Consider the following 57671-nt stretch of genomic DNA (forward strand, 5'->3'; position numbering starts at 1 on the left):
GAGCTATTTGGTTGTTCGTCCATCTCTGGTTTCATGGGCGATAGGGAATTTATTGGCGATGAATGGTTTGGGTATTTAATCCTTAATAAGGTGCCATTTTATATCAGGTTACGCGAAAACATGAAAGTCCGTGTGCCCGGCAAAGGCGAAAAAAAAGGTCTTCTGGCTATTCAACCATCTACGGGTTGGCGTACACATGCATTACAGCGGGTTGGCCCATTTGGGCGGAAACCTTGTCTATTTGTCAGCTATCAAAACCATTGATAAAGCCACAGGTAAAATTGAATTTGTTATCATTGCATCGTTCAACAAACAGGACCAAGCACTGATTAACTATAAGGAAAGATGGCAGATAGAAACCATGTTCCGGGCCATGAAAACAAGTGGTTTCAACATAGAAGACACACATCTCAACAAGCTTGAGCGCTTATCTACCTTGATATCCGTTGTTTCCATTGCATTTATTTGGGCTTACCTCGCTGGTATAGACAAACATGAAAAAATTGTCACAATTAAAGTCAAAAAACACGGAAGAAGAGCCTTCAGTTTCTTCAAGTATGGGTTAATTCGGATTGCTCATGCATTGTCGAACACACTGGATATAAGCGAATTTAACAAATGTGTCAAAGTTTTGTCATGTACTTAGATTGTGCCTATATTTTTGGCGTATTAATTGCTTTGGCAGGGTTGTATGTTTGGCTGTTTTACGATAAAAAGGTTGATGCTACTGTTTTTCTTACATTGGTTATCCTCGTAACTATTATGTCATTTGTTGCCGCTATTTCTGTGGGCCAATTTGAAAAATCAATCCTAAAACAAAATGATTATGATGACGATAGTGAGTTTGATTTGTAGATTATGCTGACTAAAGAGCTTTCTGTGTGACAATGACTATTGACAATGGCTGTTTAGCTGCAATTTATCTCCTTAATGGTAACGCTTAGCTATTCCCACCCAATTACATTGTAGCATTTATTGAAGTTGCGATGTCTGTTTAAACCCGGGCAAAATGTTAAATACACCCTGCTCTGATTCCCTTTTCGTGACTATTCTTTAATTACCTTTTTGAAGAAATCTAATATGTCATTTTTTATCGTTTCCGGATGCTCATGGCCTTTGCCTTCATAAGTTTTAAACAACGCATCAGTACAAATACCGGCGTATAATTTCTGGCTGTTCCCCCACCTTTCAGGCTGCATCTCTTCGCCTAATACAGCATATATTAGCTCCCTTTCATCATCGCTGTAAGCATCAAGGTAAGGTACCGCGTCATTGGTGTCTAGTGCCCCCATAAAGTAGAATTGGGGTATATTGCTAAAAATTTCCACCTGAAATGGATTGTCCGAAAATTCATCAAAATCACCAATGCCCACTGGATATTTTAATAAAAGCCCTTTTTGCTCAGAGTAAGGCAGCATTAACACGCCGTTTATTCCTCCCGCCGCAACAGCCAGAACCAATTGTGGGTGCAACAAAGCAAATCTGTTGACGAATGATCCCGATGCAGAAAAGCCGGTAAGAATATATTGATCACTGGTGTTAATTCCCATACGCTCTAACTTATTCTGCGCGTCTTTTGCCATTTGAATGAGCTGATGGTCAATCCGTTCTTCATCCGAATTCTGAATCGTCAATGCATCTCTATCAAGTGCGTGTGTGTAAACTTGCCAGTTGGACTCACTTCTTGGAAAAACAGGAACCAGAAGTGGATATTTCATGTTTCTTGCAACGAAGTTTCCGATGTAGAATTCTTTGGATGCGATACGTTTCGCTTTCTCTATATGAGGCGCCAAATCATCGTGTGCAAAGCCGCTATTGTTTGGCTCAATAATAAGATGTACCAAAGTGTCCTGTTTGGCACAGTTTTCGGGCACATATAAAAAATAGGGGAAGTTAAACCCCTTTTCAGGTGCCTGCTCTACAAAGTGAATGGCTCCTTTATCCCCCGAATTACAAGATGCCAATAGCAAGAATAATGTAAAAAATATAAACTTAGTGAATGCCATAATAAAGTAGGTTATATCTGTCACAATATGATTATGTAAGGACATTTATGAGCTGTTCTTTTCTTGCGCCATCTCATATTCTGATTGCTTTGAAACAAAGTAACTGTTTAAATTGACACCTGTCTCTCGCTGATTTTTCTCCAGTAGCGTGCATCGTCAATTGATTAGATTCACAAAATTAATTAATTCTTACGGTTATTCCCTATTATATGAGTTTGGCCGGTATTTTGATATATACCTGAAAACGATTACAACTTTAACTTACCTTCCCTATCCATCAAACAACTCAATTATTCTCAGCAAATCAAAAGGTTATGATCTATTAGAATGAAGACCGGTAATTGAGTCAAGATGCCAAAACGTTTTTAACCAGGGAAATTATGAGTGATAAAGACAATCTAACAAAGCTTTCACACAGCGGAATTGTAATCCGCTATGATGTTGATGGTTGCTATGGGTATGTGAAGGATTTTGTGTCAGGAAAATCCTACTTGTTCAGGCTCGCTCAGAAAACTAACTCTGCTGTGAATGAGCCAGATAATGGTCATCTGGTGCACATCCGAAAGGGAGATGTCATGAATTTTAATCTTGCTGCTTTGGGGGATGATTCGGACGAATTGACAGCGATTAATCTTGAATTCATTTGTAACCCCACCGTTGATGAAATTCACAATGACATATTATCCGGAAAACAGCGTTATGGCCGAATCGGGTTCTCGAATCAAAAGTACTACCTAACTGAGAACAAGAGTAATATTGTATTTCCTCTCAATATTTCATCGCAAGATGAGGCACATGTTGATTATGACTTTTTGTCAACCAATCCGGTTGTAGCCTTTCAGCTTAAATTTTTAAGTAATCCAACTGAAATTCTCGCCTCTCTGGTGTTAACCGGTGTAAAGGTATGAATTGACTAATTAGATTTTATACCGGAGTTTAAACTTTGACAATCCTGGCTTTTGCTAAAGTTCAATCTTCTCAATGTGCTCTCTGATAGTTACCAATAGCTTGTTTGGAGAGATTGGTTTAGTAACATAGTCATTACATCCCACTTCCATTGCTTTTTCTTTATCTCCGGAAAGCGCATAGGCTGTTAGCGCAATAATTGGGATTTCACGATTAAAACTCCTAATTCTTGAAGTTGCAACAAGGCCATCCATTACTGGCATTTTTAAGTCCATAAGAATAAGGTCAATATCGCTTCGGGACTGACATGTTTTTACGGCTTGTTCTCCGTTTTCAGCTCTCAGTGTCCTAAAGTGATTCATCTCCAGCAACTCTTTTGTCAGATAATAGTTTGCGTTATCATCTTCTGCAATCAGTACTAATTGCCCCTGTTCTGTTTGCGAAACTTCGTTATGTTGGTTCAACTTTAGGTTTAAATCTCTTTTTTGGGTATTAACCGGAATTGAGAAGCTAAAGGTGCTGCCCTCATCCTCTTTTGATTCAAGCCATATTCTTCCACCAAGCATCTCTGTATATGACTTTGCAATTGACAAACCCAATCCAAGTCCTTCATAAGAGGATGAGAGCGAATAGTCGCCCTGAACAAATCTGGAAAAAATGTGCTGATGCTTCTCTTTTGGGATACCTGGCCCGGTATCTTTGGTGAAAAAGACAATCTTATCAGGATTTAAATTATACCCAAATGTAACAGATCCGGAAACTGTAAATTTGATGGCATTTTTTATTAGGTTACTAATTATTGAGGCAAGTTTTGTTTCATCTGAATGAATCATCACTGAGTGTTCGTTTTCGGGAAGAGATAGAAAAAGTTCTAATCCTTTCTTTTCTGCTTCCGGCTTAAAGAACCTCAAATAGTAATTCATCAGGTTGTTTACATTTACAATACCAATATTGATATCCATAGCACCAGAATCAATCCTGGATATTTCTATTATGTCATTGATGGTATCCAGCATTCGTTGACTGCTTTCACGAAGTATCTTTATAAATTGCACCTTTTTTCCTTCTGATAAGGAGGTGTTAAGAAGCAATTCGGAGAATCCCATTATGCCATTTAATGGCGTTCTAATTTCATGGCTCATATTTGCCAGAAATGCCGATTTTAGTCTATCACTCTCTTCTGCTTTTTCTTTAGAGATTATTAAATCGTGAATTATCTTTTTGCGTTCTGTGATGTCTCGATATGCGTTGATTACTAGGATGGAGTCATCATCATTTCGAATAAATGTACTGTGAACTTCGCAGAAAATCGATTTCCCATCTTTACTGGTCATCTCAAGATCCGGCTCTAAAATGGATTCATTTTTTTGAATGATTCGCTCTATTTTTTCTCCGTAAACGGTGTAAGTATCTTCATTTTTATATAAGATTCGGATGTTACGGTTTTGAAGCTCTTCTAACTTCCAGCCAAACATGTTTTCAGCTGCTCTGTTTACATGAACGATTGTCCTGTTTGGCAAAGAAGTTACAACGATTGCATCGCCAATTGTATTTAGCAGAGTAGATTGAAATCGTTCATTTTCCAATGTCTTTAGTTCGGCTCTTTTTCTTACGGTAATATCCTGCACTATGCCAATGGTTCGAATTGGGTTACCGGCATTACTGAAGATTGTTTCTCCCTGCTCGTGAACGTATTTTATCCTGCCATCATGCATTAGCAGTCGATGGTCGATATGATAGGGGGATTTATTCTGCAATGACTCTTCAAATGCAGTTTTTACCAGCTCTCTATCCATAGGATGAACCAAGTCAAGAAACGACTGATAAGAGGCACTGAACTTGTGGCTGTCAATTTCAAATATATTGTACACTTCTTCTGTCCAACTCAACTGATTGGTGCTGAAATCCAATTCCCAACTGCCAATTTTAGCCGCTGTTTGCGCTCTTTTTAAGCTGGCTTCACTTATTATCAGCTGTCTTTGGTGATTTCTGATTTCAGATTCATCTCGAAAAGAAATGGCAATTCCTGTGATATCGCCGTTAACATCAAATATTGGAACCCGGGTGTCTTGTACCGGTAACTCTTTTCCCATTTTGGTTAACAGTAAAAGTGGATTTGATGAGACTATTTGGTGACTCGCATTCAGAACTGATTCCATCAGGCTTTCATCAGGCAAGCCAGTTTTTTCATCAATAACTCTGTATATTTCAGTGAATTTCATTCCTATGGCTTCATCGACGTCCCAACCACATAAATCTATAGCTCGTGGATTCATATACAGAATGATTCCTGATTTATCAATTGTTATTACACCATCCCCCAGACTATCCATTATGGCTTTGAAGTTGTTCTTGTATTTGTTTAGTTCTTTTTCGTTGATATATAGTGTTTTGTATATCTCAGCACGATTGCGCTTATACAAATATGTGATACTCACACCCACAAGACATATCAATAACAAGGTCACAGCAAAAATCATTACAGCCTTAAAAACCAGTCCTTCCAACAACTCACTTTTGTCTATCTCTGACACCAGAAACCATGGAGTGCCTGGCACTGAGCTTGTGTATGCAAAAACTTCCACGCCGCGATAATCGAGTCCTTCAATTATTCCTGTATGCCCAAGTGCAGCTGCGATTGAGGTTATTTTTGTGTTGTCAAGTGGTAGTTTATAATTTAATGTTGCATTTTCCAGATATTTCAACTCACTTAGATACTTCAGACTGTCATTTGATATTTTGAAAATATAGGACTCAGCTGTATTTGATGGAACCGGCCATGAGTCGATAAGTGGCTTTAGGAACAAACTAATATCCATCACACAAACCAATACAACGATGTCTTCTTGCTGATTTGATAGGAACACGGGTGAGACAAAATCAATGTTCGTAGACTTATCCTCGTGGCAAATGTATAACTCAGAAGTCAGACTCCTGTCTTCTTGAATGGCTGAACCTATAGCAGTAAGCTGCTCATTTGTCAGCGTTCTGGCTTTCCCATCTGAGGCGTATAAAAGTTCACCTTCTAATGTTGTAATTAGTACTTTGGCGTAATCGTGTTCATCTCTTAACTGTTCAAGATAACTTTCAAGATATTTCCTGTGCTCGTAACTATTACTATTTAAGCAGTTCTCTATTTTTTCTTTTAAAAATGGACTTTTGGCTAGTATGTAGGCATCGTATAGTTCATCTTGATACCAGTTGGAGATTTGTTGGATTTTTGAGTTTGCGATTGAAGTTAAAAGTTGTTCTTTTTGATGCCGCATTCTCTCCGCTTCGTGTTTATAAAGATAGTTGCCTGCAATTAGAAGCAATACGCTAATTAATAATATTAAATATATTATTTGTTTTGTGTTGGTCACGGCGGTTTTGTTTTTCATTGGTATCTTGATTTGAATTGTAGCAAGTTATCAGATAACCTAATATAAAACGTATCTTGGCCTTATATTGTTTCAAAACAGGTGATTTCTTATTCCAGAAATCCCATTATCATATCTGTTTTTTTGTTGAACTTAATTTTCACCATTGAATGGTAAATGGTGCTGTTTAAGTTAACTTCAGACTCAATAAACAACTTAACGAATACAGTGTCAACCTTCGTGAGCATTGTTAAAGGTACACGGGAGTAAAATCTGATGCGAAAACTGGAGAACGAAATTATGGGTTTTGTTTAGTGCAGCTTTTTCTTCAGCCTGCCTGCTAATTTGGAATCTGAGTTTTTGTTATGTTCTTCCAGCCAGTTTGTTGTGAATACGTCCAACTCTGATAGATCTGCCTCTTCTGTATTAAATGAACCAATGAGTTCTGCAAGTTTATACCTTAAAGTATCGTGTTCTTTTTTATGTTCGTGATATCCCTCCAAGTCAAATATCAACATGATGTTCTCTTCACTGGTAAAGTGGAAATCAATGCATTTGTAAAATTCACGCAGTAGCATCTCACGGATGTTGTTATTGAGTCCCGCACTTTCAGCATATTTTAATTTGGAGAGAACTTCATGTATGAGTTGATGTTCGTTTTCCAGATGCTGAATGGTGCTCCTAATTGCTTCGCCTTTTTCAAAAGTGTTCATGGATGTAGTTTAAAAACCAGAAGTTTCTGTGTGTAGATATACGTTATAAGCCATGAAAGAGATTGTTTTTTTAGGTTAATTTTAGTGAAATTTGGTTGTGTTTCTCTAAAAGCCGGATTCCATAATAAAAGAAACAGGTCAAAGTTTGCATCATTCTTTTGCAGAGATTAAATGACAATCAGAGAGGTGTTTGTGTGTTGCTGCGCTGCCTGATAAATAATTGTTTATCGGCGAATAATTTATGTCAGCCTGCTGACTTTTACTAAAGTTCGAACTTCTCAATGAACGCTCTGATACTTACCAATAGCATGTTTGCAAAGTTTGGTATACTTTTGCGAAAGCTCCCGAAGCTCACGCAATTGTATTATTGTTAAATGAATACTAATTTAACTGAAAATGAGTAGTATGATAGTTAATGTCGATACAGAGATAGAGTTAAATCAGCATATATTGAATAGTATGGTGCGTATGCGAGCGTAGTGGCAATTTGTAGGGAGTGGTTGTAAATCGTTAGTTTATGTGGTGAATAAGATTTTGTTTCATTCTTCAAATGACTAATTTGTGCATTGAACGGGGCTTAAAAACATACTGAGTAACTGTTTAAAATTAATCTTTAAAGCATGATATAGACGCTAAGACTTTTAGACAGATAAAGTAGTTGTGAAAGATGATTAGATTTTCTGTTTTATCTGGTCAATCAGTCTAAATATCTAATAAGCATTCTAAGCATATTTAATACAAATCTTAAACATTCTCTGAGATTATTCGCAATATTAAATATTTATTCAAATATGATGACAGGACCAGACCGAGATGTGAAATATCCACTCGAGAATTATGATCGACTATGTTTTTTGAAGAATGTTGTAAAAAATCCTAACATTATTGTTGGTGACTATACTTATTACGATGACTTTGAAAACGTTGAAAATTTCGAGAAAAATGTAAAGTATCACTTCGACTTTATTGGAGACAAATTAATAATTGGTAAATTTTGTATGATTGCTTCTGATGTGAAATTTATAATGAATGGAGCAAATCATTTGACAAACGCTTTGACTGCTTATCCATTTGCTATTTTTGGAAATGGATGGGAAATGGCAATGGCAGATAAAGCATACCCAGACAAAGGGGATATCATAATAGGCAATGACGTTTGGATTGGTTACAACGCCACCATACTGTCAGGCGTGACCATTGGTGATGGCGCCATTGTTGCTGCGAATGCAACTGTGGTTAAGGATGTTGAGCCTTACGCGATTGTGGGCGGAAACCCTGCAAAAGTAATTAGAATGCGATTCCCCGAAGAGAAAATTGCAAAGTTGTTGGAGCTGCAATGGTGGAATTGGGATATAGAGAAAATCACCAGAAACGTTCAGAAATTAACCGGTACCGAAATAGACGCATTGATAGAGTAGATAAACGAATGCATTTCCCCGTTTTTATTGGCAATAAACCTTGTAGTGGTTCAGTTTTTTTATTAATGTAGCTGAAAATTAGCTGAATGCATAGCGATTTTTAAAAGTTTTTTTACCTTTAGATTCATAATTTTGACAGAAATACTGCATGCTTTCTGTATATAACTAAAAAGCTGTTTTGGCGCATATTGCCACTTGTGGCAACCCCAACGGACATAATTGATACGATAACATCAATACATTATTGTATGATAAAGCAAATATTGGTATTGGTTTGTAGTTTCATGATTTTCTCATGCAACAAGAATGAACCCATTGATTACTTAACCAATGGCACATGGGTTCTTGACAATGGGGCAACGTCCGCAGTGAACGAATCTGTTCGATTCAAGGCAGACAATACCTATATTTTTGAGTCAGTATTGACGGTTCCATTATTTAACATACAGATACAGGGAACAATATCTGGTGAGTGGTCAAGTGACAAAAGCAAAATAACTTTTCTGAGTTCCTTTGTAAATTTGCCAAATGATGACAGTGCGCTTGATTTCTTGTCTACAAAAACAGGGATTTCAATTGGGGCAATGTACGGATACTTGCATAATGATACTGTTTTGATTGGAGACTTGGATTCTATTCATTTCGATAATATACGTCATTCTGAAATTTTTCCCGGAACAGATTCAGATCAATGGAATTGGACAATTATTAAACTGACCAAGGATTCATTGATAGTTGACTCAAAAGGCCATATTCTCAAATATTATAATAATTAGCTGCCTGTGGATTATTTGAGGTTATAAAACCTTTTTATTTAAAAGTTTTCTCGTGCATTTTATACCATCGCCGGCATCAGAGTGGAGATGAAGTTTCAGCACAGATGTGTGCCACCTTTTTCATTTCTACCTGAAAGCTTTATAACTTAAAAATCAGGGAATGTATGGTTCACTTCCAATGAATAAAGCGTCGGTGGTTTTAATCTCAATTTCACAATGATGTATCTGGGGGAAGCCCATCGTTGAATAAACATAAACTAAAATTTCAGTTATGGCATCTTTAAGAAAAACACAGAGAATCTTGAAAGGATTAAAGTTAATTGGGAATTTTGTGGAACGACCATTAAGAGTAGGCGATATTGTAATTAATGATGATGGGCAGCATTTGATTTGGGCCAATATTGAAGACGTCATCGATGGTTTTTCGTTAAAAGGCAAAATTGAGAAATCTAATAGAGCCGATTTGAAGTACACTTCCGAATCAGGTGTTGAAGTGAAATTTGGTAGCAAAACAGATACCGCTGTTGCAGAAGGCGAAGTGGAGATTAAATTCAACTCCAGAAACAGTGCCTTTGTTTCGTTAAAGCAAATTGAGCGATCTTCGGTTAAGTTGGGTCTGGTTGACAAGGAGCTGAAGAAATATTGGAAGGACCACGGATTTGACAAAGGTGCAAACATCAACAAATATCACTTTATTTCTGAAGTCATTACGGCGCAATCAGGGACTTTAATATTCAGTCAGGATAAGGCAAATCGAGTGGTTCTTAAAGGTAAGAGCGATGTTCCGCTCACCTCTATGGCAGTTATTGGGAACGGCAGTGTGGAGTTTGTTATCAACACCAAAGCGACTTTGGAAATTATCAGCGAAACACAGATTCAACCCCTGTATGCTGCGGTGCGTTATAGAAGAAATGGAAATTTTGAAGTGGTTTAACCAATCTGACTGGCTCTTTGCCATTGTTTTTAGCAGCTCTGATATTGCCAATGAAGCATATCGTATTTTGAAAATATAGAACTGGATATGAGTAAAACATTGATTTTAAAACTGCTAATCTCCATATCACTGCCATTGGGTGTGGGTGCCATCGCCGGAATGTTTACAGCTCAGGCGGTACCCGAATGGTTTGCATCCTTAAACAGACCGTGGTTTAGTCCGCCCAATTGGGTGTTTGGCCCTGTTTGGACTGCCTTGTACTTACTTATGGGCGTCTCATTTTTTCTGATTTGGAACCAAGGGGCAAGCCGAAATCGTCAACTGGCTGTTGTTGTATATTTCATTCAGTTGCTATTAAACTTTGCATGGAGCTTTATTTTCTTTTACTTCAAAATGATTGGCCTTGCTTTGGTCGAAATTTCATTGCTGTGGCTGAGTATTGTGGTAATGTTGCTTTTGTTTCACAGAGTTAAGCCAGCCGCTGCATACCTCAATCTGCCCTATTTTTTGTGGGTTACTTTTGCTACGTTTCTTACAGCAGGTTATTTTTTGCTAAACTGACTTCAATTTTCCATGCTTTAGCTAAAAAAACCAAGGGTTTCGTTCCATCTCTGTCAACTATTATTCATAAATTTGTTTATACAGTTTAGAAATATTATGTTGACGATGAAGATTTTTCCCGTTCATAGCATCGCAAATCTCGACGCATATACCATAGAGAACGAACCTATCTTGTCTGTGAACCTTATGGAAAGGGCCTCCAGACGCTTGTTCGACATCTTGAAGGTACGCTATGCCGGTCGACCTTTTATTGTGCTGGCCGGGCCTGGCAACAACGGGGGAGATGCTTTGGCTTTGTCGCGCATGTTGCTGCTCGAGGGTTTTGTTGTAACCACGGTTATGTTGCAATCTGAAGGGTTATCAAGCGATGCACAAATTAACCGGGATCGTCTTGGACATCTGTTACAATCTGTAATTGTAGAACTGGATAAGGGGGATGCTTTTCCTGTGGTGCCTGACAATTGTGTAATTCTCGACGGGCTTTTTGGAGCTGGACTTAACCGTCCGCTTGAGGGCAGAGCCAGAGAGTTGGTGCAATTTGTGAATGGATTAAACAAGGAGGTGATCGCCATTGATTTACCTTCCGGATTAATGGGTGAAGATAACAGCGTCAATGCGCGCGATGGCATTATTAAAGCCTCTGTTACTTATGCTTTTCAATTTCCCCGTCTGGCGTTTCTTTTTCCTGAAAACCATGCGTATGTTGGGCAATGGGAGGTTATTCCCATCGGAATTCATCCGTCCATTATAGAGGCTACTCAATCCAATTGGTATCTTACAACCATAGCCGACTGCAAAAAATTTCTTCCCAAAAGGCAGCGGTTCGATCACAAAGGGGTCAACGGCCATGCGCTGCTTATAGCGGGCAGTTATGGCAGAATGGGCGCCGCGGTTTTAGCATCGCGGGCTTGTATGAAAGCCGGTGCCGGACTTCTTACGGTTCAGATTCCACACGCCACCTGTAATGTGCTGCATACAGCTGTTCCTGAAGCCATGGTGAGCATCGACCGTTCTGATCTGATGTTCACTGAATTTCCTCCGCTTGAATCGTTTTCGGCAGTAGGGGTTGGGCCTGGCATAGGTGTGCGATCAAATTCATATAAGGCACTCTCTGAACTTCTTGATGTTATTGGTTCTAAACCATTGGTTTTGGATGCCGATGCACTGAATATTTTGGCGCAACATCCCGAATTGCTCAATAAACTGCCCGCGAATGCTGTGCTTACGCCGCATCCAAAGGAGTTTGAACGCCTTGCGGGTGCCTCTGACGATGATTACAGTCGTTTGCAAAAGGCTGTGTTATTCAGTCAGAAGTATAGTGTAATATTGGTCTTGAAAGGAGCTTATACTGTGATTGTTTCACCCGATGGCGTTTGCCGATTCAATTCAACCGGTAACCCCGGAATGGCAACTGCCGGTAGTGGCGACGCTCTCACTGGTATTATTCTGGCTTTTCTCGGACGTGGCATGGAACCAATTGAAGCTGCTGTGCTTGGCGTTTGTTTGCATGGCATGGCAGGAGACATTGCTCGTGAAGCGGAAGGCGAGGACGCTCTCACAACTTCAGACCTTATTCAGTCATTGGGTAAAGCGTTTTGGAGATTGCATTGATTTTGCTTTATTTCTGCTGCCATCAATCTGGTTTCTGGCAGGCTGTTTGCTGCAAGTGCCGGGTAAACCGAATTTTAACTCTAAAAGTACGTTGTTATGTTTGCAAAAAGTATATTGGTTGCGCTGATTGTGATTTTGGCCGGATGTTCTTCCGGACGAACAGTTAATACCGGAAGTGTGGCGCCTGTTGGGTCAAAAATCCCCACTGAACATGGGGTATGGTACTATCTGCCCGAAACGGTGGTGCGTGTTGAGATAATCGCTGAAAAGAGAGTGGAGAAAGCAGGTCCCTTTTTCCGTTTTGCCCAGCGTTTCTTAAATATCACCGATGTGATTACCGAGAACAAGGAGGGCTGGCAAATCGTTGGTGCACATGTGACTACAGTTGGGCAGCCTGATAAAAGCCGAATGTATCGTATCTCTACCACAGGAACGCCTTCCCTGGCGGCCGTAAGTTTAAATGCTCAAGGTGTTTTGCAGGGTGTGAATTTGGATTATGTCACCAAAGAGTTGTCACATGCAGATAAACCAAAGTCGGTTATAACTTTAAGCGATGTGAATTTTAACGATGCTCCGCTTACCGAAGAGCAGCTCATCAAGAGCAGCACTACAGCCATGGCCGAAGAGGTAGCCAAAGAGATTTATCGTTTACGCGAAATGCGTGCCAATATTCTGAAAGGTGACGTGGATCTATTGCCGCCTGATAAGGGTTCCTATGAATTGGTGCTTGAGGAGATTGCACGTCAGGAATCGGCCTATCTGGCTCTTTTTAAGGGCAAGGTGGAAACTCAGCAGGTGTCAGCTTTCTATGATTTTGTGCCCGATGCGGTGAATCCTTTAAATACTGTGCTTTTGAGGTTCTCGAATCAAAACGGTTTTTTGGATAAGATGGATGTGAGCGGAACACCTGTCTATATTGAGGTGGAAGTGGATGAAAAACAGATGCGCGATTTTGTGGCTGCCGAAAATGGCAAATCTACAAATACCCGTGGTTTGGTTTATCGCACACCGGTTCCTGCTGAAGTGCGTGTCATCGATCGCACACTCCTTCTGGTGTCAGAGCATGTTCTGCTGGGACAGTTTGGACAGACTTTAAGACTACCGGCCGATTTACTCGATAACCAGGGGGTTAAGGTTGAACTTGACCACGCCACAGGTGCTTTAAAAAGAATCTCTTTTAAATGATACACATAGATATGGAGAATACAATTGCCAATTTGGAGCCGAAATTGCTCTGGAAGCATTTTAATGCGTTAACTGCCATTCCGCGACCTTCAAAAAAGGAGCGTGCAGCAGTGACATACGTGCAGGATTTTGGTCACAAACTTGGACTCGAAGTGGTTACCGATGGTGTTGGTAACGTCGTAATCCGTAAGCCTGCCGCTCCAGGGCATGAATCTCGTCCGGGGGTGATACTTCAGGCGCACCTGGATATGGTTCCTCAGAAAAATAGCGGTAAAGTACATGATTTTGAAAAGGATCCAATTGAGACCTTTATCGAAGATGGTTGGGTAAAGGCAAAAGGTACCACTCTTGGAGCCGATAATGGCATTGGTGTGGCAGCAATATTGGCTGTTTTGGAGTCTGATAACCTGATGCACGGCCCAATAGAAGGGTTATTTACTGTAGATGAGGAGACAGGAATGACTGGTGCAAACAACCTTCAACCTGGTGTTTTGAGAGGGGATATTTTGATAAATCTCGACTCAGAAGATGAGGGCGAGCTTTACGTGGGCTGCGCAGGTGGAACCAATGCCAATGTGGTATTTTCGTTTCATGAAAACCCTGTCCCAAAAGGCCACAAAGGGTTTAAACTTGCACTTGTAGGATTAAAAGGGGGGCACTCCGGAATGGATATCAATATGGGGCGGGGAAATGCTAATAAATTGCTCTTCCGGTTCATCAAATATGCGGTAGCAAATCTGGGGGCACGCCTCTCATCGGTTGATGGGGGCAGTTTACGCAACGCCATCCCGCGCGAAGCATTTGCCGTGGTCACAATTCCTGCTGATCAGACACAAAACTTTATGGATGCTGTTGAGGATTTTCTGGATATCTATCGAAGTGAATTTGGCAATGTGGAGCCAGATTTAAATCTAACAGCCGATGAGACAACGATTCCTTCATTGGTGATGGAAGAGGTGGTGCAGGACGATTTGATCAACGCCATCCAGGCTTGTCCCAACGGTGTTATACGCATGAGCACCGAAATGGAGGGTCTCGTGGAAACCTCTCTCAACCTGGCCATCGTTAAAACCGACAACCGCGAAGTTAAAGTAATGGCTCTTTTACGCAGCTCCGTTGATTCAGCAAAGGATGATCTGGAATCTTCGCTTGAGAGTCTTTTCGGACTTGCGGGTGCGGAAGTTTGGTTCGACGGTCACTACCCCGGATGGAAACCAAATTTGGAGAGTAGCATACTCCAAACCATGCAGAAAGTTTATCGTGAAAAGTGGAATCGGACGCCCGAAATAAAAGCCATACATGCTGGATTGGAATGTGGTATTCTGGGTAATGTCTATCCCAATTGGGATATGATTTCGTGTGGTCCTACCATTCGTTATCCACATTCACCCGACGAAAAAGTGAATATTGATAGCGTTGGCTTATTCTGGCAGTTCCTAACTGCCACCCTTAGTGAAGTGTAATAATTTGGTTTATAGCGATATAATATGAAGCATACTTTGCGTGATTCCGCAGCTGTTCGCTGGCTTGTGTTGGTATTAGTCAGCAGTTTAATGTTTTCTACCTATTGGTTTTACGATTTTTTTGGAGGGCTTAAAGGGCTCATGAACAGTGAGCTGGGTATTTCCAGCGAAGAGTTTGGTCGCATCATTGCTTCCACAACTTTTGCCAACGTGTTTGGCATGATTATTTTAGGAGGCATCATTCTCGATAAATGGGGAATACGCATTTCAGGACTCGTCTTCGGTGGTCTGGCATTTGCCGGGGCATCCTTATCAGCTTTGGCCGTAATGGGTGTATTGGGCGATGATAAATCAACCATGCTTGTTTGGTCTATGACTGGCAGAGTGCTGTTTGGCATTGGCATGGAGGTGGTTTGCGTAATTGTAACCCGTGCCGTTGTGAAGTGGTTCATGGGGTATGAACTTGCCCTGGCAATGGCTGTAAACATTGGTTTTGGACGTTTGGGCACGGCTCTCGGCATCTCAATCTCACCCGATATCGCCGCCGGCTCTGTGGCGCCTGCGGTGAGCTTTGCTGCAATTCTGATTGGAATATCAATTCTCTTTTTTATCATCTATCTCTTTTTTGACATTCGTCTGGATAGGCAAAGAGCTGGTGCATCGCCCGAAACTGAAAGCATTGCAGCTGAAGAGGAGTTTCATCTTTCCGATTTCTTGAAACTCGTTACCGACCGTTCCTTTATTTTTATCACTTTGTTGTGTGTGGCGTTTTATTCTGCCGTTTTTCCGCTGTTACAATATACACCGGATTTGCTGGTGAATAAGTTTGGCTTTTCTTATGAACTGGCAGCAGGCGGGGAGTTTGCGCTTATGGGCAGTGTTACAATGGGCACCGTTTTTATTTATGTGATGCTATTTTTATTCGGACTTGGCTTCTCAATGGTTCCACCATCATTCAAGAGAGTGTGGAGTCGCATGCTCAGCTTTGCGCTGATACTGCTTGTGTTTGGGTTTTTTATCTATTCGCTGAAGGATGTGTTTCAGGTATGGTTCAGGAATGGCCCAAAAACGGCTTCACTCATTCCCATGGGCACCATTTTATTTACGCCTGTTTTTGGAAGCCTTGTAGATAAACGTGGAAAGTCAGCTTCGCTCATGATCTTGGGATCGTTACTGCTTATCTTTGCCAATCTCTCGTTGTCTGTGTTCAATAATGTTTGGCTGGGTTACATGGGATTGTTTAGTCTGGGTATTGCTTTTTCGCTGGTTCCGGCTGCCATGTGGCCTGCCGTGGCACGTATTGTGGCCGAAAGCAGGCTTGGAACAGCCTATGCTACCATGTTTACAGTTCAGAACTGGGGTCTTTTCACCTTTTTCTGGGGTATCGGGGCATTGCTCGATTATGTGAATAAAGACAACCTTGTGGAGATTAATGCCGGAAATATGAGTTACGATTATACCATACCTGTATTGATGTTGGTCTTGATAGGTATAGTATCAATTTTTCTGGCATATCAACTTAAGATCGCCGACAAACGACAGGGTTATGGTTTGGAGAATCCACATCAAAAGCCTGCGTAAAAGATATTCTAGTTTGATCAGGCCACGATTTATTACCTGTTTTAATTTATAAAGCATGGAATAGACGCAAAAAGACTTTTAGATTTTAGACCGATAGAGTAGTTGAGGAAGATGATTAGAGTGACCTTATTTTCTGTTCAATCATATCTGTCAGTCTAAATATCTAATCCCGCATTGTGGGACTTCGCTTTGCTCTGCATCAAATAGTCTAATAATCTTCATAGCAGATTAGTGTGATTTTAAACAGTTACTTCGTAATTATTTTATAAAAGGGTTCTCATGCAGCAATCCTGGCGGCACATCCGGGTTATAATGAAATACATTTGGCACAGTTCTCCCGGATGGACTGTGCTGAATGCTTTTTTGGTACTTATACGCGGGGTTTTGCCGCTTCTGTTGCTTTTCCTTGTGAAGCTACTGGTTGATGAGATTCAGGCTATTTCATTGTTGCCTTTAGAGGAGCGCTCATTCGACCGGCTTTTCTGGGTTTTGATGGCTGCAGGAGTCATATTCCTGATCAATGCGGTTTCTGCTTCGCTGGGTACATTGGTGCGCGAGAAACAATCTTATGTAATCTCCGACTTTTTCGATAACCTGATACACAACAAAACTTCAAGGGTGGAGTATGGTTATTTTGAACATCCGCATTATCAGAATGTGTTTTATCGGGCGTTAAACGAGGCTTCATTCCGGCCATCACGTATCTTTTATGGTGTGTTGGGCGTTATTCAGAATTTTATCACCCTAATGGTAATGGCAGGAGTGCTGTTAATGGTGCATTGGTCGGTGTCGGTTATATTACTCGTAATTACACTGCCGGTGGCGTTTATCCGCTTGCGTTATGCGCGTAAGCTTTTTCAGTTTAAGCGCGACAATACCATGCTTGAACGTAAGGTGAGTTATTACAACCGATTGCTCACTGCGCCTGATTTTGCCAAGGAACTGCGCGTGTTCGATTTGAGTGAGCTGTTTCGTGCCCGCTTTACCGATTTAAAGAGAGTTTGGCGCAAGGCTCAATATGGCATGCTCGCTCGTAAAACCCGCCTCGAAGCATTGGTGCAGTTGTCGGCCTCAGTGGCTTTTATTGTTGTTTATGCGCTGATTGCCTGGAGAGCCTTTGCAGGAGAGATATCAATAGGTGCTGTGGTGCTCTATTTTTTGGCCTTGCAGCGTGGTTATTCCTATTTGCAGGAATTTCTGGGAAGAGTGGCTGGCCTATATGAAGATTCATTGTTTCTCGATAATTTGTTCGATTTCTTAAACCTTAAGGAATCACAAGAGATACCAATTACCAATACGCAGGGCGGAACCTTTCCAAAGCCTATGAAACAAGGAATCTCTTTCCAGGGATTGGGTTTTCACTATCCATCCAATCCCAGATGGGTGTTACGCGGTGTGAGTTTTGATGTGAAAGCAGGTGAAACAGTGGCGCTGGTGGGAGTTAACGGTGCCGGAAAGTCAACCCTCGTGAAGTTGCTTTGTGGGCTGTATCAGCCCGTGGAGGGGACTATTTCCATCGATGGCGTTTCGTTGGGGCATATTGCTGCTCGCGAAAGAATCTCCAATATCAGTGTGGTTTTTCAGGATTTTATACTCTACAATGTTACAGCTCGTGAAAACATCTGGTTTGGCGATGTGCGCAGCTCTGACGATGGTTCGATGATTCGCATGGCGGCAGAGAAAGCGGGAATAGATGGCGTAATAAGCAGTTTCGATAAGGGTTACGATACAACCATTGGTACATTGTTTGAGGGAAGCGAACAGATGAGTCCGGGACAATGGCAGCGATTGGCATTGGCTCGCTCATTTTTTAACGATGCTCAGATTATTGTGCTGGATGAGCCAACAAGTTCTCTTGATGCTTTTTCAGAAGCACAGCTGCTCAAATACATAAAGTCTGTTACCGAAGGTCGAACCTCCATCATAATCAGCCACCGGCTATCAACCATCAAGATGGCTGATAGAATTGTTGTGCTGGATGGCATGCATGTTGCAGAAACGGGCTCTTTTGATGAGCTTATGTTGAACAGCCAAGGTAAGCTCCACCAAATGGTACAATCGCTTTCGGATGTCTACTTTTGAAAATTGAGATGCGTGTCGGTATTTTATCTATTCTCCAAAGGTATATTGGATGCCGCTGAAAATGCCAAAAGAGTATGGTCTGAAGCGCCCCGGATAGTTTTCGTTAATGTCGCTCAGGAAATAATTTACACGCGGTTCCAATCTTAACGAAAATGAGCCATAAAGTGGTAAACTGAATGCTACACCTGCGTGCGAACTCCAACTCATGGATGAAATTCCGGCTGTTTCGCCAATATTTTGTCTGTTACTGTTTTCAATCACATAGGCATTGTTGCCAATGAGCCAGTTGGTACTAACTCCCGCAGCCAATGAAAGTTTCATATCACGGTTTATCAGATAATATCTGAGTGTAACTGGCACTTCTATGTAATCAATCATCTGCTCTATTTGTCCGCTGGTCTGTTGATTGTCAGTTCTGAAATCTACAAGCATCGTTCCGGGACTGGCACCAAAATAGGCATTGTCGCTTTCCGAACGGGTGGGAGGTTGATGTTGTTTTATCTCACCCATGGTATTATTTAATGACAGGCTCTTGATAGATAAGTTTGCGTATGACGCTTGATCGCTGTTAAGGGCATACACCCGTTCACTGCGCACCGGCGTATGAACATCCTGTCCCAAACGGGCAAATCGTAAACCAGACTCTACCGACCAGTTTTTACGCATTTCAACATTCACATGCAATCCACCACCGGCAGCCATCATCGCCCGCTCATCAAAACTACCGTTGCTGGCGGTAGCCATTACACTATTCTGCGGTCCCGATGTGTGTCTGAAACTATAGGTTGGCGACAACGTGCCACCTACCTGAACCTTAAGAGGAGCTCTGTTACCAGATTCGGCAGGCATACTTTGATTCACATTGAACCGGTCTTTCCACGTATCAATGTTGCTGTGGGCAATCAATTTGCGCACTTCGGTTTTTGGTGTGGCGAAGAACTTCTGCTCCGGTCTGTGCTTCAACAATGGTATGTTTTCCTGAACAGGACGTGGGTTTTGTTTGTCGGCTGTTTCCATGTCATTTATACCCGCAACGGCCATTGCAGTATACATTACATCGGCTGTGTTCTCATTGTAAATGGATTCGTTTGAAACAGATTTCTCTTGTAGCTCTGTTGCAGGCGTGGATTTGTGTTGAAGAGATGAATCTGCGTCTTTTTCGGTTGAATAGGATGAGGTTGAATCCACCAGGGTATGGGATGTGGAAGTTTCATTCATAAAATAGTGCCCGCCAACAATTACCAGAGCTGCAACAACTGCTGCTGAAGCAATTTGCCAGAATAGCAGAAACTTTTTTTGCTTCTGTGCTACATTGAGTGATGTTTCCAGTTGCTCCCATACATGTGCAGGGGGTGTTGCTTCCAGGTTTTCACTATGGCTTTTATATAATGACTCTATCTCGCTGATTTTTACCATAGCTGAGTGATTTTATCCTTTTTTTCTTTGCCTAGTCTTTTTTTTAGCCATTGCCGGGCTCTCGACAGGTTCGATTTACTGGTACCCACTGATATGCCCAGTTGTCTGGCTATCTCTTCGTGCGAAAAATCTTCCAACACATAAAGGTTCAAAACGATGCGATACTTTTCCGGTAACTCTTCAATTAGTTGGAGAACTTCGTTGATATCGGTATGCTCATGCAAATCATTCTCTTCGTTCTCCTCATCGGCCAAATCAGCCGGAATACGCGTTTCATCGGTGGTTGGCATTCGGCTGTTCTTTCTGAATGCTTCCAATATGGTGTTCACCATAATGCGTCTCATCCACGCTTCAAGTGGCCCCTGCTGTTTGAACTGGTCTATTTTAGCGAAAATTTTCATAAAACCTTCGTGCAGGTAATCTTCAGCCTCCATTCTGTTTTTGCTGTAGCGCAGGCACACAGCAAACAATTTGGGGGAGAAACGTTCGTACAACTCTTTTTGAGCCGAACGATCGCCTTTACGACATAATTCTATGATTTTATCAGTATCAAACACAGGTAATTCCGGATGTTAGGTTGAAATCGGATATGTCAGTTTTGATTCACTGTTAACAAAAAACATACCTGATTTTTGATTTCGCCCGGGCAGTTCAATAAAATATGTAAAACAGCCGGAACTAACTTGTACATCGTTTCACTAATAGATGACAAGATTTCAGAATGGTTGCGTGAAAATAACGAAAAAGGTAGTTTTTTATCCACTCGTGATGCGTTCCTGGCGGGTAACGTTGTAAACTCCTTTAATTTTAGAAATGTTGAAGATGAGGTTGTTTAAGTCTTCGGTGTTGTGAATGTAGAGGTAGATGATGCCTTCAAAAATTCCATCATGGCTGTCGAAATGGATGGAACGCATGTTCACATTCTGGTCATCGGAGATAACCTTGGTAATTTTGCTGACGATACCAATCTGGTCGATTCCTGAGAGGTTGATAACAGCCAGAAACGATAGTATTTTGTGTGATTCCCAACTTGCGGATACTATTCTGTTGCCATGACTCGACATCAGCCGGATGGCCATGGGGCACTTTCGGCTGTGAAGTATCAGTTTACCGCCATCTTCAATGTATCCTACCACATCATCGCCGGGAATAGGGTTACAGCATGGTGCTATAAGGTATTGCTCCTCATCCATCTCATCCGAAACCACCATTTGGGTGAGTTTTGATGTGCCTTCACCTTTTTTGCCAGTATTGTTTTTTTGTGCGTCTTTATTTCCGAACGACAGTCGCCAGTAACGTACCCATTTGTTGGATGTTTTGTCACTCAGAATTTTCTGCAGGTTGTCCAATCGGATGACACTCTTGCCAATCTTAAAGTATAACTCCTCTTTGTTGGGCAGGTTGTAGAAGTTTTGAAGCTTCTTCAGAATTTTTGCATTGATGGTGAGCTTTTTCTGGTTGAGCGACTCCTGCAACATCTTTTCACCCCTGTGAACAATTATCTTGCGCTCTTTTTTAAAGGCTTCTTTAATACGTGTTTTTGCCTTTGCTGTAGTTACATAATTCAGCCATTCGTATTTGGGTGCCTGCTTTTCGGAGGTGAGGATTTCGACCTGGTCGCCACTCTTGAGTTCATGACTCAAAGGCACTAGTTTATAGTTCACCTTGGCTCCAATGCATTTGTAGCCGATGTTTGTGTGAATCTCAAATGCCAAATCAAGTGTGGTGGCACCTTTGGGTAGTATTTTAACATCACCCTTGGGTGTGAAAATCATCATTTCAGCGCTGAAGAGATTCAGCTTGAAATCATCGAGAAACTCCAGTGAGTCGGAATCGGGATTTTCCAAAACTTCACGGATGCGTTTCAGCCAGTTGTCAAGTTCCGACTCTTTGTCCTGATTACCTTTGTATTTCCAATGGGCAGCAAATCCTCGTTCGGCGATTTCGTCCATCCTTTCGGAACGGATTTGTATCTCAACCCATTTGCCATCCGGCCCCATAAAGGTGGCATGTAATGCCTCGTAACCATTGGCTTTGGGCACACTGACCCAATCGCGCAAACGGTCTGGTTTGGGTTTGTATATGTCGGTAATGACCGAATAGATGCTCCAGCATTGTGTTTTTTCGGGAATTACCATCTTTGGCTTAAACACGATGCGAAGAGCCAACAAGTCATAAATCTCATCGAACGGAATCTGTTTCTTCTGCATCTTGTTCCAGATGGAGAACACAGATTTTGGACGCCCTTTTATATCAAATTCATAACCTTCGTTCTTTAGTCTGTCAATAATAGGCAGCGCAAAACGGGTTAACAAATGGTCGTTACGTATCTGATACTCCTTTAGTTTGTCAGATATATCCTTATAGATGGTAGGATGCTCATATTTCAGACTGAGGTCTTCCAGTTCCGATTTCATGGAGTAAAGCCCCAGGCGGTGTGCCAATGGCGCGTAAATAAACAGCGTTTCCCCTGCTATTTTGAGTTTTTTATGCTCGGGCATGCTGTCGAGGGTGCGCATGTTATGGAGTCGGTCAGCCAGTTTAATCAGGATGACGCGCACATCCTCCACCATGGTGAGTAGTAGCTTTCGAAAATTCTCTGCCTGCCTCGACTGTGTTTGGTCAAAGGCACCTTCCAGTTTAGTGAGACCATCAACTATGGCAGCAATTTTCTCTCCAAAAATGGTCTGTATGTCATCAACGGTGTAGTCTGTGTCCTCCACCACATCGTGTAGAATTGCAGCGCAGATGCCTGTGGCGCCCAATCCTATCTCTTCGGCTACAATGCGGGCAACGGCAAGAGGGTGCAATATGTATAATTCACCCGATTTGCGCCGAACACCTTTGTGGGCATCCATCGCAATTTCGTAAGCCTTCATCACAAGCCGGTAATCATCCGGCGACTGGCATCTTGGGCAAATTCGGATGATTTCGTCCAACTGATGTCTGGCTTCTTGCTCTTCCTGCAATATCACGGAGTCTGTTGACATGTTTTAATTAATGCATCAAAGCACTAAATTAGTTTATTGTTTTGATTACTCAAAAGGTGTCTTACTTTATTTACCAGCCACTACCACGTAAAAGTCGTCTGGCTGCAGGTATTTGGCCGCGAGCTCCATAATTCGGGCAGGCGTAATGGTGCGTATTTCATCAACCATTTTGCTATAGAAACCAAAGTCGAGGTTGAATTCTTGCAGCGTACGGTAGATGTCGGAGGTTGAAAATGGCCCATCGAAATTGCGCAGTAACTCGCCAAGCATGTAGTTGCGCACTACCTCCAGCTCATCATCAGGCACCGGTTCATTGGCAAGGCGCAGCATTTCATCAAAAATGGCACCTACAGCTGCGGGGCGCATCTCGCCCATTACTTCGGATGCGATGTACCACATGCCACAGTTTTTGTATGACATGATGTTGGAGCCAATGCCGTAGGTGAGTCCCTTCTCTTCACGAACCGATGTCATTAGTCGAGAGCCAAAATAGCCACCAAGAATGGTGTTAACCACCTGGAGGGGGATGAAATCCGCGTGGTGGTTGTTGAATATCGGCCTTCCGATGCGAATAGCGGATTGAACTGCACCCTCTTTCTCTACCAGTTGAAATTTTTCAACTGATGGAGCGATGTCGTCCACTCCATTACCGTTATAGGGGCCCTTAGGCCAGTCGTTCATCCCAAAATGCCTGGTAAGAAGATCAACGATGTTTTCACCGGGTTGACCGGCTACTACGATTTTGCATCCGTGAGGGGTAAAAGCATCGCGGTGAAAACTCACCACATCCTCACGTGTGATGGCGTCAAAATGGCTTAAACTTAATTGTCGGCCATAAGGATGGTCGGCACCAAAAATGGATTCGCTGAATCGGCGTGCGGCAATGGTTTTTACTTTCTCCGACTCAAGGATGTATTCTTGTCTTCTTTTGTTGATGTATATCTCGAGTTCGCGCTGTTCAAATGATGCATTTCGTATCACATCCTCAACCAACGGGAATAGCTCTGGCAACTCTTTGGTTAGGCAAACAAGCGAAACTACCGAGTTGTGGAAGTAGGTTTGGGTGGAAAGGTAGGCTCCATAAAAGTCCAGTGTTTCAGATATTTGTGCCGAACTGCGGGAGGTTGTTCCTTCAATCATCAGATTACCAACCGTTGACGAGAGCAATGGTCTTCCGGCCTGAATTGCTCCGGCAGGGAACACCCAGTCTATTTTGGTTACATCCTGACTTCCGGCCTGTATGAGTGTCACCTCTATGCCATTGGGCAGAGTGGTTTCCAATACAGGGAGAAAGTCTATTTCACCGATGGGTTCAGATGCCGGCCCATTTAGTCTGTCAGGTATATTTGTCATCATTCAGAATTATCGTGTAATGTTTTTGAGCATTTTGGAGGTGTTTAATCCTCAGTGGAAAAGTTTCCGTTGACGCCGTTGGCATTTTTGTCTCTCCTGAGATAATGCAGGGTTGAGCTGTTCTCTTTTCGAAAAGCCCGGGCTGCCGCATCTCTGATGTCGTTGCGTGTAACAGCTCTGTAATGCTCTATCTCTCTGTTTATTTCCGATGCATCTCCCATCATTTCGTAATGGGCCATGTTCATGGCTTTGTTGAGGAAGCTTATCTCTGAAAACACCAGATTCGACTCTATTTTGTTTTTCACCTTAAGTAGTTCCTGTTCGGGAACCAGGTTGGTGGCTGCTTTTGACAGTTCGTGCCATATTGCTTCTTCTGCATGCTGTATGGATATATTGGGCATTATGCGTCCGGTCACGGTAAAAACACCAGGATCCATATCGCCGGAAATGTATGCGTTTACATCGGAAAAGAACTGTTTTTCCTTCAGCAGACTTTGCACAAACCTTGATGATTGGCCATTTGAAAGTATGTCGGATAGAAGGTCGTTTACATAGAAATCGGCATCCATTCTGCCGCCGATATGAAAATTGATGTGAATCATATCAGCAGGCACATCCCGTTCTACTACGAGCAAACGCGCCTCATTTTGAGGGGTTTCTTGTGGGATGTTTCTTTGTGGAACAGCTCTTCGGGGTATGTCGCCAAACCATTTTTGAGCCAAAGCAAACACTTTGTCGGGATGAACGTTGCCAGCAACTGCCAGCACTGCATTGTTTGGCGCGTAGTGCTTGAAAAAGAAGTTGCGTACATCGTCCAATGTTGCATTCTCTATATGGGAAATATCCTTGCCTATGGTTGGCCACATGTAAGGGTGGGTCTTATAGGCGAGGGGTCTGGTGAGCAATGACATATCGCCGTAAGGCTGGTTCAGGTAGCGCTGTTTGAACTCTTCAATTACCACTTTACGCTGTACCTCCAGATTTTTTTCAGTAAAATTCAGTTCCAGCATGCGATCCGATTCCAGCCAGAATGCTGTTTCAATGTTGTTGGCCGGAAGGGTAACATAGTAGTTGGTGTAGTCGTTGCTGGTCCATGCATTGTTTTCGCCGCCTACCATCTGCAAAGGTTCATCATAGGATGGTACGTTGCGACTGCCGCCAAACATCAGATGTTCAAACAGGTGGGCAAATCCTGTTTTGCCGGGATCTTCATCACGGGCACCTACATCGTAAAGGACGTTTACTGCCGCAAGTGGCGTTGTGTTGTCCGGATGTACCACCACCCTCAGCCCATTGGCCAGTGTATGTTTATATATTTCTATCATGTTCTGTTTTTATATTTGGCCTGGTTCGGGTTTGATATATCAAAAATGCGATGAGTGAAACTGATTGTTTTTTTGATGCCAGCAATGACTCAGATTGTCAGCAAATGAAAACAGATACATTCACCATGTAAGGCGGCATCTTTACCTGGTTTTTAGTTGGCAAAGATGTTGTTAATAAAGGCGAATAATGCTGAGATGGCTCTGCAAACAGATGATAATTAATTCTGTACCTAGTCCTAAAAGCTTATTCGTTGCAAGTTTCACCAATAGGGTGTGTAAAGGTGATTGGCAGCTATAACTTTCCAAGATTGCTCAATGCTCCATTGTAGCTGTTGATGAGGTCGTCAAATATTTGAGCAACCGGTTTAATCTCGTTGATCATGGCAGCAACCTGACCAATTTCCAGTTCACCTTCGTCAATGTCACCTTCGAAAATCCCTTTCTTAGCTCGTCCACGGCCTAATAGTTCACGAAGCTCTTCCGGTGAAGCGCCACGTTCTTCTGCCTCTTTTACCTGTTCAAAAAAGTGATTGCGCAACAAACGCACGGGGGTTGTTTTTTTCATCGACAAAAGCGTATCGCCTTCGTGAGAGCGAATGGCATGGAGTTTAAATGCTTGGTGAGCCGATGACTCCTCAGACAGGGCAAAGAGAGAGCCAATTTGCACACCATCGGCACCGAGCGCCATTGCAGCCAGCATCTGCTCACCCGAGCCAATGCCCCCGGCTGCCATAATTGGCAGTGAAGTTGCTTTTCTGATGATGGGAATAAGCGCCATTGTAGTGGTTTCCTCTCTTCCATTGTGACCACCGGCTTCAAAGCCTTCAGCCACAATGGCATCTACGCCAGCATCTTCGCATTTTTTGGCAAATTTGCTGTTGGCCACCACGTGCACCACTGTGATGCCATGCTGTTTTAAGTGAGCTGTCCATTTGGCAGGACTTCCGGCGGAGGTGAATACAATTTTTACACCCTCCTCAACTATTATCTGCATCAACTCCTCGATGGAAGGGTATAACAATGGCACATTTACCCCCCATGGTTTATCAGTAGCAGTTTTCATTTTTTGTATGTGTTCACGCAAAACTTCGGGATACATGCTCCCCGCACCCAATAAGCCCAATCCTCCTTGGTTGCTCACCGCCGAAGCCAGTCTCCAGCCACTGCACCAAACCATTCCTCCCTGAATAACCGGATATTTGATGTTGAACAGTTTTGTAATTCTATTATTTGATAAGGACATCTTTTTTTATTTAGAACTACAAAGATAGGTTTAATTAGGTTAGCAACAATGGTGTGCCACTATCCAAGGCAATTGTATGCAACTGTTGCTCTAAAACATGAAATTAACCATAAAAGTTTGGTTGCCGGATCACAAAATACAGGCCATGACCTTTTCCCGGATATTAATCTCCTTTGAAGATTTTTAGATATCAGATATTTAGACTGATAGATAAGATAAAAGAGATAATAAGATAAATCTAATCATCTTTCTCAGCTACTCTATCTGTCTAAAAACTAACACTCTTTTGCGTCTATATCATCTATTATTACTTAAATCTCTGTTGAAATGCTTGAATTGCCTCAGATCAAATTTAACGAGTCGTTAAAACTCAAGAATAACACCCACCGATGGTAAAAAGGTTCCGGTAGTTGTTCTCAACTCTTTTAAAACGTAGCGTTCAGGGTTTGTTCCCTGAAGCAAAGGCTGCTCATTTTCGTCGAGTACCTGTACCAATCGGGGTGCATTTTTGTTTTGAAAGGCGTAGACGTTTTGGATGTCCATATAGAATCCCAGTGAGAATCGGTTGAAATAGTAACTTTTATCGACCCGCAGGTCCAGTTGATGAAACGGATTGAGGCGCTCACCGTTGAAACGTGAGAAATCCTGGTATTCGCGACCGCGCAAATCCCATGCTGCTACAAGCTCAGACTGGTCTCTATCGAATGGTGTGTATGGAAGCGCACCGATGTAACGCCATTTAAGTCCGGCATCCCAGTTGCGTTTGAATGATTTGTTTACTGTAAGCGTGAGCAAATGGCCGCTATCCCATGATGATGGCAACCTCTTGCCGGTAAGGTCGGTGAATTCGCTTGTGACCCATGTATAGGCCAGAATATAGCTTAACCCCTTGGATGATCGCTGCTGAATCAGAAATTCGGCACCGTAGCTTTGACCTTCACCTACCGAAAGCACCTCTTCGTCGCCAAGCACTCCAAAATCAGCTCCTTTGCTGGCAAGCGAAATGCCATCGGTTACCGATACCGGATAGTTGGCATATCGTTTATTAAATCCTTCAATGGTTACACGTGTGTTGTTGTTTGCGCGCCATTCAAACCCACCAATGAAATGGTCGGCACGTATGTATTTTAGTTTGTTGTTGCGGTTCACTAATTCGCCATCATTGTTGCGATAACCAAAGGTGGTATATGCTGGCAACTGAAAATAGCGGCCGGTAGAAGCATTTAAATAGACTCTTGGTGCGATGCGTAACGAGGCAGAAACCCGCGGACTAAGTTGATCCAATGGATTATTCATGGATGAGCCATAATTGTTGGCATCAATCCGAACACCGCCTGACAGTGACAGCATTCCATCCATGATGGAGCGCGAAACCGATCCATACATTCCCCACTTGAATAGTCCAAGTCCCGAATCATAAGATAAAAGTGTAGGACTTCCATCGCGAAAGACATTGGAAACGGTCTCGTTGTAATATTCGGCATATTCAAGGTTTGCACCTGTACTTAATGTCCATTCTCCCGGATTGGCAAAATACTCGAGTCGTAGCTTGTTGTCTATCTCGTCTGATTTATAATCGTTAATAAGGTTGTTTGGTGAGCTTTTGTCATTGTCTTTGTATTTGTAGATGGTGTTGTACAGATGGCTTCGGCTTAGCGACAGCTGATAGTAGCTGCTGCTCAAAAAGTGCTTGTAAGATGCTCCTACCGTATAGTTCCATTGTTCATTCACCGGCAGATAACTTAAAATATAGCGGTTTTCTTCAGATGGTTTTGGTGATGGGTTTAGTTTAAACTGGTCTATGGCACCTACACCAAGAATGGTGAGTTCGTTGCGACGGTCGAAACGTGTTTTGGTCACAAACTGAAAGTCGTTGAATGTGGGTAAAAACGGGAGTCCTATTTGGTCGAACAGAAATTTGAGGTACGATCGTCTTACAGAGAATAGTCCTGCAGTACGTTCCGTTATGGGTGTGTTTACCGATAACGACACTTCAGAAGCACCAAGTGTTCCTTTAAAGCTGGCTTTTTCGGGGTTGGCATCAATCTGTCTGAATTCAAATACCGAACTTAGTGCGTTACCTCTCGAAGCAGGAAAGGCTCCGGAGTAAAAATCTACTTCGCGGATAAAATCCACATTGAGGATGCTGACCGGGCCACCTGAAGCGCCCTGTGTGGAGAAGTGGTTTAACACTGGAATTTCAATGCCATCCAGAAAAAAGCGGTTCTCTGAAGGGCCACCGCCACGTACAATCAAATCGTTGCGAAACGAGGCCGTTGTACCCACACCCGGAAAACTCTGTAGCACTTTACCAAAATCGCGCCCTGTACCCGCACTCTTTTCAATAATTTCTATGCCGATGCGTTGCAGCGAAACGGGGCTCTCAATACGGCGCGCAAAGGGGTCGGCAACAACACGTATTTCTTCGAGGGAGGTGCTGGTGGGTTTTAAAGCCAGTTCCACATAGTTGCGTCGAATGGATAATATTTGAATCTCTTCCGATACAAGCGGTTCATAACCCAATGAAGAGACTTGCAAACGAACAAAACCAGGTTCAAGTCCTTCAAACGAGAATCTACCCTGATCGTCACTCGATGTACCTTGATTGGTGTTAAAAATGACTATATTGGTAAATGGTAAAAGCTCGTTGGTATATGCATCTTTTACAATGCCCGAAAGTGTAGCGTTTTGCGAATGCACATCCAAATTAAAAGTGAGTATGCATGCAATTATTAAAACGTATATTATCCTCATATTAGTGTTTTGTTTAATTATTTGGCATGTGTCTTAAACAGTCAGAGTGTCGATTTGTTTCAAAAAGTTGACACAAAGAAGTGACTTTATTTGGCACACAACTTGCAATATGCGTATTAGCCCTGCTCCAAAGATATGAATCAAAAAGCGATTTAAATGAGATATTCAATTCATTCTCGTGGCAGGTTACTGCTATCTGCATCCCGATTTTTAGCTTTTATGCGGTGCAACAATCCCCATTTAATTAATGGCTGTTCAATCTATTGGATATTTCTTCTACTTCCATTTCTGGGTTTGACAGCTTGTGTCTCAGGACCTGTTAAAGAGTCTGACTCTCAGCAGCAAAATGCTTTGGATTTAAAACGCTATGAGCTCTCCCTTATCGATCAGTATGTGGGAAAACGGCCATCTGCTGTTGGCCTGTGGACGTTACCTGAGGTGGAACATCATATGACCACCCTAATGGGTGATGAAAAGTACATGGAGTTACTTTTTCTTATGCAGGAGGCCACCCCATTAAAAAAAGAGCGGGTTGTTTATTCCATTGGTGTGTTGCCCGATGATGCCATTCAGGCTTTGGGCATTGTGATGTTCGATTTGGCCAACAACCGAGTATATGCTGAATTAATATATCCAACAGTTCGTGAGGTGTTTACTTCAGGTGATTTTACCTATTTGCCATCTGAGGTATTGTCGCGCCGAGCTGCTTTTGGTGTTGAACATCCTGAGCTGGTGTCACGTGAATATCCAAGAGCCTTTTCAGGTGTGATTGCTTGTGCCGACTGCGATGGAATCAGTTTCAGGATTCATCTGGACCCTATTGCCGGACGGTTTCTGATGTATAAAGGCATAATTAACGGGCATGGAGAGGTTATTCGCAAATTCTCGGGCAAATACACTGCCACCATCGTATCACAAAAACAGGAGGAAATACTTGAAATGATTCCCGACCAGCAAAATCTTGAACCTCACAGGTTTCGGGTTGTGAATAACGCATCGTTGGTTTTGCTAAATCCTGCACAGCCTAATTAATCCCCATGTCTCACAGTAAACTCAAAAACTCTTTTGAAACAACCTTTTACGGTTCAATCAAAAGAGTTCTTTTGTGGGTGAGAAGGATTTTTATTCCAGAAAACCTTCGTCTCTTATTAGCATGAGAATGGCAGAATGTGGCACAATGACATATTTTTCGCCATTAAACTCTATTTCAAGAGCACTTCCCTGAAGATATACCGCCACATCGCCTTCAACCGGCTGAAGCGGCACATATTTTACTTCATCGTTTTTTGATTTCCAAGGCTCATCGGCTTCTGCAATGGCCGGAATTGGATAGCCGGGACCAACTTTTACCACATAGCCGGCCAGTGCCTTCTCTTTTTCCTGGATGTTTGGTGGCAGATACAAACCCGATTTGGTTTGCTTTTGTGGCGATTTGGGTTTAATAAGTACCCTGTCGCCCACCATGATAAAACGGCTTAAATCTTTCTCTTCAATACCGAGTGACATGCTTTTTCTTGCAAAGATAAATAATTTTACTGCATCAAAACGGATGGCACCTGATTAACCCAGTTGACATATTTCAAATCCTGACAAAATATTAATCCCTGTTTTTATTAGGATGTATTTTGTAACTGGTAAAATTTAATTTCTAAAACAGGATATGGATGTTAAGACTTTTAGATTTTAGATAGATAGAGTAGTTGTGAAAGATGATTAGATTTATCTTATCTCTCAGTCTAAATATCTATTATCTAAAAATCTTCAAAGGAGATTAATATAAATTTAAACAGTCTCTGAATGTAAACTGCTTTTTTGCAAGGGAATTAATCATTTCCGACAACTTAATTTTTACCAGCTTCGGAGATTTAAACAGCCAATGATTTATTTAGGGTTTCTATTTTTTTGATAAAAATCATAATATGCCCTAAATTCGCATTCCCAAAATATTTAAAATGATTCTCACAGAGTTAGCGTCTAAGTGGTTTAGCCGGTTCATTGTATGGAGAGTACGAAACATCTCCCACCGCAACTTTTTAATAATACTGGCTATGGTTGTTGGAATATTCAGCGGACTGGCGGCTGTTATTCTCAAGAATGCCATTCACTTTCTTCACGACTTTCTTACAGAGGGCTTTGATTTAACCGATTGGAACTACTTGTACCTGTTGTATCCCATGATTGGTATTTTCATCACCTTCCTGTTTGTAAGATATGTGGTGAAAGATGACATCAGCCACGGTGTTACGAAAATTCTCTATGCCATATCCAAAAAGGATAGTAATCTTAAATCGCACAACTCGTTCACATCGGTTATTGCCAGTACTTTCACCATCGGTTTTGGTGGGTCGGTAGGGGCAGAGGCGCCGATTGTTCTCACAGGGGCTTCCATTGGATCATCGCTGGGGCGGTTGTTTCACATGAACTACAAAACCATTACCTTACTTATCGGATGCGGCGCAGCGGGTGCCATTGCCGGTATTTTTAAGGCGCCCATGGCAGGTTTGATGTTTACTGTTGAAGTGCTGATGATCGATCTGACCGTTGTCTCCATTGTTCCCCTTTTACTTGCCGCCGTTTGTGCAGCATCTGTTGCCTATTTTTTTCTGGGTGAGGGAGCTGAATTTACCTTCATGCTCGAAGCGCCATTCGATTTGGATAACCTGCCATTTTATGTGATTCTTGGTATTGTGGGCGGACTGGTTTCGTTGCACATGACATGGTCCACACTCTATCTGGAGCGGCGGATGGGCAAGATTCAAAATCCCTATGTAAAGTGGTTGTTTGGTGGTTTGGTACTCAGTATTTTGATTTTTATCTTCCCACCCCTATATGGTGAAGGCTACGATACCATTACGGCCATGTTGTCAGGCAACTCCGACGCCATTGTGGCCAACAGTATTTTCTATTCGTTTAGGCACAACAATGTGGCCATACTTGTGTTTTTGATACTGATTCTGGCCTTCAAGGTGGTTGCTTCTACTTTTACAAATGCCAGCGGTGGCGTTGGAGGAATTTTTGCACCAACGCTTTTTCTTGGTGGGGTAACAGGCTATTTTCTGGCACTTCTGCTCAATAGCTTCGGAGCCAATCTTCCGGTATCACATTTTACGCTGGTTGGAATGGCGGCTTTAATGTCGGGTGTGATGCATGCCCCGCTTACGGCCATCTTCCTTATTGCTGAAATTACCAATGGATATGCGCTTTTTATTCCGTTGATTACTGTGTCGGCAATCTCATTTTTAACCAATAAATACTTTGAACCCCATACCATTTACACGCGCAGGTTGGCGCGCAGAGGGGAGCTGATAACTCATCAAAAAGATAAGGCCGTTTTAACACTGATGCGCTTAAACAAAGTGCTCGAGACTGATTTCCTCACAGTGCATGAGGAGCAGACTCTTGGCGAATTGGTTAAGATTATTGCCAAAGCCAAACGCAACCTTTTCCCGGTGTTGAATGAAGAGCGTAAACTTCTCGGAATTGTTATCCTTGACGATATCAGAGAAATAATGTTTAACAGTGAGCTTTATGCCACCACAAAGGTGAAACATCTAATGACTGTTCCTCCCGCATTTATTCAAACGGGCGATAACATGGATGAGGTGATGAAAAAGTTCGAAGATACCGGAGCCTGGAATTTGCCCGTGGTTGAGGATGGAAAGTATGTAGGGTTCGTATCAAAATCCAAAATATTCTCGGTTTACAGACGCGTTCTTATCCACTTTACCGAAGATTAGTAGCAGCTTCATGTTTTTATGGATGTAAAACTGTGAATCTTTAATATATTACGATAATTTTGTAGCAAAATATAACGAACGGCATATTTAACAATATAGGTAATGAAGAGAGACGAGAAAATTTTTGATCTGATTCAAAAAGAGCACCACCGCCAAATGGATGGCGTGGAACTTATTGCATCCGAAAACTTTGTCAGCCCTCAGGTTATGGAGGCGATGGGTTCGGTTATGACCAACAAATACGCTGAAGGACTACCCGGCGCCCGTTATTATGGCGGCTGCCAGATAGTTGATCAGAGTGAAGGACTGGCCATTGAGCGTCTTAAGGAACTTTTTAATGCTGAATGGGCAAACGTTCAGCCTCACTCCGGTGCACAGGCTAACATGGCTGTGTTGATGACCGTACTTGAGCCGGGTGACAAATTCCTTGGCCTTGATTTGGCGCATGGCGGACACCTTTCGCATGGCTCTCCGGTAAACAGCTCCGGTTTGTGGTACCAACCCTTAGCCTATGGTGTTAAAGAAGATACCGGTTTGGTGGACTACGACATGATGGAAGCCATGGCGCTGGAGCATAAGCCAAAATTAATTATTGGTGGCGCATCTGCTTATTCGCGTGATTGGGATTATGCCCGTATGCGTGCCATTGCCGATAAAATTGGTGCCATCCTGATGATTGACATGGCTCACCCTGCCGGACTTATTGCTGCCGGATTGCTCAACAATCCTGTTAAATATGCCCATGTGGTAACATCTACTACCCACAAAACACTTCGTGGCCCCAGAGGTGGTATCATAATTATTGGTGAAGATTTTGACAATCCTTTTGGTAAGACAACGAAAAAAGGTGAAATCCGTAAAATGTCATCACTGCTCGATTCTGCTGTTTTCCCGGGTATTCAGGGCGGACCACTTGAGCACGTTATTGCCGCTAAGGCTGTCTCTTTCTTTGAGGCTTTGCAGCCTGAATATAAAGAGTATCAGACACAAGTGAAGAAGAATGCTGCCGAAATGGCTCGTCTCCTCATCGAAAAAGGATATAAGATCATTTCCGGCGGAACCGACAACCACAGTATGCTGGTTGACCTTCGTACCAAATTCCCCGAGTTAACAGGTAAAAAAGCCGAAAATACGCTGGTTTTGGCCGATATCACCATCAATAAAAACATGGTGCCTTTTGATGATCGCTCGCCATTCCAGACTTCGGGCATCCGTTTGGGAACTGCTGCTTTAACCACCCGTGGACTCAAAGAGCAGCATATTGCTCCCATTGTAGGGTTCATCGATGAGGTGTTGTCGAATGCTGATGACGAGAAAACCATTGCAAGTGTTCGCAACCGTGTGAATGAGATGATGCAAGCATTCCCGCTTTTCGCATATTGATTTTTGCCACTGGCATACACATAGAAAGAGGCTGCGTTGATACACGACAGCCTCTTTTTTTATGTTTTCTGATTGCTTAATTTTGCAATGCTTTTCACCACTTAACTATTTTTTTTTGACAGGTGTACTTAAGTAAATTGTCATAATTTTAAGTTGAAACAGACCTCTTCTCATATCGCCATTGCTGGTTACAGCAATTTTAAGTTGCTTTCGTCGGCAAAGTTTGGTAAGGTATGGAGCGCAACCGAGGAGGTCTCCCAAAAGAGTGTGGTGGTAAAGGAAATTCCTTCGGATACAGAGAAATCAGACATTATAAATCAGCTTGGCAGCATTGTACACCCAGCACTTCTCAACCGATATAAAACGATACATTTTGAGGGTAAAACCTACCTTGTAAGAGCATTTGTTGCAGGTAGAACAATAAAGGAAATATTAGTCAATCCGCGTATTTACAGGAAAATTGATACCCGGTTTTGGATGGATGGTTTTATTCAGTTGGCCTCGGGATTGGAGTGTCTGCACCAATATGGAGTGTTGCACTGTGACATAAAACCATCCAATATTCTCGTGGTATATGCAGATGGTGAGGATTCTCGAATGTTTAAGCCGAAGCATATCAGGCTTATCGATTTTGAACTTTGCCGAAAGTATCCCTCGATTTCGGAAGGCAGTAGGACGCCTTTTGCGATGGGTTATTCGCCGCCTGAGCAGATGCTCAACTATGGTGAGTTGTTGTGTCCGGCCAGTGATTTGTTTGCACTCGGCGTAACGCTCTACGAGGTGCTTACTCACAAAAAGGCCTTTCACTATTTTGACCCGGAAATGTTGTTGCATCTACAACTTAACTCACCATTGCGAAAGCCTTTTGGCATGCGACAGGAGATTTTCAGAATAATAGAAAAAGCAACCGCACGGCAACCATTTCGCCTGCCACCTCGCCTGTTGAATCACGATGAGATTATTAGCAACATTCAGGCGGGGATTCAATTGCGGTTCTCATCTGCGTCTCAGTTTGCAGAAGCGCTTGGTGTTGAAGCAAATTATTGTCGGAATGCCAGAACTAATTTGGTAGAAAAGTTGTTTAAGTTTCTAAAGTGATTTGTTTGACAACAGGCGTGGTAACTTTGAAATATATGCCACACATTGCAAATCATCAATCCTAAATTTTAAGAAGTAATAGAACTATATATGACTAAACCAGTACTGTTTATTACGGGAGCCTCTTCAGGCATTGGCCTTGCCACCGTGAAATATTTTGTAGCAAAAGGCTGGGAGGTTGCTGCAACCATGCGTAATATTGAAAAGGCTCCTGCTGGGCTTAAACAGTTGCAAGGGGTGAAACTTTACCAATTGGATGTGACAGTGCCTGAAACAATCACAAATGCCTTAGGCCAGGCACTGAAGGATTTTGGAGCCATTACCGCCGTGGTGAATAATGCGGGTTATGGTGCCATTGGTCCGTTTGAGGGTGCCAGTGAGGCACAGATTCAACAACAGATTGACACCAATCTTATGGGTGTTATCAGAGTTATTCAGGGTGCCATTCCAATTTTCAGGCAACAAAATGGAGGCGTAATTGTCAATATTTCATCCATCGCGGGTAGGGTGGGTATGCCACTATATTCATTGTATCATGCCACCAAGTTTGCAATAGAAGGGCTCACAGAGAGTCTTTATTATGAGTTAAGGCCATTTAACATCCGGGTGCGCCTGGTAGAACCGGGACCGGTAAAGACCGAGTTTAACGGTCGCTCAAGGCAGGATTTACCCACACCGGAAGATGGTAGCTACAATGGATTTGTTCAAAAGGTGAATCGCGCCTATGGATTGGTTTTTAGTTATGCATCTACTCCCGAAACAGTAGCCCGTACAATTTATCGCGCTACCATTCGCAAGGGGCCGGTCATTCGCTATCCATCGGGTGTGATGGCTAAAACTTTGATGGTATTTAACAAACTCACTCCCGGAAGTATTATGCGATTGTTCACCCGAGGGGTGTTAGGGCTTTGATGAATTTAGTCCATACCGCCCATACAGGTTAAACAAGCAAGGGCATAGCTGTCATATTCATCATAAGCAGGACCGGGAATGCCATTAATGGTAATGATGCGGTCTGCCCGAATTGGATCTGCGCCTGTAAGTTGAAGATATTGAGAGAAATTATCCGGTGAGATGATGCCTGCAATTTGTCCCTTTGCGCCTTCAACCTTATTGGCTTCACCAAAGTAATTCACCGAACAGATTTTGTTTTTTAACTTTTCTGATTCTACAACATCAAAAAAGATAGGGTCAACGGGCAAATATTTATCTCTATTCATAGCTTATAGTTTTAACAAAAACGATTGCATGCATGGATTGTTCCCGATGCCAGATACAAAGTTAAGACTAAAACACAATAAGGACAAGAAACTCTTTTATTGATATTCAGGTTATTTTGGCAGTTATCAGGAAAGATTGAACTTTGGCAAATAAATTGATGGGGTTTAGCCCGGTTTTGGAGATAGATGTTATTTATAAATAGTTAATAGATAGAATGATATGATGTTTTTCGTGATTTTTTTCAGCATACATGCACTGGTGAATTTTTATATTGCCTTACGGGGATGGCAGGCATTGGAAGCGGCTCCGGGCTTTCGGCCCTGGTTTATCCTGTTTATGTTGATTGTAACAGTTGCATACCCCGCAGGCCGGATGCTCGAGAAAATATGGTATCATCCTGTACCAATCACCCTACATTGGGTGGGTGCCTTTTGGTTCGCAGGGATGCTTTACATCACACTAATGCTTCTTTTTACCGATATGGGGCGCATCGTTAATTATTTTCTGCCATTTTTTGATAGGTTTGGTGCGCCAGATATACCTGCATTAAAGCTTAGGGCTTTCGGCGTGGTATCGCTCATTTCTGTTTTAATCATAGCAGGAGGTCATTTCAATGCATGGTATCCAAAAATTTCAAGGGTCGATATTTCCTTGCCCAAGGGAGCCGGTAATTTGGAATACCTAAGGGTGGTTGCTGCCTCCGACATCCATTTGGGAACCATCATTGGCCCCCGAAAAACAGAGAAGCTGGTGAATACCATAAACAGTTTAAAGCCCGATATCATCCTTTTCCCTGGTGATGTGGTTGATGAAGATGTAAAACCAGTTATAAAGCAAAACCTTGGTGAGAACCTCCAAAAACTCTCAGCGCCAATGGGCGTTTTTGCTTCAACCGGCAACCACGAGTATATTGGCGGAGGTGAACCTTCCATCAGGTATCTTGAGCAGAACGGAATCAATGTTCTGAGAGATTCGGCGCTGCTTATAAACAATAGTTTTTATGTGGTTGGCAGAGAGGATTTACATAAAAGATGGTCCACGGGCACGGCTCGTATGGGTCTTGATGAGCTTCTGTCAGATGTGGATTTTTCGAAACCGGTTATTTTACTCGATCATCAGCCTTACAATCTTGATGAAGCTATGCACGCCGGAGTGGATTTGCAGATATCCGGACATACACATCACGGTCAGTTATGGCCCTTTGGTTATGTCACGAAAAGTATTTTTGAACTCAGCCGGGGCTATTTAAAAAAGGAGAATACCCACTTTTACGTTAGTACCGGATTTGGCACTTGGGGTCCGCCTGTCAGAACTGGTAACCGTCCAGAGATTGTGCTCATCAATATCTATTTCAAATAAAACCGTACAACATTAAATCATTGAACTGTTACTTATAAGCTGTTCAAGCCGATCTATCTGCTGCTGTTTGTTCACTTCACGTAACTGTAACGCCGTTTTCGTAAAATACTGATGGTTACTGATAAACTTTAACTGAAGTTTGTTCCACTCTTTCCAGGAGCCAATCATATCATACTCTTTCAGCTCTTTGAAAAGGGTGTTGGATACCGGAATAAAATCGGTTCTTCCGAGGTAATCAAGATCTGAATCGCACATAATTGCTTCGAGCAGATCCATGGGTTTAGGCGGCATCTTGGTAGCCATAATCAGCCGGCATACGGTCTCAATCTGTTCGGCATCAAAATCGTAGCTTGCAAGCTTTTCGCGCGCCATCACCGTGCCGTAATGTTCATGATTTTTATAGCTGATGGTGTGTCCGGCATCATGAAACAGTGCAGCAAGTTTTAGCAGAAGGATGTTCTCTTCGGAGACACCTTCGGCCCAACCGATGAGTTCAACTTCTGTTATCACATCAATTGTATGTTTTATGTTGTGATAATATAGATTTTCAGGTAGTTTTGATTCAAGATAATCGAGTAGTTCTTCCTGAATATCCAGGAATTTTAGCGTGAGGTATTGAACTTTGAATTTGTGGTTTGGTATCAAATCCGATTCGGATGATTGAAGTTCAGGTCGGTAACCTGAGATGTTGTACATTCCCAAATTACCTTTGTATTTCACGGGCATTTTGCCAATCAGTGAACTGTCGAAAAACTCCTTAATCAATTCATAGGTCATTACAGAGGTTGAGATTGATGAAGCCGGACATGCCTCTCCAAGTCTGCATGCAATGTTGATGCTGTCGCCTGAGAAACTATATCCTTGCGCAGAGTTCCCACCGGGTATTGCCACAACAGGGCCGGTATGTATGCCCATTTTCAGCCTCCAGAATTGCTTTCCATCGGGCGCTTTCAGCTTCTCAACTGCTTGTTGCATTTCAAGCGCTACACGAACAATATCAATGGGGTTGGTTCGGTTTTCGCCCTGAAGCCCGGCTGCAAATATCATTACATCACCTACCGATTTTATTTTAACAACGTTATAGATAAAAGCTATCTCCTCCAATGCAAGGTACAGTTCATCCAATAGATCGACCATGGGTGAGGGGTCTTCCAATCTGTATAGCTCTTCAAATCCATGAACTGATATATAAAGTACAGATACCATTCTCAGCCTTTTGGCATTCTTTCTGGCATCTCTGACTTTTTCTTCGGGTTCCTGTGCGTATTTCGAAACGATGTCCTGATATTGCTTATTCTGCATCTCTATGCTGGTAAATCGTTTTACCAGCTCGTCCAACTGATTTTTTAATTCTTTGTTTCTGTCGGCCAATCGATGTATGCGCTCTATATAGCTTTCGGGCTCTTCCATTAAAGCAGGTAGTTTAGCTAGGTTTTTCACGGGCTTTGTTATCAAATTTACTACAAAATACGTAGTGAGGTATCTAAAAGGTTTCCTTAAATTGATGGAATAATGGGGTTTATAGAAGATAGTGCGGACTCTTTTTTTGAATCGTGTGGTGATAGTTTCTGATTTCCAGACAGTAGGAGTAGATGGTTGGTTGGGGAATAAGAGGCGTAAATATCGTTCTGTTGAACTGTTTTTTGACCAGTTGAAACTTTATCTTGATAAGCGAGCAGGTTCGGTCATTGTCACTGTTGAAATTGCGCCAGACTTCCGACTACTTTAGTAAAAGGGATTTAACCATTTCAACTCTCTCTTCGAGCGGACTTTCTGCATTGAGCCAATGAATGGTGAAACCACGACGTTCCATGCCCCGAAACCATGTCATTTGCCGTTTTGCAAACTGATGAATGGCAATGTTTAGCTGGTTGAACATTTCGTCGTAGCTGATTTGGCCAATGATGTGCTGTGTTAAATATTTGTATTCAAGGCCATAGTAAATTAGGTCATCGGGAGATATGCCTTCCGACAACAGCGACTTCACCTCTTCAATCATTCCCGATTTCAGCCGCTGCTCCAGACGTCTGGTGATTTTTGCACGTCGTGCGTCCCGGTCAATGTTGATGCCAACTATTAGTGGGTTGACTTCAGGCAGTTCAACTTCAATTTCCGGGTGTGTCTGATAATAGGTTTCAATTTCAATGGCTCTAATGGCACGTTTTACAGTATCGGTATCGGTGGAATTGTGTAAGATGCGAAAAGTGGAGAGGATCTCTTCCAGCTCAGCCAGTGATTTATCCTTAAGCATTTCACGCAACGAGGGATTGGCAGGTACGTGTATCAGCTTGAATCGTTGAAGAACTGCTTCGATATACATACCTGTTCCGCCACATAATACCGGCCAGACGTTTTGTGCCTGAAGTTTTTTAAATACCTCGAAGAAATCGTTTTGAAACTCGTACACATTATATTTATAGCCCGGTTCCCGAATGTCGAGCAGGTGAGATGGTACAGTGCAGCCATCCACCAGATAATCATCATAATCTTTTCCGGTGCCCAAATCCATTCTCCTGTAAACCTGCCGTGAGTCACCACTAATTATTTCGCCCCCGATGGCTTTTGCCAGATGGGCTGCAAATGCTGTTTTTCCTGATGCGGTGGGACCTACTATGGCAACCAGATTGTATGATGCTGCTTTCATGATTATGGATTTCCGATGTGGGTAAAGATACATCTAACAAAAATAATAACTTGCAGGCAGTGGTAAAATAGTCTGGTGAATCCGATTGGGTTCATCCATTTTTATAAATTTGCAATGTCGTGGAGTGGATCTGAGTCGTGTTTATGAATTGTGAAATAGGAGACTTATTATGACAGAGGAAAAGAAAAATGTTACCACCGCATTGATGTATAAAGGGTTGTTTTATAGGTTGAAAAATCTGGTATTGACACCCCAAAAGGAGTGGCACAAGATACATCAGGAGGATAAAAGTGTGAATGAGGTGCTGACCGAGTTTGCTCTGCCGTTGATAGGTATTTGCGCCATTGCCACCTTCCTCAATATCGTATTCAACCGCTTGGAGGTCAATTTTGAACTTGCATTAAAACATGCTGTTGTGGCTTTTTCGGCCCTGTTTGGCAGTCTCTATCTTTCATGGTTTGTTTTCCGTTTTTTGTTGTCAAAGTTTAAAATTGCCGGCAACAGTAACTTTGCCTTTCGAGTTGTGGCTTACTCATCAGGTCTTTTTTACCTGATCACCATTGTCACAAATCTTCTTCCTGAGCTGTTCTTTCTCCAATTGGCGTCTGTATATTCGCTGTATATAATTTGGTATTCCATCAGCGATAATACAGTTGGCTTGCAGGAGAGGCAGTTTACAATTACATTGATAGTTGCGGTACTCATTCATATTATTCCTTTCTTTGTAAAGAACTTTCTGTTAAAACTGATTGCATTTTAAAATATGTCAGTAAATAAAATCAATATAAAGAACAAGCGGGGCACTTTTGATTATGAGCTTATTGAACGGTTTGTGGCAGGCATTCAGCTTGCCGGTACCGAGATAAAATCTATTCGTCAGGGCAGAGCCAGTTTGGTTGACTCTTATTGTTATTTTGTAAACAATGAGTTGTGGGTGAAGGGTATAAATATTGCCGAGTACTTTTACGGCACCTTTAACAATCATCAGCCTACCCGAGAGCGTAAACTTTTGCTGCAACGAAAAGAACTTAACAAACTGGAGCGCAAAACCAAAGAGTCGGGTCTCACGATAATTCCATTGCGGTTATTTCTGAATGATCGCGGTTTTGCCAAGCTCGAAATTGCTTTGGCAAAAGGTAAAAAGCAACACGATAAGCGCGAAACGTTGAAAGCCAAAGATGCATCCCGTGAGATGGATCGCATTAAAAAGAAATTTTAGCATCCGTTTTATCAAAACCTATCTATCATTAAATTATTATCTTTGAATAAACTTTCTAATGTGTTTAAATTTTCTTATTTTTCGGCAGTCTGTTTTTAATAGGATTAATTATGGATAAGGCCAAAAATAAAGATATCGTAAAACAAATATTTACCGAGTACCTTCAGAAGAATGGACATCGTAAAACACCAGAGCGATATGCCATTCTTGATGAAATATATTCGCGCGATGGTCATTTTGACATTGAGTCGCTCTATATTTTCATGAAGAATAAGAATTACAGGGTAAGTAGAGCTACACTTTACAATACAATTGATTTGTTGCTTGATTGCAAACTGGTTATTAAGCATCAGTTTGGTAAAAACATTGCTCAGTTTGAAAAAGCGTTTGAGTCTAAACAGCACGATCACTTGATTTGCATTCGTTGTGGACATGTTACGGAGTTTTGTGATCCATCGGTGCAAATTGTGTTAAACAATGCTGCCAAAGTGATGGATTTTGAAGTGTCGCATCATTCACTTTATATATACGGTACTTGCAGTAGTTGCAAATCCAAAGACTGATATGGATTATTGAGGTCTGTCGGGTTTTGGGTTCGAATTGTTTCAAACGCTCTTTTGTTCATAAGTGCCTTCACATTTAAAGGTTTGTGTGGATGTAATAAAATTAAATTTCGTTTTTTCGAAATTATCCCATTAATAATATCTATTTTTACACATCGGAAAGTCATCCCTATAAGCGGGGACGATTTTCCGATTTTTTGTTGTTTGATGTAAGCATAAAAATCAGCTTGAGAGACCCGCTTCAGGTACATTCTTTAAACTTGATGAATTGCATTGTCAAACATCACATATAAATATCTGTTGGTGGTGCGCACAGCGTTCTCCTTCAGGAATAAATATTTTTACGCGCTGGAATACAGCATCTAATAATTTGAATTACGATGAAGGTAGATGTATTACTTGGTTTGCAGTGGGGTGATGAGGGCAAAGGAAAAGTGGTAGATGTATTAACTCCCAAATATGATGTGATTACACGTTTTCAAGGAGGTCCAAATGCCGGCCATACCCTTGAGTTCGACAACCAGAAGTTTGTTCTTCACAACATACCCTCGGGTATCTTTCATACCGATAAAATCAATGTGATTGGAAATGGTGTGGTGCTGGATCCAATTACCTTTAAGCGTGAAATTGATGGCTTGATGGCAAAAGGTACCGACCTTACAAAGAACCTTTACATTTCAAAAAAGGCGCACCTTATTTTACCAACCCATCGTATTCTTGATGCTGCTTCGGAAGCATCAAAAGGTGCAACTAAAATAGGTTCCACACTTAAAGGTATTGGCCCTACTTACATGGATAAAACCGGACGCAACGGCTTACGTGTAGGTGATATACTCAGCGGATTTGATGAGAAGTATGAGGCACTAAAAGCCAAACACATACAGATGCTTCGTATGTACAACTTTGAGTATGACATCGAAGCTTTTGAAAAAGGATTACAGGAGGGCATCGAAACCATTAAAATGTTCAAGCTGATCGACAGTGAGCATGAACTTAACCGCTACATCAGTGAAGGCAAGAGTCTTCTGGCTGAAGGTGCGCAAGGAACCCTGCTCGACATTGATTTCGGATCCTATCCATTTGTGACTTCATCAAATACAGTATGTGCTGGTGCTTGTACCGGCATGGGCATTGCCCCGAATAAAATAGGTGAGGTGTTCGGAATTTTTAAAGCCTATTGCACTCGCGTGGGCTCAGGGCCTTTCCCTACCGAACTGTTTGATGAGGTAGGAGAGAACCTTCGCAAGAATGGAAATGAGTTTGGTTCCACCACCGGTCGCCCACGACGCTGCGGCTGGCTCGATTTGGTTGCACTTAAGTATAGTGTAATGATCAATGGCGTAACTCAACTTATCATGATGAAAAGTGATGTGCTCAGCGATCAGGAGATAATAAAAGTGGCCACTGCCTACAAGGTGGATGGAGAAGTAATTACCGATTTTCCGTTTGAACTGCCTGAAAATCTTGAGCCTGTTTACACCGAGATGCCCGGATGGAAATGTGACTTGACCAATGTTCAGACAGAAGCAGAATTCCCTGCTGCATTCAAAAATTATATTACCTACTTGGAGAAAGAGTTGGGAGTACCCATCACCATTATCTCTGTGGGACCTGATCGTGCTCAAACAATCATCAGGTAGCGCATTTTACAGATATTAATAACGCCGGATTGCTGTTAAAGCAGTATCCGGCGTTTTTTTTTGCCCCTATGCCTTCGGGGTTCTATAAATTGACGCTGATGATGTTTCAGTTGTCTGTTTCGGAAGGAGAAATCCAGGTTTTAACCTTATAAGCCACAACACCCGAAATATAAAAAAGAGGGCCTGTGACAGGAGCCGTGAATGCCAGATATTTACCCGCTTTTCCAATGGCTACTTTGGCCCAGGAGAATCTGGATGATACAACAGCAGTTACAGTTCCGATAATGCTTGATTCCTGTATAGGTGAATCGGCACGGCTGTTTCCATCCCCACGGGTAATGCAAACTCCTTTTGCCAAATCGCGTTTAATGAGCCGGTGAGCTACAAGTTTTCCGTCAATGCAATATACTACCACATCCCCGGGATTTAGTGAGTGAAAATTGGCCGGACTCACCTTTATAATATCACCTTTAAGTAAGAATGGGAACATGCTCATGCCGCGAACAGGTGCCAGGATGGTCTTACCCTGTTTCAGCAATTCAATAAGCCATAAAACATATTCCGATTCCGATAGAGGTTGCATTTTTTATAATCTTAATACTCTGCAAAAAAAGCTACTTTTTACTTACCAAACAAGTGATAAAATGTGGTTTCAAAACATCTTTTGCCAATTTGAAAATGGCCGCAGAGTTTAACCGGAGTGTAATTTTATTATTTTTGGAGAATGTGGACTAGTTTTTAAAATCGGTTGTTTTGACCATAATTTTATGTCATGAAAATCTTACCTTTATTATTCTTTTTGTTGTTGATGGCTGGCTGTGTATCTTCAAATCAGAAGGATGAGCAGGTGCGGCAACGTATCTCCATCAACGATGGATGGCGTTTTTTTAAGTACGATTCGATGGAGGCTGCCGACAAACTGATATACGATGTGCGTCCTACTATCGATGAGATTTTGGATGAGCGTGAAGCCGATGCAGAGCCGGTTGAAGCTGAAACATTGGCAACGGCTAAATTGGTGCTAAAACCTTGGATAATGCCTACCGGTAATCCATTCATTAAAGAGCCTTCCAAAAGGTTCGAACGTCCTGAGGGCAATCCTGGCAGTGATTTTCCATTTGTGCAGAATGTTTTTGATGATTCCCAATGGGAGTCTGTAACCTTGCCTCACGATTGGGCCATTAAAGGCCCCTTTATCAGAGACCGTGATGCTGAAATTGGTGGTAGTATGGGACGTCTGCCAAGCCCCGGAGTAGGTTGGTACCGGCGTAAACTTGAAATTGCTGATTCTGATGCAGGCAAGCAAGTTTATCTGGATGTGGATGGTGCCATGTCCTATGCGATGGTCTGGATTAATGGCACTCTTGCTGGTGGCTGGCCCTATGGATATAACTCCTGGCGTGTCGATTTAACACCCTATATCAACTTTGGTGGTGACAACCAACTGGCTATCCGATTGGATAATCCGCCGGCATCATCCAGATGGTATCCCGGTGGCGGCATATACCGCAATGTGTGGCTTATTAAAACCGAGCCGGTGCATGTGGCTCAGTGGGGAACTTTCATTACCACGCGTGATGTGTCCAAGGAGTCAGCTGTGATTGATATGGATGTGGTGGTCGACAACAAATCGGATAAAGATGCAAAAGTTAAAATTGTAACTGACATCTTTAATCTGGATGAGCAAGGAAAACGAAATGGCCGGGCAGTTGCCACTTTTAATGCCGTTGAAGCATATGTTGAGGCCGGTGCATCTACTAGTATAAAAAAGGAACTTACTTTACGAAATCCCCGATTGTGGGGGCCAGTACCCACTCAGGCACCCAATCGGTATGCGGCAGTAACTACTGTTTTTCTTGACGGGAGAAAAGTTGATAAGTACGAGACGCCCTTTGGTATTCGTGAGTTGATATTTGATCCGGTAAATGGACTCTTTGTGAATGGTGAACATATTTACCTCAAAGGTGTGAATCAACACCATGATTTGGGTGCCCTTGGCGCAGCGTTTAACTTGCGTGCAGCAGAGCGACAACTCGAAATTTTGCAGGAAATGGGCTGTAATGCCATCCGTATTGCACATAATCCGCCTGCCAGCGAATTACTCGAATTGACGGACAGGATGGGTATTCTTGTTGTAAATGAGATATATGATGTGTGGGAGCGTCGCAAAGCACCATTGGATTTTCATATGATTTTTCCCGATTGGTACGAACAGGATTTGAGAGCATTTTTGCGACGCGACAGAAACCATCCCTCAGTCATAATGTGGAGTTATGGCAATGAAGTTGGAGAGCAATATACCGGAGAGGATGGAGCCGCTGTATCACGCAAGTTGCATAGCATTATTAAAGAGGAGGATGTGACACGTCCCACCACTGCATCCATGAACTTTGCCAAACCTGACATGCCGTTCCCTGCCACAATGGATCTCATCAATCTTAATTATCAGGGAGAGGGGATACGTGACGCACCTGCTTACGCCCATTTGTCAGGTATACGTACTAGTCCGCTTTATCCCGCATTTCATGATAAATTTCCCGATAAGGTTATTGTCAGTAGTGAGAATGCTGCTGCATTAAGTACACGTGGCGAATATCTGTTTCCGGTAACTCCGGAGATTAGTGCACCGGTGAGCAGCGGATTTGGTGGTGATCCTCTGAGGCAATACGTGAGTGCGTATGAGTTATACACAGCAAATTTTGGTTCGTCGGCCGATAAGGTTTTTGCCTCGAAGGCTCAACACCCATATGTAGCTGGGGGATTTGTTTGGAGTGGGTGGGATTACCTTGGCGAACCAACGCCTTATTATCAGGCGCGAAGCTCCTATTTCGGGGTGATTGATTTGGCCGGATTTAAAAAAGATCGCTTCTATCTTTATCAATCGCATTGGCGCCCTGAACTTCCCATGGTTCATATATTGCCACATTGGAACTGGCCGGAGCGCATTGGAGCGGTTACTCCTGTTCATGTGTTTACTTCGGGCGACGAAGTGGAGTTGTTTCTCAATGGCCAGTCACTCGGCCGCAAGAAAAAAGGTGAATTTGAATACCGCCTTAGGTGGGATGATGTGTTATATGAGCCAGGGGAGATAAAGGCTGTGGCTTATCGAAACGGTGAGTTTTGGGCTGAGACAGTCGTGAAAACAACCGGGGCGCCCTCCAAGCTTAAAGTAAGTGCTGATCGCAACAGCATCGCTTCTGATGGAAAGGACCTGTCATTCATTACCATTTCTGTTCGTGACAAGGATGGTCTGGTTGTGCCAAATGCTAAGAATATCATTCGCTTCACTGTGGATGGTCCCGGAGAATTGGTTGCAACAGACAATGGCGACCCTACAGATATGACCTCATTTCACGCTCCAGTACGCAGTGCATTTAATGGCTTTTGCCTGGCGATCGTAAGAGCCATACCCGGAAAATCCGGTAATATCACATTAAAAGTAGAATCAGATTATCTTGAAAGTGCCACGGTGGTTGTGGTGAGCGGTATTAAGTAAGCTACAGAAATTATCTGCATTTTGGTTAACTGTTGCATATTTGTATCGAAAGGCAAACATGCAACAGTTAAAGCAGTTCCTACTGTTTTGGAGTAAGTCATATTATCATTTCTCAGAATTGGACTGTAAGCCAGATGCAATTTATTCTTTATTAAAATCAGAATAATTTTATCTAAAAATATTTATCATTTAAAACATATTGATAAGTATATAATGGCAATAATTATCGATTTCAAATTTCGGATAAAGGTAATAAATACTTTAAATTTGGAGCATAAGCGAAATGGTTGATTTTTATAGTTTTTATGAAATGTTAAATAGTCGTTTTTGAGGATAATGTTCTTTTGTGCACAGCATCCTCTGCTGCTACATTCGGATGTTGCATTGTTATTTTGTTTATGATATTTTTATATTTTTTATTTATATTTTTGCGATTGCGACAAGCTAAAATTGAAATGCATTGTCAACCTCCCCCCGTGCTCAAAACATTTTTTATATATTGATGTAATTGCAGAATAAATCAGGGTCTTGGTTCAAGTTCAGAGATTTCTTAATGTACATTGAATTGGAGAAAATGTAATACATCTTAGGGGAATGCAGTTATTTTGAAATATAAGATTAGATATTCTCATAAGTTATTTGTTTTGTCAACTCATCTATTCTTATATTTAAAACAGTGTATCAACATCGCATTTCAAATTAAGCGGTTATTAAAGGGCGTTTTTAAGTTTTTGATGTCTTCCGACATCGCATGTTAATTGGTTTTATACTGACATTCTGGTATATGAAATGTAGTCGTTTTTCCGTTATTCTGGTTGCGTTAATTCTTCATTGCGCATCGGCATTTACCCAAAATGCTGGCGTTAATTTTTATAATATTAATGATTTATTTGGCATATCTATACGCGAAACGAGCTCAGTAAGAACTGATAACAATGGTTTTGTCTGGGTTTCTTCAAAAACCGGGGTACTTCGGCTTACCGATGACGATTACCGGGTTTACAAACTGCCATATCAAACTTCTGACGTAATTAATGTAAGGTTGGTTTTTAGCGAATCAACGCTTTATGCCATAAGTAATAATGGACAGGTATTCAGGTACAATGAAATATTCGACAGGTTTGATTTTATGATTCACCTGGGCGTATCGTTAAATTTTACCTATCTCTATATTGGTAACGTTATTGTTGAGCCAAACGGAAAGTTATGGTTCTCCACAAACATTGGGCTGCTTTATTATGATGAGGCCAGTTCTTATGGTTTAATTGAGACAGGCGAACTTAGTACGATAACATTTTTGGATGAAAGCCGGATATTGTTGGCCGGCATGGATAAATTGACGGTTTACAATATCAAAACAGAGCAACAGGAAGCCGTTTTGTTTGATTTTCCGTCACGTTCTTTTAGAATATCCAAGATGTATTTTGATGAGGTGTTGCAAACCTTATTGATAGGAACTGAGTCCGAAGGGTTGTTTCTTTACGATATACAAACAAAAGAGAGGATCTATTTTAAGGGCATTCCCCATCAGCCAATTTTGGCAATCAGTCAGGCTACAGACTCGACAATATATCTGGGAGTTGACGGACAAGGCCTCTGGGAGGTATCCCTTCAACAAATGTCAGTGATTAATAGCTTTAAGGAGGATGCCGATAATCCAAACTCATTAAGGGGAAATGGTGTATATGACATCTATTCTACCCATGGGGATCGCGTTTGGATTTGCACCTACAGCGGTGGCGTTTCCTATTTTGATAAAACCCCTACGCTCATCACGCATTATATGCATATTCCCAATAATTCAAACTCGTTGGTAAACAATGATGTAAATGATGTTTGGGAGGACTCCAGAGGTAATCTCTGGTTTGCCACAAACAATGGATTGAGCCGTCTTGATACGAAAAGTGATAGATGGACAACCTTTTATCACAACGAATTTGAACAGGCTCAGGTATTTCTTTCATTGAGCGAGGATTCAAAAGGCAATATTTGGGCAGGTACCTATTCATCAGGTGTGTATGTGATTGACGGAAGGACTGGAAGAGAGCTCTACCATTTCCCCAACCCCGGCTATCCATTTAACAATCCGTTTGTTTTTGACCTCAGACAGGATAGTTCAGGAAATATCTGGATTGTTGGTGTTAGGGGAGAAGTTTTTATGTTTGACCAAACAACCAGACAGTTTAGGAGTTACGGTAATCACCCCGTTATTGTTATTGATGAGTTGTCGCCACAAGAAATGCTTTTGGGATGTTCATACGGCTTAAGCTTGCTAAACAAAGAGTCTGGGGCTGTTAATATACTTATTACCGGCTATCTGATTCATGACATGTTGGTGGATGGTGATGATGTTTGGATGTGCACCGTGGGCGAAGGCCTGGTGAGGTTTAACCTCGTTACCCGTAACATTGATAAGTTTACGATGGATTCCTCTGGCTTGCCTTCCGATTTTGTCAACAGCATTATGGATGATGGCAGATATTTCTGGGTAGGAACAGAAAATGGATTGTGCAGATTTGATCCATTAAACTTCTCAGTAGAAACCTATCCATCATTTAAAAGCCTTTCACGCGTATCTTATAACCGCAATGCTCATTTCAGGAAGGAGAATGGAGAATTGGCATGGGGAACAAATCGCGGTGCCGTTATTTTTGATCCGTCGGCTCTGGTTCAAAAGCATGTGGATGGAAAAATGTTCTTTCAGGATATCAATGTGCTAGGGCAGTCTCTGCGTTCTGAAGTACATGGCGAGTTAATTACACCAATCGACCAAATCGAGAGATTGAAACTTACCCATGTTCAGAACACCATCTCATTGGAGGTGCTTCCATTGGGAATGCCTTATGGTGCCAAGTTTTCATGGTTGCTCGAAGGGCTTGACACCGAGTGGAGCCAGCCCACCAATACACGCATCCTGAATTATACCAACCTGCCAACAGGCAATTATGTGCTGCGCATCAGGATGTATGACAACTCAATGTTGAATATTATCGATGAGCGGTTGATTACCATTCATAAACTGCCTCCTTTTTGGGAAACATGGTGGTTTTTGTTGATTGTTACCATCTTTTTGTTGAGCGGTTTCTATCTCTCATTAAAGTATTATATAAGTCTGATACGGGAGTTGCATTCACAGGAGAAGATTCGCTTTTTTGCAGGTACTGCCCATGATATGAGAACCTCTCTAACGCTTATTAAAGCTCCTATTGATGAGCTAAGTGACGAATCGGGACTTACCGAGTCGGGCAGATATTATTTGGGTTTGGCACAAAATCAGGTAGAGAGGTTAAATGCCGTAGTCACCAGATTGATGGATTTTCAGAAAGCTGATATCGGAAAAGAACAACTGGTTTTGAACAAGGTAAATCTGGTGGAGTTGGTCTCCAACCGACTATTGATATATGATTCAATAGCTGCCAATCATCAGATAGATCTGCGATTTAAAGATCTGTGTGGTGAGCTCTACTCGGGCGTAGATGAAGCAATGATTGAAAAAGTTGTGGACAATCTGCTATCCAATGCCATAAAGTACTCCAAAAATGGCAGTGTCGTTGATGTGGTTCTATCTGCCGATTCAGAAAACTGGAAGTTAGAAGTAAAGGATTCTGGAATAGGCATCAGCAAAAGTGCACAAAAACAGTTGTTTAAAGAGTTTTACCGAGGCGACAATGCCATTAACTCCAAAGTAGTTGGGTCAGGCATTGGGTTGCTGCTGGCTAAGAAATATATTGCGCTGCACGGCGGAACGATTGAATACACAAGTCAGTTGAATGTGGGTACAACCTTTACTGTTGAAGTACCTATAAACACGGAGTTTTTGGCCGGTCTGTCTGAAGAACGTGTTAATCAGCCTCGCAGCGAAGCAATAGATGCCTCAGCAGGCATTGTTAGCTCAAAAGTACTGCCTACCGTGCTTGTTGTAGAAGATAATGAAGAGCTCAGACGGTTCCTGAACCAATCTCTGTTTTATGATTTTCAGGTGCTAACAGCAAAAGATGGTTCAGAAGCATGGGGACTAATTAATGACAAGTTGCCGGACTTGGTGGTGTCAGATGTGATGATGCCTAATATGACTGGGTTTGAGCTTTGTAAGTTAATCAAATCAACATACGAAACATCCCATATTCCGGTGATTCTGCTCACCGCCTTGTCTGAACAAACAGACCAGATAATTGGATTGGGACTTGGTGCAGATGATTATCTTACAAAGCCATTTAATACAACTTTATTAAAGCAGCGCATAAAGTCTATCATTTCAAACAGAGACGTGGTGCGCGAAAAGGCTTTGAATATAAAAAGAGGCTCGGAAAGCGAACCCATTCTCGCCAATGTTTTAAACGATGACTTTTTGAAAAAGGCATTGGAAGTGGTGCATGAAAACTTGTCGAATCATGAGTTTAACAAAGATAGTTTCGCCTCGGAAATGAATGTGAGCGCATCTCTTTTATATAAAAAGCTGAAAAGCATTACCAACCAGTCACCCACTGATTTTATTAAAAGCATTAGACTTAACTACGCAGTAGAATTGCTTCAAACCAAAGATTATACAGTAACTGAAGTAGGTGAAATGAGCGGTTTCTCAAGTATTGGATACTTTAGTACTGTATTTAAAAAGCACTATGGCTTTCCGCCGTCAGATTTGCTTGAAGGTTAAGTTATATTGTACACATACAAAGCAAGGAGGGGTCTCATAATATCGAGATGCCCTCTTTTTATTTGTATTTCTATCCGTGATGTTTTTCTGATATTCAATTCTCAGTTGTGTACAATAATTTTTAAGGCAGCTCCATTTGTTTGCTATTATCTGATTGGGGTTATTATTATAAAATATTTGGATGGTTTATCAGTTTTTTACGCAATAGTGTTAATTCCTTTTTCGGTTTAAGCAGAAATCTTCACATTAATCAGTCTGGTTGTATTTATTGACTATACAAAAGTGTCAAATATACTTTTAATGGTGTTGAGAGGCTATTGAACGCTTTTATCGTGTTGACACCTTTTTTTTCTCTCTTGTTCTTATGGTTTCCCTAGTGTTTACAGGCTTTTGGGGTGAGTGGTTGTAGTTTTAGATATTGTGAAAATCTAAAATCACAACACGTATAACTTACAATTTAGGCTGATCCATCTTGAATTCTAACAAGCATCTTCCCGGTTTTCTTAACAATTTTTTGATTGAAATTGATATTGCCATCACATTCTGTTTTTGGTATAAGTGAGTTGTTGTTGTGTGTTATTTGCCTGATAATAAATGTTTAAACGTAATCAGTGATGTGTCAGATTTGGATTGTTTCATTGGCGTTTGTTGAGTGTTTTTCACAAACATTAGCATTTTATCTGGAATTGAAAATGGAATATCTGAAATCACAAATGCTTATGGAGGTTGTGATATAAATTTGATTCCGTGAAAAAGAAGGGTGATTTACATTGTGAAACTTTTAACAAACAGAATCTATGAGAAGAATCAGAGACGAGAATCCAGATGTCTGCTTAAAAAATGGAAATCGGGTATTCGTCGTGTATTAAGCGGTTTAACCAAACCAATGATTTCCAATGCTTATAAACTTAATCAGATTGAGGAAATAGTTTTTGAAGCAGTTGCCTAAGGCACGTAAAAAATCAAATCTAAAAAAAATGAAGAAAACTAAAAGTCGTTTATGTTCACTGTTTCAACAGTGGATGAGTTTTAAACTACTGGTGCTCCTTCTGCTTTCGTCAGGAGGTTCCTGCCTTTATGCGCAAAGCGGCCGCATAGTGACGGGTACGGTAGTTGACTCCAACCGGGAACCGCTTTACGGGGTAACCATTATGGTTAGGAACAAACCAGGAGTTGGTGTTATCACCGATTTTGATGGTAAGTTCAGCATTACCCTTGCACCAGAGGACACCCATCTGGTTGTCTCTTTTTTGGGTATGTCAACCCAGACCATCAGTGTGTCTGGCAGAAGTACTTTAGCCATTGTGATGGAATCTGACTCCAGAATCTTTGACGAGGTAGTGGTAGTTGGTTTTGGTCAGCAGCGAAAGGAAAGTGTTGTAGGTGCAATTGCACAAACTACGAGTAAAACCCTTGAACGTACAGGTGGTGTTACAAGTTTGGGTCAAGCACTTACAGGTAACCTTCCCGGCGTTGTTACCTTAACAACAACAGGTAAGCCTGGTGAAGAGGATCCTGAAATTGTGATTCGTGGTGTGAGCACATGGAATGGCAACGAACCGTTGGTGTTAGTCGATGGTATCGAGCGCCCCATGAGTAGCGTGGATATTAACTCAGTGGCTACAATTTCTGTGTTGAAGGATGCTTCTGCTACTGCTGTATTTGGTGTTCGTGGTGCCAATGGTGTTATTCTTATTACCACCAAACGTGGTGAAGAAGGAAAAGCCAATATTGACATCAATTTCACCACAACCTTGAAAACACACTCCAAGTTGCCTAAGTTGATGGACTCTTACGACGCTTTAATGTTGCGTAACAGAGTTATCGAACATGAGTTGGGTTATAAGCCTGAAACTTGGAGTTATTATATGCCACAAGAGATTATTAACAAATATCGGTGGCCGGCTAATCTTGAAGAGTTTGAAAGGTATCCCAATGTGGATTGGGTAGATGAACTCCTCAAGCCTTTCGCTACCTCATATAATGCAAACATTAACGTATCTGGAGGTTCTAAATTTGCCAAGTACTTTGTGAGTTTGGATTATGCACATGAAGGTGACTTGTACAAATCGTTTGATAACAATCGTGGTTACGAAACCGGTTTTGGATTTGACAGGATTAACGTGCGAAGCAACACCGACTTTTCACTGACAAAAACCACACTGTTTAAAATGAACTTGTCCGGTTCTCATGCTGTTACCAAAGGAACCAACTACAATAACTATGAGAACCTTGTATGGGCAGCATTTTATGGTATTGCACCTGATGCTTTCAGACCCAAATACAGCGATGGCTCATTTGGTTACTATCATCCAAACCCCACACAGGCTTCTACTAACTCAATGGAAGATTTGAGTGTGAATGGTGTAGGATATACCACAAACGATCGTCTAAATACAGACTTCACTCTTGAACAGGATTTGGGCTTTATTGTAAAAGGCTTATCTGCTCATGCCAAACTAGCATTTGACAACAGTTTCCGTGAAATCAACAGGGGTATTGATGATACCAATGACTGGGAAGCAAATCCACACAAATGGATTGACCCTGAAACAGGTGCTGTTTATACCGATGTAACAGTGGATGGTAACAACAAGTTTGACTACCAGAACAACATCGCATGGATGACAGGTGCCGGAACGGTTGACAACAACGAGACTTTCCGCAGGATGAACTATTCGGCTCAGATAAACTACACCAACACTTTTGGTAAACATACCTTTGGTAGTATGGGTAACTTTAGCCGTGAGCAGTATTCAAGAGGAAACAACTTACCAATTTACCGTGAAAACTGGGTGTTTAGAGCTACTTATGACTTTTCAAAACGCTATATGCTTGAATATAACGGTGCTTATAACGGTTCTGAAAAATTTGGTGTAGACTACAGGTTTGGCTTTTTTCAGTCGGGCGCTGTGGGCTGGATGTTCTCTGAAGAGGCATTCTTCAAGCAACTTAACTTGAGCTGGGTAGATATGCTGAAGTTCAGAGTCTCTTATGGTCAGATTGGTGATGATAAGATAGGTTGGAATGAATTTGATCGCGCTGTACGCTGGCTACACATGGATGAATGGGCTTATGGTGGTGCATTTAACCAGGGAATCACAGGTATTGATCCCAACCAGAGTCCATACGGTTGGTATTATGAGTCAAAAATTGGAAACCCCAATTTGCAATGGGAAGTTGCCACTAAGTTGGATATCGCTTTGGATTATGCATTCTTAGGTGGCGTACTAGCCGGTTCTATTGACTATTTCAGCGAGAGACGTACAGATATTCTGCTTCAAGGAAACAGACGTGCGGTACCAAGCTACTATGGAGCTACAGCACCTACAGCCAACCTTGGCGAGGTAGAAACCAAAGGATATGAATTGGAACTTCGTTGGAACAAGCCACTTCTTCAAAACTGGCGTTTGTGGGGTAATGTGTTCTATACACATGCTGAAAACAAGGTGATTAAGGCTGACGACCCACTGTTGAAGCCCGAATATCAGCAGCTTGCCAACAAGCCTGTGAATCAAACCCGTGCTTATGTTGATTATGGGTATTTCAATAGTTGGGATGAGTTGTACGGAAGTACACCACACGACCAGTTAGATGCAGACCGTATGCCAGGTAATTACATTATTCTCGATTACGATGGTGATGGCGTTATTACATCATTCGACCAAATACCTTATGGTTTTACCAATGTGCCTTTGAATACTGTAAACTTCCAGTTTGGTGCCGATTATAAAGGATGGAGCGGTTTTGTTCAGTTTTATGGCGCAAATAATGTGTCTCGCTTTGTGAACCTATCAAGCCTTGGTGGAATTAGAAATACAGCATTTGATGAAGGTTCCTACTGGTCGAAAGACGATAATGGTGCCGATGTGCCACTCCCAAGATGGGGTACACAGGCAAGCGCTTACACAAGCGGAACCCGTTTCTTGCATGATGGTTCTTACATCCGTTTGAAGTATGCCGAAGTGTCTTACACATTCAGCAAAGAAGATTGGATTAGAAGAATAGGATTGAATAACCTGAAATTGTTCGTAAATGGTAATAACCTCTTTTTATGGACAAAAATGCCTGATGACCGCGAGTCGAATACAGGTGGTAACACAGCTTATCCGACCCAAAGACGTTTTAACTTAGGATTGAGAATATCATTATAACCTACTGTATGATGAAAACGAAATTGATATATTATCTATACGGAATTGCCATATCACTTATGTTGAGTGTAAGTGCATGTACCGAATATCTGGACAAAGCTCCGGAATCTATAATCTCGAAGGATGATGCGTTTAAAAACTTCACCAACTTTCAGGGGTTTGTAGAAAGAATGTACCATTTAACGCCTGATATTGCCAAGCACTTCTGGGTAAGCTCATTTAACTGGGGCGAAGACGAAGTGGTAACCATTGGTAATGGTGAATACTTGATGGGTTTTGCAATTGACCGTGGTAACTACCGCAGTTATATTGGCAAGGGAGACAGTTTCCTTGATCGCAACTGGAGTCCTAGTGGTGACCGGTTTCAGAAATCTATTTGGGGTGGTTCATGGTATGGCATTCGCGTAGCAAACATGGGCCTTGAAGCATTGGCCGAAGGTAAGTTGGTTGACGCTACTCAGGAGGAGAGAGATATGATTGCCGGACAGCTCTATTTCTTTCGTGCCTGGTTCTATTTTCAACTAACCCAGTATTGGGGTGGTCTTCCTTACATCGACTATGTGTTGCCAAGTGATCAACCATTGACGCTTCCGCGCGAATCATACAGGGAGAATGCATTGAAGATGGCGGCTGATTTCAAAAAAGCAGCTGATCTGCTTCCCATAAACTGGGATAACACAACTGCAGGTAGTAGAACGCTAAACAATAATGAGTTGCGCATCAATAAGATATGGGCAAAGGCCATGCTTGGTAAAACCTATCTTTATGCCGGCAGTCCGCTGATGACCAATGGTCCAAATGGTCCCCGCACGTATGATGCAGAGATG

41 protein-coding genes and 1 pseudogene (1 of these 42 running past the window's edge) are annotated in these 57671 nt (G+C 42.0%); 27 read left to right on the forward strand and 15 right to left on the reverse strand.

What is annotated here, in order from left to right; translation table 11 throughout:
* The 3 genes and pseudogenes from ALKIM_RS20160 to ALKIM_RS0113925 all read left to right on the forward strand — a co-directional run.
* Positions 1–264: pseudogene (locus ALKIM_RS20160) on the forward strand (hypothetical protein); the annotation flags it as partial.
* Positions 242–646 (forward strand): transposase, encoded by a 405-nt coding sequence (locus ALKIM_RS18650; protein ID WP_218916711.1) that lies wholly within the window; start codon positions 242–244, stop codon positions 644–646. The pseudogene ALKIM_RS20160 and the gene ALKIM_RS18650, both read left to right, overlap by 23 nt.
* Positions 637–855: a hypothetical protein gene (locus tag ALKIM_RS0113925; RefSeq protein ID WP_026475177.1), complete on the forward strand. Its 219-nt coding sequence runs from the start codon at positions 637–639 to the stop codon at positions 853–855. The genes ALKIM_RS18650 and ALKIM_RS0113925 overlap by 10 nt, the downstream gene beginning before the upstream one ends.
* Before the next feature lie 191 nt (positions 856–1046).
* On the opposite strand, the gene ALKIM_RS0113930 is transcribed toward ALKIM_RS0113925, so the two are convergent.
* The gene (locus tag ALKIM_RS0113930) at positions 1047–2006 is read right to left on the reverse strand and encodes a hypothetical protein (RefSeq protein WP_026475178.1); all 960 of its coding nucleotides are present in this window, start codon (positions 2004–2006) and stop codon (positions 1047–1049) included.
* 380 nt (positions 2007–2386) lie between these two features.
* Here ALKIM_RS0113930 and ALKIM_RS0113935 point away from each other — a divergent pair, with 380 nt between their 5' ends.
* Positions 2387–2914 (forward strand): hypothetical protein, encoded by a 528-nt coding sequence (locus tag ALKIM_RS0113935; protein ID WP_026475179.1) that lies wholly within the window; start codon positions 2387–2389, stop codon positions 2912–2914.
* Between the two features lie 54 nt (positions 2915–2968).
* On the opposite strand, the gene ALKIM_RS19395 is transcribed toward ALKIM_RS0113935, so the two are convergent.
* Positions 2969–6292, reverse strand: a complete 3324-nt coding sequence (locus ALKIM_RS19395) for a PAS domain-containing hybrid sensor histidine kinase/response regulator (protein WP_052345574.1) — start codon at positions 6290–6292, stop codon at positions 2969–2971.
* A 290-nt stretch (positions 6293–6582) separates the two neighbouring features.
* Positions 6583–6984, reverse strand: coding sequence for a hemerythrin family protein (locus ALKIM_RS18660; RefSeq protein WP_044117972.1), 402 nt, complete (start codon positions 6982–6984; stop codon positions 6583–6585).
* Between the two features lie 794 nt (positions 6985–7778).
* On the opposite strand from ALKIM_RS18660, the gene ALKIM_RS0113955 reads away from it, so the two are divergent.
* The 9 genes from ALKIM_RS0113955 to ALKIM_RS0114000 all read left to right on the forward strand — a co-directional run bounded on the left by ALKIM_RS0113955 (position 7779) and on the right by ALKIM_RS0114000 (position 18595).
* Positions 7779–8402, forward strand: a complete 624-nt coding sequence (locus ALKIM_RS0113955; RefSeq protein ID WP_026475180.1) for a CatB-related O-acetyltransferase — start codon at positions 7779–7781, stop codon at positions 8400–8402.
* Positions 8403–8650: 248 nt separating this feature from the next.
* Positions 8651–9178 (forward strand): hypothetical protein, encoded by a 528-nt coding sequence (locus ALKIM_RS0113960; protein ID WP_157363918.1) that lies wholly within the window; start codon positions 8651–8653, stop codon positions 9176–9178.
* 271 nt (positions 9179–9449) lie between these two features.
* The gene (locus ALKIM_RS0113965; protein ID WP_026475182.1) at positions 9450–10112 is read left to right on the forward strand and encodes a hypothetical protein; all 663 of its coding nucleotides are present in this window, start codon (positions 9450–9452) and stop codon (positions 10110–10112) included.
* A gap of 87 nt (positions 10113–10199) precedes the next feature.
* Complete coding sequence (locus ALKIM_RS0113975) at positions 10200–10673, forward strand: TspO/MBR family protein (RefSeq protein WP_026475183.1); 474 nt, start codon at positions 10200–10202, stop codon at positions 10671–10673.
* 105 nt (positions 10674–10778) lie between these two features.
* The gene (locus ALKIM_RS0113980; protein WP_026475184.1) at positions 10779–12284 is read left to right on the forward strand and encodes an NAD(P)H-hydrate dehydratase; all 1506 of its coding nucleotides are present in this window, start codon (positions 10779–10781) and stop codon (positions 12282–12284) included.
* A gap of 96 nt (positions 12285–12380) precedes the next feature.
* Positions 12381–13469 (forward strand): DUF4831 family protein, encoded by a 1089-nt coding sequence (locus ALKIM_RS0113985; protein ID WP_026475185.1) that lies wholly within the window; start codon positions 12381–12383, stop codon positions 13467–13469.
* A gap of 11 nt (positions 13470–13480) precedes the next feature.
* Positions 13481–14932, forward strand: coding sequence for an aminoacyl-histidine dipeptidase (locus ALKIM_RS0113990; protein WP_026475186.1), 1452 nt, complete (start codon positions 13481–13483; stop codon positions 14930–14932).
* A gap of 24 nt (positions 14933–14956) precedes the next feature.
* On the forward strand, positions 14957–16513 hold the full coding sequence (locus ALKIM_RS0113995; protein WP_026475187.1) for an MFS transporter: 1557 nt from the start codon (positions 14957–14959) through the stop codon (positions 16511–16513).
* 312 nt (positions 16514–16825) lie between these two features.
* Positions 16826–18595 carry an ABC transporter ATP-binding protein gene (locus ALKIM_RS0114000; protein WP_044118328.1) on the forward strand — a complete coding sequence of 590 codons (1770 nt, stop codon included), beginning with the start codon at positions 16826–16828 and terminating at the stop codon, positions 18593–18595.
* Between the two features lie 27 nt (positions 18596–18622).
* Here the strand turns inward: ALKIM_RS0114000 and ALKIM_RS19400 are convergent, their stop codons facing one another.
* The 7 genes from ALKIM_RS19400 to ALKIM_RS0114035 all read right to left on the reverse strand — a co-directional run bounded on the left by ALKIM_RS19400 (position 18623) and on the right by ALKIM_RS0114035 (position 29676).
* Positions 18623–20011, reverse strand: coding sequence for an outer membrane beta-barrel protein (locus ALKIM_RS19400; protein WP_052345575.1), 1389 nt, complete (start codon positions 20009–20011; stop codon positions 18623–18625).
* Positions 20005–20568: an RNA polymerase sigma factor gene (locus ALKIM_RS0114010; RefSeq protein WP_026475189.1), complete on the reverse strand. Its 564-nt coding sequence runs from the start codon at positions 20566–20568 to the stop codon at positions 20005–20007. The genes ALKIM_RS19400 and ALKIM_RS0114010 overlap by 7 nt, the downstream gene beginning before the upstream one ends.
* 198 nt (positions 20569–20766) lie before the next feature.
* Positions 20767–23001, reverse strand: coding sequence for a RelA/SpoT family protein (locus ALKIM_RS0114015; protein ID WP_044117973.1), 2235 nt, complete (start codon positions 22999–23001; stop codon positions 20767–20769).
* A 66-nt stretch (positions 23002–23067) separates the two neighbouring features.
* Positions 23068–24357 (reverse strand): M16 family metallopeptidase, encoded by a 1290-nt coding sequence (locus ALKIM_RS0114020; protein ID WP_026475191.1) that lies wholly within the window; start codon positions 24355–24357, stop codon positions 23068–23070.
* A 41-nt stretch (positions 24358–24398) separates the two neighbouring features.
* Complete coding sequence (locus tag ALKIM_RS18670; RefSeq protein WP_044117974.1) at positions 24399–25679, reverse strand: M16 family metallopeptidase; 1281 nt, start codon at positions 25677–25679, stop codon at positions 24399–24401.
* Between the two features lie 292 nt (positions 25680–25971).
* Positions 25972–26922, reverse strand: coding sequence for an NAD(P)H-dependent flavin oxidoreductase (locus ALKIM_RS0114030; protein WP_026475192.1), 951 nt, complete (start codon positions 26920–26922; stop codon positions 25972–25974).
* A gap of 363 nt (positions 26923–27285) precedes the next feature.
* A complete protein-coding gene (locus tag ALKIM_RS0114035; protein ID WP_026475193.1) occupies positions 27286–29676 on the reverse strand; it encodes a TonB-dependent receptor in 2391 nt (796 codons plus the stop codon).
* 156 nt (positions 29677–29832) lie between these two features.
* On the opposite strand from ALKIM_RS0114035, the gene ALKIM_RS0114040 reads away from it, so the two are divergent.
* Complete coding sequence (locus tag ALKIM_RS0114040; RefSeq protein WP_084555895.1) at positions 29833–30708, forward strand: copper resistance protein NlpE N-terminal domain-containing protein; 876 nt, start codon at positions 29833–29835, stop codon at positions 30706–30708.
* 90 nt (positions 30709–30798) lie between these two features.
* Here ALKIM_RS0114040 and ALKIM_RS0114045 read toward each other — a convergent pair whose 3' ends face one another.
* On the reverse strand, positions 30799–31182 hold the full coding sequence (locus tag ALKIM_RS0114045) for a co-chaperone GroES (protein ID WP_026475195.1): 384 nt from the start codon (positions 31180–31182) through the stop codon (positions 30799–30801).
* A 446-nt stretch (positions 31183–31628) separates the two neighbouring features.
* Between ALKIM_RS0114045 and ALKIM_RS0114050 the strand changes: the two genes are divergently transcribed.
* The 4 genes from ALKIM_RS0114050 to ALKIM_RS0114065 all read left to right on the forward strand — a co-directional run bounded on the left by ALKIM_RS0114050 (position 31629) and on the right by ALKIM_RS0114065 (position 36806).
* A complete protein-coding gene (locus tag ALKIM_RS0114050) occupies positions 31629–33413 on the forward strand; it encodes a chloride channel protein (protein ID WP_044117975.1) in 1785 nt (594 codons plus the stop codon).
* 102 nt (positions 33414–33515) lie between these two features.
* Complete coding sequence (glyA, locus tag ALKIM_RS0114055; protein ID WP_026475197.1) at positions 33516–34796, forward strand: serine hydroxymethyltransferase; 1281 nt, start codon at positions 33516–33518, stop codon at positions 34794–34796.
* A gap of 153 nt (positions 34797–34949) precedes the next feature.
* A complete protein-coding gene (locus ALKIM_RS0114060) occupies positions 34950–35894 on the forward strand; it encodes a serine/threonine protein kinase (RefSeq protein ID WP_026475198.1) in 945 nt (314 codons plus the stop codon).
* A 90-nt stretch (positions 35895–35984) separates the two neighbouring features.
* Complete coding sequence (locus ALKIM_RS0114065; protein ID WP_026475199.1) at positions 35985–36806, forward strand: SDR family oxidoreductase; 822 nt, start codon at positions 35985–35987, stop codon at positions 36804–36806.
* Positions 36807–36811: 5 nt separating this feature from the next.
* Here ALKIM_RS0114065 and ALKIM_RS0114070 read toward each other — a convergent pair whose 3' ends face one another.
* On the reverse strand, positions 36812–37114 hold the full coding sequence (locus ALKIM_RS0114070; protein WP_026475200.1) for a hypothetical protein: 303 nt from the start codon (positions 37112–37114) through the stop codon (positions 36812–36814).
* Positions 37115–37334: 220 nt separating this feature from the next.
* On the opposite strand from ALKIM_RS0114070, the gene ALKIM_RS0114075 reads away from it, so the two are divergent.
* Entirely contained in the window at positions 37335–38474 is a 1140-nt protein-coding gene (locus ALKIM_RS0114075) for a metallophosphoesterase (protein ID WP_235714421.1), read from the forward strand.
* Between the two features lie 12 nt (positions 38475–38486).
* On the opposite strand, the gene ALKIM_RS0114080 is transcribed toward ALKIM_RS0114075, so the two are convergent.
* Together ALKIM_RS0114080 and miaA are read right to left on the reverse strand one after the other, a co-directional pair.
* Entirely contained in the window at positions 38487–39884 is a 1398-nt protein-coding gene (locus tag ALKIM_RS0114080) for an adenylate/guanylate cyclase domain-containing protein (RefSeq protein WP_026475202.1), read from the reverse strand.
* 310 nt (positions 39885–40194) lie between these two features.
* Entirely contained in the window at positions 40195–41118 is a 924-nt protein-coding gene (gene miaA / locus ALKIM_RS0114090; RefSeq protein WP_044118330.1) for a tRNA (adenosine(37)-N6)-dimethylallyltransferase MiaA, read from the reverse strand.
* Between the two features lie 169 nt (positions 41119–41287).
* Here miaA and ALKIM_RS0114095 point away from each other — a divergent pair, with 169 nt between their 5' ends.
* The 4 genes from ALKIM_RS0114095 (at position 41288) to ALKIM_RS0114110 (ending at position 44540) form a co-directional block, all read left to right on the forward strand.
* Entirely contained in the window at positions 41288–41878 is a 591-nt protein-coding gene (locus tag ALKIM_RS0114095; protein WP_044117976.1) for a YIP1 family protein, read from the forward strand.
* 3 nt (positions 41879–41881) lie between these two features.
* Positions 41882–42337 (forward strand): SsrA-binding protein SmpB, encoded by a 456-nt coding sequence (smpB, locus tag ALKIM_RS0114100; protein ID WP_026475206.1) that lies wholly within the window; start codon positions 41882–41884, stop codon positions 42335–42337.
* Between the two features lie 110 nt (positions 42338–42447).
* Entirely contained in the window at positions 42448–42900 is a 453-nt protein-coding gene (locus ALKIM_RS0114105; protein ID WP_026475207.1) for a Fur family transcriptional regulator, read from the forward strand.
* Between the two features lie 380 nt (positions 42901–43280).
* The gene (locus ALKIM_RS0114110) at positions 43281–44540 is read left to right on the forward strand and encodes an adenylosuccinate synthase (protein ID WP_026475208.1); all 1260 of its coding nucleotides are present in this window, start codon (positions 43281–43283) and stop codon (positions 44538–44540) included.
* 106 nt (positions 44541–44646) lie between these two features.
* Here ALKIM_RS0114110 and ALKIM_RS18675 read toward each other — a convergent pair whose 3' ends face one another.
* A complete protein-coding gene (locus tag ALKIM_RS18675; RefSeq protein WP_044117977.1) occupies positions 44647–45123 on the reverse strand; it encodes a signal peptidase I in 477 nt (158 codons plus the stop codon).
* Between the two features lie 189 nt (positions 45124–45312).
* Between ALKIM_RS18675 and galB the strand changes: the two genes are divergently transcribed.
* From galB to ALKIM_RS0114140, 4 genes are all read left to right on the forward strand, one after another.
* Positions 45313–48036 (forward strand): beta-galactosidase GalB, encoded by a 2724-nt coding sequence (gene galB / locus ALKIM_RS0114120; protein WP_044117978.1) that lies wholly within the window; start codon positions 45313–45315, stop codon positions 48034–48036.
* Between the two features lie 784 nt (positions 48037–48820).
* A complete protein-coding gene (locus ALKIM_RS0114125; RefSeq protein WP_026475210.1) occupies positions 48821–52690 on the forward strand; it encodes a hybrid sensor histidine kinase/response regulator transcription factor in 3870 nt (1289 codons plus the stop codon).
* 977 nt (positions 52691–53667) lie between these two features.
* The gene (locus ALKIM_RS0114135) at positions 53668–56844 is read left to right on the forward strand and encodes a SusC/RagA family TonB-linked outer membrane protein (RefSeq protein WP_084555962.1); all 3177 of its coding nucleotides are present in this window, start codon (positions 53668–53670) and stop codon (positions 56842–56844) included.
* Positions 56845–56852: 8 nt separating this feature from the next.
* On the forward strand, positions 56853–57671 hold the beginning of the coding sequence (locus ALKIM_RS0114140; protein WP_235714422.1) for a RagB/SusD family nutrient uptake outer membrane protein. The gene runs 1056 nt beyond the window's last position; only the first 819 of its 1875 coding nucleotides appear in the window; its start codon is at positions 56853–56855; its stop codon lies off the right edge, out of view.

The organism is Alkaliflexus imshenetskii DSM 15055, assembly GCF_000517065.1.
In the GTDB taxonomy this organism is placed as follows: Bacteria; Bacteroidota; Bacteroidia; order Bacteroidales; family Marinilabiliaceae; genus Alkaliflexus; species Alkaliflexus imshenetskii.

Coding starts and splice junctions, on each gene's coding strand:
- ALKIM_RS0114050 (WP_044117975.1), top strand. CDS start 31,629: ATGATTCTCACAGAGTTAGCGTCTAAGTGGTTTAGCCGGTTCATTGTA.
- ALKIM_RS0113960 (WP_157363918.1), top strand. CDS start 8,651: ATGATAAAGCAAATATTGGTATTGGTTTGTAGTTTCATGATTTTCTCA.
- ALKIM_RS0114080 (WP_026475202.1), bottom strand. CDS start 39,884: ATGGAAGAGCCCGAAAGCTATATAGAGCGCATACATCGATTGGCCGAC.
- ALKIM_RS18670 (WP_044117974.1), bottom strand. CDS start 25,679: ATGATAGAAATATATAAACATACACTGGCCAATGGGCTGAGGGTGGTG.
- ALKIM_RS0114095 (WP_044117976.1), top strand. CDS start 41,288: ATGACAGAGGAAAAGAAAAATGTTACCACCGCATTGATGTATAAAGGG.
- ALKIM_RS0113995 (WP_026475187.1), top strand. CDS start 14,957: ATGAAGCATACTTTGCGTGATTCCGCAGCTGTTCGCTGGCTTGTGTTG.
- ALKIM_RS0114125 (WP_026475210.1), top strand. CDS start 48,821: ATGAAATGTAGTCGTTTTTCCGTTATTCTGGTTGCGTTAATTCTTCAT.
- ALKIM_RS0113975 (WP_026475183.1), top strand. CDS start 10,200: ATGAGTAAAACATTGATTTTAAAACTGCTAATCTCCATATCACTGCCA.
- galB (WP_044117978.1), top strand. CDS start 45,313: ATGAAAATCTTACCTTTATTATTCTTTTTGTTGTTGATGGCTGGCTGT.
- ALKIM_RS0114105 (WP_026475207.1), top strand. CDS start 42,448: ATGGATAAGGCCAAAAATAAAGATATCGTAAAACAAATATTTACCGAG.
- ALKIM_RS0114065 (WP_026475199.1), top strand. CDS start 35,985: ATGACTAAACCAGTACTGTTTATTACGGGAGCCTCTTCAGGCATTGGC.
- ALKIM_RS0114015 (WP_044117973.1), bottom strand. CDS start 23,001: ATGTCAACAGACTCCGTGATATTGCAGGAAGAGCAAGAAGCCAGACAT.
- smpB (WP_026475206.1), top strand. CDS start 41,882: ATGTCAGTAAATAAAATCAATATAAAGAACAAGCGGGGCACTTTTGAT.
- ALKIM_RS0114040 (WP_084555895.1), top strand. CDS start 29,833: ATGAGATATTCAATTCATTCTCGTGGCAGGTTACTGCTATCTGCATCC.
- ALKIM_RS0113980 (WP_026475184.1), top strand. CDS start 10,779: ATGAAGATTTTTCCCGTTCATAGCATCGCAAATCTCGACGCATATACC.
- ALKIM_RS0114045 (WP_026475195.1), bottom strand. CDS start 31,182: ATGTCACTCGGTATTGAAGAGAAAGATTTAAGCCGTTTTATCATGGTG.
- ALKIM_RS0113935 (WP_026475179.1), top strand. CDS start 2,387: ATGAGTGATAAAGACAATCTAACAAAGCTTTCACACAGCGGAATTGTA.
- ALKIM_RS0114070 (WP_026475200.1), bottom strand. CDS start 37,114: ATGAATAGAGATAAATATTTGCCCGTTGACCCTATCTTTTTTGATGTT.
- ALKIM_RS0114030 (WP_026475192.1), bottom strand. CDS start 26,922: ATGTCCTTATCAAATAATAGAATTACAAAACTGTTCAACATCAAATAT.
- ALKIM_RS0114035 (WP_026475193.1), bottom strand. CDS start 29,676: ATGAGGATAATATACGTTTTAATAATTGCATGCATACTCACTTTTAAT.
- ALKIM_RS19400 (WP_052345575.1), bottom strand. CDS start 20,011: ATGGTAAAAATCAGCGAGATAGAGTCATTATATAAAAGCCATAGTGAA.
- miaA (WP_044118330.1), bottom strand. CDS start 41,118: ATGAAAGCAGCATCATACAATCTGGTTGCCATAGTAGGTCCCACCGCA.
- ALKIM_RS0113965 (WP_026475182.1), top strand. CDS start 9,450: ATGGCATCTTTAAGAAAAACACAGAGAATCTTGAAAGGATTAAAGTTA.
- ALKIM_RS0114135 (WP_084555962.1), top strand. CDS start 53,668: ATGAAGAAAACTAAAAGTCGTTTATGTTCACTGTTTCAACAGTGGATG.
- ALKIM_RS0114110 (WP_026475208.1), top strand. CDS start 43,281: ATGAAGGTAGATGTATTACTTGGTTTGCAGTGGGGTGATGAGGGCAAA.
- ALKIM_RS0113930 (WP_026475178.1), bottom strand. CDS start 2,006: ATGGCATTCACTAAGTTTATATTTTTTACATTATTCTTGCTATTGGCA.
- ALKIM_RS18660 (WP_044117972.1), bottom strand. CDS start 6,984: ATGAACACTTTTGAAAAAGGCGAAGCAATTAGGAGCACCATTCAGCAT.
- ALKIM_RS0113955 (WP_026475180.1), top strand. CDS start 7,779: ATGACAGGACCAGACCGAGATGTGAAATATCCACTCGAGAATTATGAT.
- ALKIM_RS0113990 (WP_026475186.1), top strand. CDS start 13,481: ATGGAGAATACAATTGCCAATTTGGAGCCGAAATTGCTCTGGAAGCAT.
- ALKIM_RS0114075 (WP_235714421.1), top strand. CDS start 37,335: ATGATGTTTTTCGTGATTTTTTTCAGCATACATGCACTGGTGAATTTT.
- ALKIM_RS0113985 (WP_026475185.1), top strand. CDS start 12,381: ATGTTTGCAAAAAGTATATTGGTTGCGCTGATTGTGATTTTGGCCGGA.
- ALKIM_RS0114020 (WP_026475191.1), bottom strand. CDS start 24,357: ATGATGACAAATATACCTGACAGACTAAATGGGCCGGCATCTGAACCC.
- ALKIM_RS0113925 (WP_026475177.1), top strand. CDS start 637: ATGTACTTAGATTGTGCCTATATTTTTGGCGTATTAATTGCTTTGGCA.
- glyA (WP_026475197.1), top strand. CDS start 33,516: ATGAAGAGAGACGAGAAAATTTTTGATCTGATTCAAAAAGAGCACCAC.
- ALKIM_RS18675 (WP_044117977.1), bottom strand. CDS start 45,123: ATGCAACCTCTATCGGAATCGGAATATGTTTTATGGCTTATTGAATTG.
- ALKIM_RS19395 (WP_052345574.1), bottom strand. CDS start 6,292: ATGAAAAACAAAACCGCCGTGACCAACACAAAACAAATAATATATTTA.
- ALKIM_RS0114000 (WP_044118328.1), top strand. CDS start 16,826: ATGAAATACATTTGGCACAGTTCTCCCGGATGGACTGTGCTGAATGCT.